Raw genomic sequence first — 57,671 nt, forward strand, 5'->3', positions numbered from 1 at the left:
ACATGGACATGCCATACGAAGTGGATCCAAAAGAGCGAGGCTACTACTGGGCAACACGTGCAACTGATACGCGTAAGATGTTCGGCTTTGCACCTGAGAACTTGCCTCAAAATGCTGAGACCTCTGTCGACCGTGACGGTAATGGCTTTAATGGTAAAGGTACCGTTGAATCAAAAGGTTTCCATGGTCTGTCTGCACAGCTTTGGAGTGAAACTGTTCGTACCGATGAGCAATACGAATTCATGGTATTCCCTCGTGTGATTGCAGCAGCAGAACGCGCGTGGCACAAAGCGGATTGGGAACTGGATTACCAAGCAGGTAAAGCTTTCAACCTTGAAACCAGCTACGTGAACAAGGACGCTCAGCTTCAAGACTGGACGCGCTTTGCCAACGTAATGGGCCAACGTGAAATGGCGAAACTGGATGCTGCGGGTATTCAATACCGCATCCCGGTTCCTGGTGCGGTGATTGAAGCGGGCAAACTGCACATGAACATCAGCATGCCAGGTCTACCACTTCAGTACTCTGTTGATGGCGGTCAATCATGGGCTGACTACGCTTCGCCGGTAGAACTGTCTGACTCGAACAATGTGAAAGTACGTGCATTGAGCGCTGACAAGCAACGTGAAGGTCGTTCAGTGTCTCTATAACGACACTCAAAGACTCAGAAGCCCGCTCTATGCGGGCTTTTTTTTCGTCTCGACGTTCTGTTGTGGTTGAGTAAATAGCCGTGATCGTGGATCATTGGCGTAATTTCAGGTAGTTCTTCCTACGAGGTATTTTTTGATGAGTGAGTCTGAGGCTCGTCCAACCAACTTTATCCGTCAAATCATTGATAAAGATTTGGCTGGTGGTGTTCACACAACAGTTCATACGCGTTTCCCACCGGAGCCGAATGGTTACCTTCACATTGGTCACGCAAAGTCGATCTGTTTGAATTTTGGTATTGCTAAAGACTACCAGGGTCAATGTAACCTGCGTTTCGACGATACTAACCCAGAGAAAGAAGACATCGAATTTGTTGAATCTATCAAAAGCGATGTGAACTGGCTGGGCTTTGATTGGAGCGGCGAAGTTTGTTATTCGTCTGGTTACTTCGATCGTCTGCACAGTTATGCGGTTGAATTGATTGAGAAAGGTTTGGCTTATGTTGAAGAGCTAAGCCCAGATGAGATCCGTGAATACCGCGGTACGCTAACAGCGCCGGGTAAGCATAGCCCTTATCGTGACCGCACTGTGGAAGAGAACTTGGCACTGTTCGACAAGATGAAGAACGGTGAGTTCGCAGAAGGTAAAGCGTGTCTGCGTGCGAAAATTGATATGGCTTCGCCATTCATGGTTATGCGTGATCCGGTATTGTACCGTGTTCGCTTCGCACACCATCACCAAACAGGTGATAAATGGTGTATTTACCCAATGTATGACTTCACACACTGTATCTCTGATGCGATTGAAGGCATTACACATAGCCTGTGTACGTTGGAGTTCCAAGATAACCGTCGTCTTTACGATTGGGTGTTGGATAACATCACCATTGAGTGTCAGCCACGTCAGTATGAGTTCAGTCGTCTGAATCTTGAATACACAGTGATGTCTAAGCGTAAGCTGAGTCAGCTTGTAAGCGAGAACTTGGTAAACGGTTGGGATGACCCACGTATGCCAACGATTTCTGGTTTGCGTCGCCGCGGCTACACGCCTGCAGCGATTCGTGAATTCTGTAAGCGCATTGGTGTGACTAAGCAAGAAAACACGATTGAAATGAGCTCACTAGAGTCATGTATTCGTGATGACTTGAATGAAAATGCTCCGCGCGCGATGGCCGTTCTTGATCCTATCAAATTGGTGATTGAAAACTTTGACGGTGATATTGAGCACTTGTCTGCACCAAATCATCCAAACAAACCAGAGATGGGCGAGCGTAGTATTCCGTTTAGCCGTGAGATCTGGATTGAAGCGGAAGATTTCCGTGAAGAAGCGAACAAGAAGTACAAGCGTCTAGTGCTTGGTAAAGAAGTTCGCTTGCGTAACGCTTACTTTGTGAAAGCTGAGCGTTGTGACAAAGATGCTGATGGCAAGGTAACAACGGTTTACTGTACTTACGATCCTGAAACCTTGGGTAAAGACCCAGCAGACGGCCGTAAAGCAAAAGGCGTTATTCACTGGGTATCTGCGGATGCGGGTGTGCCAGCTGAGATTCGTTTGTACGATCGTTTGTTCACATTGCCGAACCCTGGTGCTGCGGATGATTTTGCTGCAACCATTAACCCTGAATCACTGACTGTGGTTCAAGGCTATGTTGAGCCGAGCCTAAAAGCGGCAGTTGCCGAGCAAGGTTACCAGTTTGAGCGTATGGGTTACTTCTGTGTTGATCGTAAAGACAGCACGGATGATGCGCTGGTCTTTAACCGTACCGTAGGTCTTCGTGACACTTGGGCGAAAATTGACGCGTAGTTAAACCCCATAAACAAAAAACCGGAGCCAATGCTCCGGTTTTTTTATGTCTATCGTTCAGTGACAAACGACTGAAACGGTTTTATTGAGACTATTTTGCGTCGTGAAGACTCTCGTCTGTCTTACAATCACCTTCGATACAGTGACCATAGAGGTACAAACTGTGGTTGGTGAGGCGAACATTATATCGAGTCGCGATTTCTTTTTGACGAGTTTCAATTACATCATCAGTAAATTCGATTACCTTACCGCAATCTAAACAGACTAAATGGTCGTGGTGATGCTGTGTAGCAAGCTCAAAGACTGACTTGCCGCCCTCAAAATGGTGGCGTGTAACAATGCCCGCATCATCGAATTGGTTTAAGACACGATAAACGGTAGCAAGGCCAATTTCCTCACCAATATCGATGAGCTTCTTGTACAAGTCTTCGGCGCTGATGTGCTGACAGTCCGGTTGTTGCAGGACTTCTAGGATTTTTAGTCGAGGCAACGTGACTTTCAGTCCTGCGTCTTTCAGTGCCTTGTTATTATCTGACATCCGGTTCTTCCTACGTAATTGCTTTTCCCTGTGTATTTATGAGAACGGGAAAAATTGTTTGTTAGCGTAACAAATGTGGTACGGCCTCGCTAGTGCATGTCGATAAATAACTGACCTAATTGGTTGGTTTTGCGGCTTGTTGTTCGGAAACAAAAATGGCACGATAAACTGGTTAGACCAGAAAGGGAATTACTGTGTACAAATACTATAAACCAGGGATCGTTAAATTTGCACTCAACTGCTGGCCTCCGTTCTGGGGATCAGGGATTAAAATTATGGAAATCAGTGATGATTTCCGTTTTGTTCGCATTCGATTGAAACTACGCTGGTGGAACAAAAACGCAAACCGTACGCAGTATGGCGGTAGCATTTTTTCTATGACAGATCCCACCTACGCGTTGATGTTGATGGGGATACTTGGTGAGAAGTACTTTGTGTGGGACAAAGAAGCGGACATCAACTTCATCAAGCCCGGATCTTCTGATCTGTTTGCTGAATTTGTTATTCCTGAGGAAACGATCACGTCGATCCAGCGAGCGACGGCTACTGGCGACAAAGTGTTTCCCGAGTTTGTCGTCAATGTGTTAGATGATAGTGGGGAAGTGGTGAGCCGAGTGAGGCGAGTTTTGTATGTTCGCAAAAAGCCAAAATTTCGTGATGAGCCCAAAGTATAGCGATAAAAAAACGCGCCTTGATGGCGCGTTTTTTTGCAGCAAGAAAAGGATTAACCTTCTAATTCTGCCAAGCACATTTCTTCATGGATTTGTTTAACCCATGTTTCAACACGTTGTGCAGTTAGCTCCGGCTGACGGTCTTCATCAACACACAAGCCCACAAAGTGGTTGTCATCAACCAAGGCTTTCGAAGCTTCGAACTCATAGCCTTCAGTTGGCCAATGACCAATGATAGTGCCACCCTTCGTTTCAACGATATCGCGAATGGTGCCCATCGCATCACAGAAATACTCTGCGTAGTCTTCTTGATCACCACAACCAAAGACTGCAACGAGTTTGGTCGAGAAATCAACTTGCTCAAGCTCTGGGAAGAAATCATCCCAGTCACACTGTGCTTCACCGTAGTACCAAGTTGGGATACCCAGCAGTAGCAGATCGAAGTTATTGATATCTTCTTTGCTACTTTTTGCAATATCCTGAACGTGGACCAATTGTTTGCCCAGTTGTTTTTGAATCATCTTGGCGATAGCTTCAGTGTTACCTGTATCGCTGCCAAAGAAGAGACCTACGCTCGCCATAATAGAGAATACCTGTTTTCTGTTAGTCGAGATGCAATATACACATCCCACATTCTAAAGTGTAGAAGAAGGTCAAACCTTCTTGCTGCTAACGGTTAAGCGCAAGCAATCAGCCTATGCCTGCACCTTCCCAGAATAACTGGATCGCGCCTTTGGTAATGAAACCTGCGCATCCTAAGAAAAGTACCAGCCAAACTATACGTCGGCCAAATGGAGGTACTTCCCCTTCTTTTAATACGTCCTTGATTGCCATGCCGATGAAAAAGAAGATAGCTGCAAAAAGCAGATCAAGCCCTATCTTTTCGAGCAATTCAAAGTGCTCGTACAGCATTTCCCTCTCCTTTCGGAAACTATTTCGAGGCGCACTATATCACAACTCAGTTGCGTCTGTTAACGCTCTGACTTTGTTAAAAAGCGAGTGATCACACGCGAAACGGTGTCAGGTTTTTCTGCATGTAACCAGTGACCTGTATTGGCGATAACGTGCGCTTTTGCCTGCGGAAATTGGCGTTCAATTTCCTCGCGATGCGCTGCTGAAATATAGTCAGAGTCAGCACCTTTCAAAAACAATGTGTCGCCGTCATAGTGACCATTGGCAGGCCAGCCAGTGATATCGTCATAGTTTCTTTCTAAAACATCGACATTAAAGCGCCATGCAAATTCACCATTTTCTTGCTTAGCTAACGATTTCAGCAAGAACTGTCTAACGCCTGGTTCTTGAATATGCTCAGCAAGGATCGCTTCAGCGATTTTCCTGTTGGTGATTGGCGATTTCATGGACGCGTTCAAACCTTCGAGTACGGCATCATGTCGACGTTCTTGATAGGCCACTGGTGCGATATCCATGACGACCAATTGATCAATCATCTTGGGATGTGAAATTGCCAGCATCATGGCGACTTTTCCTCCCATAGAGTGTCCGACAACGGAAGTGCTCTCAAGACCTTGTTGTGTCATGAAGTCTTTGACTGCATTGGCTTGCGAAATATAGTCGACATTTTGCGACCGTGGTGATTGACCATGGTTAGGCAGGTCTATTTGATAGACTTTGTAATGCTCGGACAAAACGCGAGCAAGACCACCGAGATTGTCCAAGCTACCAAAAAGTCCATGGATCAAGAGCAAAGGTCGTCCTTCCCCTTGGATCTTGTAGTTCAAAAACACTGTTGTTTTCTCTCAATATGAATCGTTTGCCGTAGAGTATACCTTTCTAACTCTGTATAATCGCCCTGTTGAATTGTAATTAGGACACGATGATCAAACGATGAAGACAATTGAGGTTGATGAAGAGCTATACCGGTACATTGCCAGCCAAACACATCACATTGGTGAAAGTGCATCGGATATCCTGCGCCGCTTATTGATGGCACCGCAGATGGATCAACAACCCGTTGCGACTTTGACTCCCGCGAATAAGCCAAAGGGAATTGTTGTCAGCAAAGATGCGGGAAAACAAGACTCTGTAGATCGCGTGAAAGAAATGCGTTCATTGTTGATCTCTGATGAGTTTGCTGCGCAAGAAAGAGCGATTGGCCGCTTTATGCTCGTCCTATCAGCACTTTATCGTATTGACGGACAAAGCTTTGCAGAGGCTACTGCATTGAAAGGTCGCACGCGAGTTTACTTTGCCGATAATGAGCAAACGCTGCTTGAGAGTGGCAAAACCACCAAGCCTAAGCACATTCCGACCACGCCTTTTTGGGTGATCACCAATACGAATACCGGTCGTAAGCGCCAGATGGTTGAGCAGCTGATGATCAAGATGGGTTTTGCGAGCGACATTACAGAAAAAGTCGTTGGCGAAATCTAAATTTCGCATTTAGTACCAGTAACATGCTGATTGTGAATAGTTAAGATAAAATAGAGGCTCTGTCATTGACGAGCCTTTTTGTATTTTTAGAATTTAGATTTCCGGAAAGGATGCGAACGCATGGCTAGTTTCGAACGTGCGGGGCAACGCGCCCAGCAACAAGATCTGCATAATATTCCTCTATTGGTGTCGAACTATTTCCAGTTGACGCCAGATCCAACCAACTCATCGCACAAGGTTGAGTTTGGCACCTCTGGTCACCGCGGAAGCGCCGACAAGTCTACGTTTAACCAGCATCATATTCTTGCCATCGCTCAAGCGATTGCAGATGTGCGTGCCGAGAAAGGTTTCACCGGCCCATTATTTGTTGGTAAAGACACGCACGCTCTGTCAGAGCCAGCGTTTTGCTCTGTGGTTGAAGTGCTCGTTGCAAATGGTGTGAACGTTGTTGCCCAAGAGCAAGGCGGCTATACACCGACGCCAGGTATTTCTTACGCCATTTTGGAGCATAACAAAGCCAATGCGAACCAAGCAGACGGAATTGTGATCACACCGTCTCACAACCCTCCTCAAGACGGTGGTATCAAATACAATCCTCCGCACGGTGGTCCTGCAGAAGGCGAACTGACGAAGGCAATCGAGCAGCGGGCAAATGCTTACATTGCTGCAGGCCTTGAGGGTGTTCGTCGAATTGGCTATGACGAAGCAACTTCAAACACTTTGTTTGTTGAAGCCGATCTTGTGATGCCATATGTGCGCGAACTGGGTCAGGTTGTTGATATTGAAGCGATCAAAAAAGCGAACCTTCATATTGGTGTGGATCCGTTGGGCGGCTCAGGCATCGATTATTGGAAAGCGATTGCCGCTTACTATGATCTAGATATCACACTGGTTAACGACGACATTGATCCTTCATTTCGTTTTATGTCACTAGATAAAGACGGTGTGATCCGCATGGATTGTTCATCGCCTTCTGCGATGGCGGGTCTATTGGCATACAAAGATCAATACGACTTGGCATTTGGCAATGATCCTGACTTCGATCGCCACGGTATTGTGACTCCTGCAGGTCTAATGAACCCTAACCATTATCTTGCTGTTTGCATCGACTATCTCTATCAGCATCGTCCTCAGTGGGGCGAGGAAGTCGGTGTGGGCAAAACACTGGTATCAAGTGCCATCATCGACAAAGTGGTTGAGCGCTTAGGTCGCAAGTTGTGTGAAGTGCCAGTGGGCTTCAAATGGTTTGTTGATGGCTTATACAGTGGTGAATTGGGCTTTGGCGGCGAAGAAAGCGCTGGTGCGTCTTTCCTTCGTATGGATGGGACGCCATGGTCAACTGACAAAGATGGCATTCTTCTTTGTTTGCTTGCTGCAGAAATCACAGCAGTAACGGGTAAAAACCCTCAGCAATACTACGAAGAGCTGGCGGCAAAGTTTGGTGCATCTAGTTATGCCCGTATTCAAGCACCGGCAAACACCGAGCAAAAAGCGGTATTGAGCAAACTGTCTTCTGAGATGGTAACGGCAGAAACGCTAGCAGGCGACGCGATCACAGCGAAACTTACCCATGCCTCAGGCAATGGTCAGGCGATTGGCGGGTTGAAAGTGGTCACTGAGTTTGGTTGGTTTGCAGCGCGCCCTTCCGGTACTGAAGACATCTACAAAATTTATTGCGAGAGCTTCAAAGGTGAAGAGCATCTTTGCCAGATCCAAGATGAAGCGCAGAAAATCGTGAGTGATGTGTTTATAGCGGCAGGTCTATAAGTTTAAGTGATTAAACCGCTAGAACTTGTTCATAAGAGCCACCGTTGTCGGTGGCTTTTTTAATGGCAGTTCGGCCAAGATTCGGGTACCACAAACCAACGTACGCCATCTTCGTCAATAATGTGCTGCGCGCGAGTGAGCGGAAGTTCGAGTGAAAACGGTTCTAACTCTTCCAATCTGGGAGCCTCTAACCATTGATGTCGTTTCAAGTGGTAAAATTGCTGGGTCAAAGGAAGTTGGCTAGGCCAGCACCAGTTTCCAGAAACGGATTCCGGGGTGACAGAAGGAAATTGGATTTTAGGTTCAGGAATAAACGGATTGGTGTACAGACGGCCTTGCATTAATAGTTTGCGATGCTTAATTGGAAACTCGGGGTACTGGGTTTGATACGCTTCAGATTCAGAAAGGAGTAATTGCTGGTGGACCATTTTTTCATATTTCTTTGCTAACGTGTCTTTTGCGTTGGGCCCGTGCCAATCAGTATCGAATGCCAAATAGAACTTGATAGCGACTTCCCAATGTTCCAATTCACCCGCAGGATTTTTCACTACAAAATCAACGGCTCCAAGGGTTCGTCCATCTTTGGCCACTTGGATTTCTTCAGTGACGAGCTGGTACTTGGGGTGTGATTCAATACACTGCCTCACCAGCCATTGATAGTAAAAGCCGATGCGATGCCCACCGGTATAGCCTGGCGAGATTGTGGGTGCAACACAAGACCAAAAGCCTTCATCAAACACGTGAGAGGGCGGCTGCACAATCGTCGGTGCACGGGATATCCATTCTATGTCTCGGGCGACTTGTGCTTCATCGGCAAACATCAAGGGGTTCCATAAGGTATTGACTGTGTGTGAATAAACAGCTTATCGGAATGTCGGTTCACCTGCACGTCAATGCTAGGTAGAATGACTAAAAGTTATCGCTCGATTAAGGATTAGACATGAACAACCTCGCACTTGAAGCCATTCTTAATGAGTTTTTAAAACCCAATTTGATTAAAGACTACTGCCCAAACGGGTTACAAGTAGAAGGGAAATCTGACATCAAAAAAGTCGTTACCGGCGTGACGGCTTCGCAAGCATTGGTTGATGCAGCGATTGAACAAGGTGCTGATGCGGTGTTGGTTCACCATGGCTACTTTTGGCGAGGGGAACCAGAGCCTATTCGAGGTATGAAATACCGTCGTATCAAGGCGTTGATTGAAAACGGTATTAACCTCTACGCTTACCACCTTCCTTTGGATGTTCATCCTGACGTTGGAAACAATGCCCAATTAGCAAAGCTATTAGGCATTAACGAATGTGGTGGCTTGGAAGATGGCAATCCGCGCTCAGTGGCTGTATGGGGAGAATTGCCTGATGCGATTTCTGCGAGTGATTTTGAATCTCTGCTTGAGAGCAAATTAGGTAGAAAGCCTTTGTTTATTGATGGTGGGCAGGAGCGCCAAATTAAACGCGTGGGTTGGTGCACGGGTGGTGGCCAAGACTACATTGATTTAGCGGCGAGCAAAGGCATGGATGCGTTTGTGTCAGGTGAAGTATCAGAAAGAACAACGTTTTCTGCAAGAGAGCAGGGCTTACATTATTTTGGTGCGGGTCATCACGCTACTGAGCGTTATGGTATCAAAGCGCTGGGAGAGTGGCTGGCGGAACGTCACGAGTTAGATGTGATCTTTATTGATATCGATAACCCCGTTTAGATCTCAATGAAGCGGGCGGTGTTACTGCCCTAATTAACCATACAAAAAAAAACGCCGCATTTAGCGGCGTTTTTGTTAGAGATGACGATGATTAGTCACGGTCTTTCAATGGCTGAAAGTCGCGTTGGTCATAGCCTGTGTACAACTGGCGAGGACGACCGATGCGGTTTTGTGGATCGCTGTGCATTTCATTCCAATGCGCAATCCAACCGATGGTGCGAGACATCGCAAAAATCACAGTGAACATCGAAACTGGAATACCGATAGCCTTCAGGATAATGCCTGAGTAGAAATCGACATTCGGGTACAGTTTTCTTTCGATAAAGTATGGGTCAGAAAGCGCAATGCGTTCCAGTTCCATAGCAACGTCCAACAATGGATCGTTGATGTTTAACTCATCAAGAACGTCATGACATGCTTGGTTCATTACCGTTGCACGTGGGTCATGGTTTTTGTAAACGCGGTGACCGAAGCCCATCAAACGGAACGGGTCTTCTTTGTCTTTCGCGCGCTCAATGAACTCAGGAATATTCTCGACCGTGCCGATTTCTTCCAGCATCTTCAAACATGCTTCGTTTGCGCCGCCATGAGCAGGCCCCCAAAGTGATGCAATACCTGCCGCGATACACGCAAACGGGTTGGCACCTGAAGAACCAGCCAAACGAACCGTAGAGGTTGAGGCGTTTTGTTCATGGTCAGCATGCAGGGTGAAGATTTTGTCCATTGCACGAGCAACAACCGGATTCACTTCATACTCTTCGCAAGGCGTTGCAAACATCATGTGTAGGAAGTTCTCGGCGTAATCCAAATCATTTCTTGGGTAAATGAAAGGTTGGCCTAAAGAGTACTTGTAACACATGGCTGCAAGCGTCGGCATTTTTGACAGCAGACGATATGCAGTGATTTCACGGTGCTCATCGTTGTTAATGTCGAGTGAGTCGTGATAGAACGCAGCGAGAGCACCAACCACACCAACCATAACCGCCATTGGGTGTGCATCGCGACGGAAGCCGTGGAAGAAGCTCGCAATTTGCTCGTGCACCATAGTGTGACGAGTCACAATTTTACGAAATTCTTCGTATTGCTTGCGGGTTGGGACTTCCCCATACAGAAGGATATAACAGACTTCTAAATAATCAGCGTTATTGGCTAGTTGATCAATCGGGAAGCCTCTGTGCAATAAAACGCCAGCGTCACCATCAATATACGTAATTTGTGACTCACACGACGCTGTTGCAACAAAACCTGGGTCAAAGGTGAAATAACCATTCGCACCCAATGCACGTACGTCGACAACCTCAGGGCCGACTGTGCCCCCTTTGATCGGCAGTTCGATAGGCGCTTTCCCTTCAATATTTAGGATAGCTTTCTTATCTGCCATAACATTCTCCTTTGTTATTATATAATCCTATCCCGGATACGGACCCCGTTGTTGTACCGATCGCTGCATTAGATGTCAATTTACAGAAGTGATCTTTGTCGGGTGTGCGGAAGTATCAAAAATATGTGCGTATTAAGTTAATGCTCTGTTTCGGGATTTCCGTCAATTTTATTGGTTTGTGTTTAAATGTTACGGGGCATATACTCTGCGACAGGTCTCTGGATATTACATAATGCCGGGGCGTTTCGGGGCTCAAATCGATATTTTCTCTGCGTAAAACGGAGCTTGATCTGCAGTTAATAGCAGAAGCCTTCGTAAAACGTAATTAAAGATGTTGCAGGTCTGGCGCGATCGCGAAATGTAAATTCAGGGAGTGTTATAACAATAATTGCTCAATGGAGCTGAGTGGGCCATATCGTGAAAGTAACAAAGCCAAGACCGGTAAACCTCGACCTTCAGACCATACGCTTCCCCATCACAGCGATAGCGTCTATCGTGCACCGTGTATCAGGTGTTATCACCTTTGTCTCGGTTGCCATCCTTCTTTGGTTATTAAGCCTGTCATTATCTTCTCCTAGCGGCTTCGATGCTGCTGCGAACATTGTCGATAGCTTTTTCGCCAAGTTCATCCTTTGGGGCATCTTAACTGCACTTGCCTATCACATTGTCGGTGGCATTCGTCACTTACTTATGGATATGAAGTACTTTGAAGAGCTCGAATCAGGAAACATGAGCGCGAAAGTCGCATTCGGCATTACTGCAGCGCTGTCTGTTTTAGCGTGGGGGTTAGTATGGTAGGACATGTATCTTCTTTCGGCAAAAACGGTGTTCACGATTTTATTCTGATCCGTGCTACTGCCATTATCATGACACTTTACACCTTTTACATGGTGGGATTCTTTGCGTTTGGCCCTGACCTGACTTATTTAAGTTGGGTAGAGTTCTGGGGTCAAACGAGCAATAAAGTCTTTACCATGCTAGCGCTGGTTTGCGTGCTTATCCATGCTTGGATTGGCATGTGGCAAGTGTTGACAGATTACATTAAGCCGACACTGCTTCGTGCATTGATGCAGTTTGGCATCGTCGCCTTGCTTTTTGTCTACCTGTTGACTGGCTTTTTCGTTTTGTGGGGTGTGTAAGTGAGTATTCCAGTAAGAGAATTTGACGCAATCGTCATCGGTGCGGGTGGTGCAGGTATGCGCGCTGCACTTCAAATTTCTGAGCAAGGCCTTTCCTGTGCTTTGCTTTCAAAAGTTTTTCCAACACGTTCGCACACAGTATCTGCGCAAGGTGGTATCACCGTTGCTTTGGGTAACTCCCATGAAGATAACTGGGAATGGCACATGTATGACACCGTTAAGGGGTCTGATTACATTGGTGACCAGAATGCGATCGAGTACATGTGTAAAACCGGTCCTCAATCCGTCATCGAGCTAGAGAAAATGGGTCTGCCATTTTCGCGCTTCGAAGATGGCAGCATTTACCAGCGCCCATTCGGTGGTCAGTCAAAAGCGTTCGGTGGTGAACAAGCCGCTCGTACTGCTGCTGCTGCAGACCGCACGGGTCACGCATTACTTCACACCCTGTACCAACAGAACATCAAAAACAAAACAACGATTTTTTCTGAGTGGTATGCGTTGGATTTGGTTAAAAACCAAGATGGCGCCGTAGTTGGTGCGACTGCGATGGACATGGAAAGCGGTGAGATTTGCTACTTCAAAGCCAAAGCAACCGTTCTAGCGACGGGTGGTGCTGGTCGAATCTATCAATCGACGACTAACGCTCACATCAATACGGGTGATGGCGTAGGCATGGCATTGCGCGCAGGCGTTCCTATGCAAGACATGGAAATGTGGCAATTCCACCCAACGGGTATTGCTGGCGCAGGTGTTCTTGTTACTGAAGGTTGTCGTGGTGAAGGTGGTTACCTTCTAAACAAAGACGGCGAGCGCTTCATGGAACGCTACGCCCCTAACGCGAAAGACCTTGCTGGTCGCGACGTTGTTGCGCGTTCAATGATGGTAGAGATTCGTGAAGGCCGTGGCTGTGACGGCCCTTGGGGTCCACACCTCAAATTGAAGCTGGACCATTTGGGTAAAGACGTACTTGAAGCTCGCCTGCCGGGTATTCTTGAATTGTCTCGTACCTTTGCTCACGTTGACCCGATCAAAGAACCTATCCCTGTTATCCCAACGTGTCACTACATGATGGGTGGTATTCCTACTCAGATTTCAGGTCAAGCTATTAAGCAAGACCCGAATGGCAACGACGTTGAGATTCAAGGTCTGTTTGCATGTGGTGAGATTGCGAGTGTTTCTGTTCACGGTGCAAACCGCTTGGGTGGTAACTCACTGCTTGATTTGGTGGTATTTGGTCGTGCAACAGGCCTACACCTTGGCGAAACCTTGGCTGCGCAATCTGAAGCACGTGATGCGTCTGAATCTGACATCGAAGCGTCGCTGGCTCGCGTAAACCGTTGGAACTCAACGCAGAAAGGCGAAGATCCGGTTCAAATTCGTAAAGATCTTCAATCTTGCATGCAGAATAACTTCTCGGTATTCCGTGAAGGTGATGCGATGGCGAAAGGTTTGGAAGAGCTTAAAGTGATTCGTGAGCGTCTAAAAGAAGCGCGCTTGGACGACACATCAAGTGAATTCAATACTCAGCGTGTTGAGTGTTTAGAACTAGATAACTTGATGGAAACGGCGTTCTCAACCGCTGTGGCGGCAAACTACCGTACTGAGAGTCGCGGCGCTCATGCTCGCTTTGATTATCAAGAACGTGATGATGATAACTGGTTGTGCCACACCATCTACAACCCAGAAACCGAAGCGATGACTAAGCGTGATGTAAACATGGAACCAATCCATCGTGATACATTCCCGCCTAAAGCGCGTACATACTAAGGGAGGTAGATAATCATGAAACTGAATTTTTCTGTATACCGTTATAACCCAGACGTAGACGACGCGCCGCACATGAAGGGGTACACCCTCGAAGTGCCTGAAGGATCGGATATGATGGTGCTTGATGCGTTGATTTTGTTGAAAGAACAAGATCCGTCGCTCTCATTCCGCCGCTCATGCCGTGAAGGTGTTTGTGGTTCGGATGGAATCAACATGAACGGCAAAAATGGTCTAGCGTGTATCACACCGCTGTCAGCGTTAACGGATAAATCAAGCATTGTGATCCGTCCTTTGCCAGGTTTGCCTGTTGTGCGTGATTTGGTGGTTGATATGGCTCAGTTCTATCAAAACTATGAGCGAGTTAAGCCGTATTTGATTAACGACAGTGTTCCTCCTGCTCGCGAGAATTTGCAATCGCCTGAAGATCGCGCCCATCTTGATGGACTCTACGAATGTATCATGTGTGCATGTTGTAGTACGTCATGTCCGTCATTTTGGTGGAACCCAGACAAATTTGTTGGTCCTGCCGGTTTGCTTGCTGCGTATCGCTGGCTGATTGATAGCCGTGATACGGCGACTGATGATCGTTTATCCGATCTGGACGACGCTTTTAGCGTTTTCCGTTGCCATAGCATAATGAACTGTGTAAATGTTTGTCCTAAAGGGCTAAACCCAACAAAAGCAATAGGCCATATTCGTTCAATGCTGCTTAAACGCGCAGTGTGATAAAGGCCTCTGTACCTACATAAATCAAAAATTTAGGCTCCTCGAAAGGGGAGCTTAAAAGGAACGCCGGCTAACCCCCGGTCGTAGCAATAGATAACTAAGTGGTTAAGGGATAACAATGCAAAATGGCGTGATGAAGGCTTGGTTAGAGTCTTCTCATTTGGCTGGCGCCAATGCAACTTACGTAGAAGACCTCTACGAACTGTACCTCAGTGACCCCGAGTCTGTAGATAGCGAATGGCGCGCAGTGTTCCAACAACTGCCTGCTGTGAATGGCAACGCACCTGAGCAACCCCACTCACGAGTTCGTGAATACTTCCGAAGGCTAGCAACCGAGACAGCGCATTTTAGTGCCTCAGTCAGTGATCCGGATGTCGACGCAAAACAAGTTAAAGTATTGCAGTTAATCAATGCTTATCGTTTCCGTGGACACCAACAAGCAACATTGGACCCATTAGGTATTTGGCAGCGCGAACGCGTTCCAGACCTGGATCCTTCCTTTCACTCTCTCACTCAAGAAGATTTCGAAGAGACTTTCAATGTAGGTTCTTTTGCTATTGGGCAAGAGAGCATGAAACTCGCCGATCTTTATGACGCGTTGAACAAGACCTATTGTGGGTCGATTGGCGCAGAATACATGCACATTACTGACACCGATGAAAAACGTTGGCTTCAACAGCGTTTGGAATCCGTCGTCGGTCAGCCTGAGTTTTCAGACGACGAGAAAATGACGTTGCTTGAAGAGTTGACGGCTGCGGAAGGTTTAGAGCGCTATTTAGGCGCCAAATTCCCAGGTGCTAAACGCTTCTCTCTAGAAGGCGGTGATGCGCTTATCCCAATGGTGAAAGAGATTATTCGCCAAGCGGGAGCGAACGGCGCACGTGAAGTGGTCGTCGGTATGGCTCACCGTGGTCGTCTGAATATGCTGGTCAACGTTCTCGGCAAAAAGCCGTCAGAACTATTTGATGAGTTTGCAGGCAAGCACGGCGAATCATGGGGTACGGGTGATGTTAAGTATCACCAAGGTTTCTCTTGTGACTTTGCAACCCCTGGTGGTGATGTTCACTTGGTGATGGCATTTAACCCGTCACACCTTGAAATCGTCAACCCAGTTGTTATTGGCTCTGTTCGTGCGCGTCAAGATCGCTTAGGCGATAAAGACGGTTCGACGGTGTTGCCAATTACCATCCACGGTGATTCAGCAATAGCCGGTCAGGGCGTAGTTCAAGAGACGTTCAATATGTCACAAGCCCGCGGTTTCCGCGTGGGTGGCACGATTCGTATCGTCGTCAACAACCAGATTGGTTTCACTACATCGAACCCGCATGATACGCGCTCTACGCAGTATTGTACTGACATCGCGAAAATGGTTCAGGCGCCTATCCTGCACGTTAATGCAGATGACCCAGAAGCTGTCGCGTTTGTTTCTCGCCTAGCGTTAGATTACCGCAATACATTTAAACGTGATGTTGTGATTGATTTGGTGTGTTATCGCCGCCATGGTCACAATGAAGCTGATGAGCCAAATGCGACTCAGCCTCTGATGTACCAAAAAATCAAGAAGCACCCAACACCACGCAAGATTTATGCTGATGTGTTGGTTGACGAGAAGGTGGCCGATCTAGAAAAAGCAACCTACCTCATCAATGAATATCGTGATGCACTTGATCGCGGTGAACACGTCACAAAAGAGTATCGCCCAATGGCGCTGCATTCTGTGGATTGGTCTCCGTACCTTGGGCATGACTGGACAGTGGAATGGCCGAATACGTTCGACATGAAACGTCTTGTTGAGCTTGGTCACCGTGTTACGCAATACCCAGAAAGTCATAAGCTTCATAGCCGAGTTAACAAACTCAACAACGATCGCGTCGCGATGGTTAATGGCGAAAAAGCGCTGGATTGGGGCATGGCAGAAACACTTGCTTATGCGACGATTGTTGACGAAGGCAAGCGCATTCGTATCAGTGGGCAAGACGCAGGCCGTGGCACTTTCTTCCACCGACACGCTGTATTGCACAACCAAACTGACGCAAGCACTTACATTCCGCTTTCCAACGTTCATGACAAACAAGGTCCATTCCAAGTGTTTGACTCTGTCTTGTCTGAAGAAGCGGTATTGGCGTTTGAGTATGGCTATACCACAGCGGAACCAGGTGGCTTGACCATTTGGGAAGCACAGTTTGGTGACTTCGCAAACGGCGCTCAAGTGGTTATCGATCAGTTCATCAGTTCTGGTGAGCAGAAGTGGGGTCGTATGTGTGGCCTGACCATGCTGCTTCCACATGGTTATGAAGGTCAAGGTCCGGAGCACTCATCTGCACGTCTTGAGCGTTATTTGCAGCTTTGCGCAGAGCAAAATATGCAAGTATGTGTGCCATCTACACCTGCACAGATTTATCACATGATCCGTCGCCAAGTTCTTCGACCTATGCGTCGTCCGCTTGTTGTGATGTCTCCTAAATCTTTGTTGCGCCATCCACTATGTACTTCTTCGCTAGAAGATCTCGCTGAAGGTAATTTCCAAAGCGCGATTGGTGAAGTAGATGATTTGGATCCAGCCGCAGTGAAACGCGTGGTTCTGTGTTCCGGCAAGGTTTACTACGACCTGCTAGAGACCAGACGCAAAGAAGAAATTAAAGACGTCGCTATTGTGCGTATTGAGCAGCTATACCCGTTCCCGAAAGAGGACCTACAAGCTGTGATTAGCCAATTTGTGAATGCGAAAGATTTTGTATGGTGCCAAGAAGAGCCTCAAAACCAAGGCGCTTGGTATAGTAGCCAGCACAATTTCCGACTCGCTATTCCAGCGGATGCCACCTTGAGTTATGCAGGACGCGCTGCGTCTGCATCACCCGCTGTTGGTTACATGTCTGTGCATTTAAAACAACAAAAAGCGTTGATTGAAGACGCGCTTACCTTGAATTAAGAACTAGAAAATTAAGGAAAAAAACGATATGACAATCGAAATTCTGGTTCCCGACCTACCTGAATCTGTTGCAGATGCGACAGTTGCAACATGGCACAAGAAACCAGGCGACGCCGTTTCACGCGACGAAGTTTTGGTCGACATCGAGACCGATAAAGTGGTTCTTGAAGTGCCTGCACCTGAAGATGGCGTGTTGGAAGCTATTATTGAAGAAGAAGGCGCGACAGTGCTTTCAAAACAGCTTATCGCCAAAATTAAGGCGGGTGCTGTAGCGGGTGAGCCTACCCAAGATGTTCCTGCGTCTTCTGAATCATCGCCAGACAAACGTCACACGGCGGCGCTCACTGACGAGCAAAATGACGCACTCAGCCCTGCTGTACGTCGTTTGCTTGCAGAGAACAATGTTAACCCTGACCAAATTAAAGGCACAGGTGTCGGCGGTCGTATTACCCGTGAAGACATTGATGCGTTCTTGAAAAATGGCGCGTCTGCACCTGCTGCAGCGCCAGTTCAGGCGAAAGAAGAAACGCCGTCATTGGGTCATCGCAGCGAGAAGCGTGTTCCTATGACGCGTCTTCGTAAGCGTGTTGCAGAGCGTTTGCTTGAAGCGAAGAACAGTACAGCAATGCTGACGACCTTCAACGAAGTGAACATGAAGCCAATCATGGACATTCGTAAGCAATACAAAGACGTATTTGAAGAGCGCCACGGTATTCGTCTTGGCTTTATGTCTTTCTATGTGAAAGCAGTGGTTGAAGCGCTAAAACGCTACCCTGAAGTCAACGCATCTATCGACGGTGAAGAAATCGTTTACCATAACTTCTTTGATGTAAGCATGGCTGTTTCAACGCCACGTGGTCTGGTAACGCCAGTTCTTCGTGACTGTGATCGTCTTGGCTTGGCTGACATCGAAAAGGGCATCAAAGAGTTGGCTATTAAAGGTCGCGACGGAAAACTCACTGTCGACGATCTGACTGGCGGTAATTTCACGATTACTAACGGTGGCGTATTTGGTTCGCTGATGTCTACCCCGATCATCAACCCACCACAAGCTGCTATTCTTGGTATGCACAAGATCCAAGACCGCCCTATGGCGGTTGATGGTAAGGTTGAAATCCTTCCTATGATGTACCTTGCTCTTTCTTATGATCACCGTTTGATCGACGGACGCGAGTCTGTGGGTTTCTTGGTTACCATTAAAGAGCTTTTAGAAGACCCAACGCGTTTGCTGCTTGACGTATAAGTAGTCCGGCTTTTGTCGGTAACAGGGGACATGACGTCCCCTGTGTGGAAAGCAAATTAGACCTATAAAATGGAAAACAGACACGGATAGAACATCATGAATCTGCACGAATATCAGTCAAAACAGCTGTTTGCTGAATACGGGCTGCCTGTATCAGAAGGGTATGCTTGTGACACTCCTCAAGAAGCAGCTGAAGCTGCTGACAAGATTGGCGGCGACAAGTGGGTCGTTAAATGCCAAGTACATGCTGGTGGCCGCGGTAAAGCGGGCGGCGTAAAGCTTGTTAGCGACAAAGAAGAAATCAAAGCGTTTGCACATAACTGGCTGGGTAAAAACCTAGTCACTTATCAAACAGATGCAAACGGCCAACCTGTAAGCAAGATTTTGGTTGAAGAGTGCACCGATATTGCAAAAGAGCTTTATCTGGGCGCAGTTGTAGACCGTGGCACACGTCGCGTTGTTTTCATGGCATCGACTGAAGGTGGTGTGGAAATCGAGAAAGTTGCGGAAGAAACGCCGGAGCTTATCCACAAAGCTGCTATCGATCCATTGGTTGGCCCTCAGCCATACCAAGGCCGTCAACTTGCATTCAAATTAGGTTTGCAAGGCGATCAGATCAAGCAGTTCACTAAAATCTTCATGGGCATCGCTCAATTGTTCATTGAACGTGACGTTGCGCTTGTTGAAGTTAACCCATTGGTTATCACTGACCAAGGTAACTTGCACTGCCTAGACGCAAAACTGACTATCGACAGCAATGCTGTATACCGTCAGCCGAAAGTACGCGAAATGCACGATCCTAGCCAAGATGACGCGCGTGAAGCGCACGCAGCTCAGTGGGAACTGAACTACGTTGCTCTAGACGGCAGCATTGGTTGTATGGTTAACGGTGCTGGCCTTGCAATGGGTACGATGGATATCGTAAACCTGCATGGCGGTAGCCCAGCAAACTTCTTGGATGTTGGTGGCGGCGCGACGAAAGAGCGTGTGACGGAAGCATTCAAAATCATCCTATCTGACGATAATGTGAAAGCCGTATTGGTGAACATCTTCGGCGGTATTGTACGTTGTGACCTGATTGCAGACGGCATCATTGGTGCTGTTGAAGAGGTAGGCGTTAAGGTGCCTGTTGTTGTTCGTCTAGAAGGTAACAACGCAGAACTTGGAACACAAAAATTGGCCGATAGCGGCCTGAACATTATTGCTGCGACCTCACTGACTGAAGCAGCTGATAAAGTTGTTGCTGCAGCGGAGGGCAAATAATGTCTGTTTTGATCAATAAAGATACCAAAGTTATTTGCCAAGGTTTTACCGGTGGCCAAGGTACGTTCCACTCTGAGCAAGCGCTCGAGTACGGTACGCAAATGGTAGGTGGTGTTTCTCCCGGTAAAGGCGGCACAACACACCTAGGTCTTCCTGTGTTCAACACAGTGGCTGAAGCAGTAGAAGCAACGGGCGCAACGGCATCTGTTATCTACGTACCAGCACCATTCTGTAAAGATGCAATCCTAGAAGCTATCGATGCTGGCGTTGAGTTGATCGTAACGATCACTGAAGGTATTCCTACGCTGGACATGCTTGAAGTGAAAGTGAAGCTTGATCAAGCTGGCGTTCGCATGATTGGCCCTAACTGCCCAGGCGTTATCACGCCAGGCGAATGTAAGATCGGTATTATGCCTGGTCACATTCACAAGCCAGGTAAAGTGGGTATCGTATCGCGTTCAGGTACTCTGACTTATGAAGCAGTTAAGCAAACGACTGATGAAGGTTTCGGCCAATCTACGTGTGTAGGTATTGGTGGTGACCCAATTCCAGGTTCAAACTTTATCGACATCCTAGAGTTGTTCGAGAAAGATCCTGCGACTGAAGCGATTGTTATGATCGGTGAAATCGGTGGTACAGCTGAAGAAGAAGCTGCTGCTTACATCAAAGAGAACGTCACTAAGCCTGTCGTTTCTTACATTGCAGGTGTTACAGCGCCTCCAGGTAAGCGTATGGGTCACGCTGGTGCGATCATCTCTGGTGGTAAAGGTACGGCGGAAGACAAATTCGCGGCACTAGAAGCTGCTGGCGTGAAAACCGTTAAGAGCCTTGCTGACATCGGCAAAGCACTGCGTGAAAGCACTGGCTGGTAATACAGCTGATGCATTGTCTTCGGACACGCTGAAAAATAAAAACCGCTCATATGAGCGGTTTTTTTGTGTGTTTTATAAGGTAAAGCAGAGACTACTCAGCTTGCTTACGAAACTGACTGAGGAAGAACAGAAGACCCGCGACAACCACGACAGATGGCCCAGCTGGCGTATCCTTAAACCACGAAAGGGCTATGCCTCCGACCACCGACACCATACCGATGCCACTGGCAAGCATGGCCATTTGCTCTGGGCTGACAGCGAAGCGTCTAGCCGTTGCGGCAGGAATGATCATGAGTGAAGTAATAATCAGTGCGCCAACGAACTTCATGGCAATCGCGATGACGAGCCCAACCATTAGCATCAACACGAGTTTCAAACGATCCACATTGTAGCCGTCGACGCGAGCCATATCTTCGCTCACCGTGATGGCGAGCAATGGGCGCCAAAGAAGGTAGAGCGCGATGGACACAAAAGCGCACCCGCTGGCGATAAGTCCAAGGTCAGCAAAGGTCACAGAGAGCAAGTCACCGAAAAGGTATGACATGAGGTCGACACGTAAATCATCAACAAAACTGATAGAGACCAAACCGAGAGACAAGGATGTGTGTGCAATGATCCCAAGTAACGTATCAGTCGAAACACTACTTTTACGCTGAAGGGCTACCAGTAAAATTGCGATGGTCAAACAACTTGCGATCAACGCGAGATTAAGGCTGATCTGCAACATGAATCCCAAAGCGAGTCCAAACAAAGAAGCATGCGCGAGGGTGTCACCAAAATACGCCATTTTCCGCCAAACAACGAAAGAGCCCAGAGGGCCAACGGCGGCGGCTATCAAAATACCGGCAATTAAAGGCACGGCGAGAAACTCAAACACCTTAATGATCTCCGTGCTGACAAGGTCCAACAGGGTTACCCGATAAATCGTGGTCATGATTGTGATGATGATGGTAAAGGGCTAATTGCTCGCTCTCTTTCCTGCCAAACAGTGCCACATACTCAGGGTGTGATGAAATGGCGTCTGGCGCACCAGAGCAGCAAATATGGTGTTGAAGACAAATCACTTCATCTGTTTTTGCCATCACCAAATGTAGGTCATGCGAGACCATCAATATTCCACAGTGGAGCGTTTCTTTGAGCTTCGCAATCAGGCTGTATAGCTCTAGCTGTCCAGCAACGTCAACGCCTTGAACTGGCTCATCAAGTACCAACAAGTCCGGCTTTTTCAACACGGCACTGGCGAGCAAAACGCGCTGTGTTTCACCACCAGAAAGGGTATGCATGTTGGCGTGAAGCAATTTGGTTGCCCCCACCAAGCTCAGTGCGGCTTGAATGCTTGAAGCCGTCGCGTTGGGGCTTAACTTAAGAAAACGATCAACACGCAATGGCAGGCTTTCGTTAAGTTGCAGCTTTTGGGGGACGTAGCCGATAGTGAGATTCGCTTGCCTAACTAGCGTGCCTTCTGTTGGCGAATTTAGGCCGATGACAGTTTTCACCAGCGTAGATTTACCTGCACCATTAGGGCCAATCAAAGTGGTGATTTTATCCCTCTGGAGTGAAAAAGAGATGCGGTCGAGTACGCTTCTGCCATCAAAGATGACCGAGACGTTATTTAGCGTTACCAAGGATGCGGGCATAAATTGAGCATGATGTTTAAATTGAAATGTTATAATATAACACTTTGTTCTGTTTTTAAATGTTGGCTCAGAAACCATGACTGCTGTACGTTATATCCAATTCTTAACGATAACCATGCTTCTTTTTTCGGTGGGAGTTAAAGCCTCCTCTTTCAACATTGTCACAACCATAAAACCGATTGGATTGATTGCTCATGATATCGCGGGTGAGCATGCTAACGTCGATGTTCTGTTGCCTGATAATGCATCGCCTCATGACTATGCACTTAAACCTTCAGATGTGAAGAAATTACATCAAGCTGAACTTATCGTTTGGGTTGGGCCAGAGCTAGAGCTTTTCCTGGAAAAAATACTGAATGGTCATGCTAATGCGCTTCGACTCACGACTGTTGACGGAATGCCAGTCCGTTATTTTGATGAGGAAGGTCATGATCAACATGATGGGCACGACCACAGTCACGATGGTATTGATGGTCATCTTTGGCTTGGTCCAGAGCAAAGTAAAGTGATAGGCAAAGCCATTAAAACTGTTCTTTCTAACAAAGATCCTGAGAACGCCGCTGAGTACCAACAGAATTACGAAAAATTCATCGCCGAGATAGAAGCCGTTCAGCTAAATATCGCCGAAAGGCTGACAAGCAATACTTCTAAAGGTTATTACTTGTTTCATGATGGATATGGTTATTTTGAAACGGCCTTTGGACTGAAGCCAACGGGACACTTGACCATTAACCCTGATAGAAAGCCGGGTGCAAGAACGTTAGTTTCTATTAGAAGTGCCTTAATGGAGAATCAAGCCCAATGTGTATTCACTGAGCCTCAGTTCAATCCGGGTCTGGTCGAGAGCGTAACCAAAGGGACAAGTGCAAAAATTGCTGTTCTCGATCCCATGGCGCAAGATTTATCATTGAAAGACAACCGCTACGTGGATTTTCTTACTGCACTAGGGAATAGCTACATCGATTGTTTTGCTCGTTAAGCGTAAAGAGTTAGAACAGTCCCTGTGACTGTGCCTATATGTAATAACTCTTGAGGGGACTTGGATCGTATGCGGTCTCAAGTCCCCTTGTGATTTGCATCGCATACGTGTTTTTGATCAACTAACCTGTCATGGAAAACTGCGAAGATATTGAAACATCAAAATAATACTTAGTTAAAGATGTCTTCTCGAATTATCTATCGCATTGCTTCTACATTATTGATGTTTGCCATCTTGTTGGTGTTTATCGCGCCAATTCAGGTCACTGCGTCTCCCATCTTTTACGCTTTTCCTTTTACTAGCCATGACGATATCAATGATGTTGTTGATATTGAATATGTGCCTAATCACGGTGTTTGGCTGCTTGATGGTGAGGGTACAGTAAACTTCTATGATGGGGTTCATTACCATCCTCTTTCAGATTTCATCTCTCCCCCCGAAGGCCGTATTTCTCGCTTCGCAATGTTTGATAATTCACTGTGGTTTATTGTTAATCGAAAGCTCTTTCGTTTTGACGTTGCTGCCAACGAATTTGAAGAAATACCACTCGGCGAAGGCGAGTCAGCCACTGATGTTAACGTATTCCAGCGAACGCTATGGGTATCGACCTCTTCGTATTTGTACCAATTTATTGAAGGAACGAAAGCACCAACCAACCTTACGCGTTTGCCGCTGAAACGGCTATTTACAAGTGAGGAGAACTTGATAGGGCTGGGCGCTTCAGCACTGATCAACATTGCCACAGAGCAACATCTGTATGCGGTAGAACAAAAGTTGGTTGCGGCGGTTCACTATGGTGATCGTGAATTATGGGTGGGATTTGATTCGGGTTTAATCCGCGTTGTAGACGGCAATGAAGTCTCTCGCCATCTTGATGGAATGACGATATCTGCAATTACTCAAAATAATGAAGGCATATGGGTTGGTACTGACCAAGGGCTTTATCACGGTAATGTTCGTGAAAGAGGTGAGCCTAGCTTCTCTTTGGTTGAAAGCAATACGGATGATCAATTTAGCCTGTTGGGGCAAAAGATCTCAGATATTGATATGGGCAGAGTAGGGGAGATGTGGGTTTCGACAGACACTGGGCTGAATTACCATCCCCCAAGTTCGAAAGATGTTCGTCGATTTGCGTTGCCCCAGCATTTCCCCGATTGGGGTGACACTGAACTTTCTTCTATGGTGAGTCTGCACGATAAGCACTACGTAAGCTCTAAAAATAAGGTCATTGTGCTTGATGACAATCTTAGCCCTCTTGATTCAACCAAGCTTGGCTTTGCGATTGAAGGGATGGTCACTTTGTCAGATACCCTCTGGGTTGCTTCTGCGTCTGGATTGGTTGTTTTAGAACCGCATACATTGCAAGTCAGTATGGATAACGTGCCTGAACGCCTAAAGGGGGTTGCCTTTGACAATATTGTGGCAGACAGCCACTCACTTTGGTTAGTGGAAGAACAGCAAGTCTTCCGTTTTTGGCCGGATAGCCAAACGGTTATCAATTTTGGTGCTGATTGGTCCGCACAAAAAAATGCGCAATTAAATGCTGTTCTGGATCTTGACGAAAAAGGGTCGTGGCTGGGTGCGAGTGACGGGCTTCATTTCTATTTTGATGGCCGATTTCAGCACAAGTTGTCTCGAGAGAGCGTAGGAAGTGTGCTTTCTGTTAGCTTGGGCAAGAACGATGAACTTTGGTTACTTACGACCAAAGGGGTCTATCAATACCCGATTGACGGAGCCAGCGAAGCGAAAAAAGTGTTTGGTAGTGAGCTTGGCGTGGACGAAGCGTGTTTGGCCCTGTCCAAAGATTTTGCATTCGCCATCACGACCAAAGGTATAGAGCGTTTCAATTTGATATCAGGCCAACGCCATCATGTTGAAGCCGGACAACGGTCGTCATTAACTACCCATAACCGCGAGTTATGCGCTGTGGTTAACGAGTCTTTGTTGGTTGCAGGCGATTATGGTGTGTTCTTATTAACAAGCGACAAATTAAAAGCGCTGTTTGACGCCCCCTTGCGAACTTCAGTTGTCGGCTCGGTTTCTGTTAATGGGAAGCCATGGCGATTAGGCGCAATCACGTTGGATCAGGTATCTATCCCGAGTAAGTCATCGGTGATGATCGATATTGGGAAGATGCCTTTCCGTCAAGATGAGGGTGTGATTTATCGCTTAGAGGGCGGCAATGCAGAGAACTGGCACGAGACTAAAGATCAGCATTTGCAATTCAGCGCCTTAGAGTCAGGCGCATATACACTGATGATTAGAGAGCGCTCGCAGGGTGGAGAAAAGATTGAACGGCCATTGATTACCTTGGATGTCGCTTCACCTTGGTATCAGCGTTTAGGCGCAGTGTTGCTTGCCATTATAACGTTGGCGTTGTTTGTCATTTGGTATTACCGACGTAAAACCGCCTTGGTGAAATCACACAACTTACAACTTCGTCATACGGTGCATCAAAAAGTCATTGAGATAGACAGGCGTGAATCATTGATTATCAATGCGAACAGCGATGGCGCGGATAAGACAACAACAAGCAGTGTGTTTTATTTTCACGTGTTACATGATGGACACTTTGCACAATATTCACAGCAAGTCGGCGCTAAAGAGCAAGCAGGCATTGAGTTCGTAGAAAATAAAGGGCCGCAATACTTAGAGCAGACGCAATGGCAAAAGGATGTTCTCGATGCGATTTCCACGCATTTTCATGATCCTGACTTTTCACTCGCAGTCTTAGCAAAAGCGTTTTTTACGTCTGAGAGAAGCCTGCAAAGGCGTTTTAAAGCAGAATTTGGCTACACGTTTAAAGAAGCACTTATTTCTACGCGGTTAGCGAACGCACAGCGCATGCTGTATCAAGGCGATAAAATTGCCAATGTTGCAATAGCTTGCGGTTTTAATGAACCGTCGTACTTTACGAAGTCATTTAAAGCAAAGTATGGATACACGCCATCGCAGTTTCGAGAGAGATATGAGCGTCGAGAAATATGAGAATTGGAACGTATAACAACAAGAGGGGGAGATGAAAAAAAAGAGCGTGGCATAGCCGACTGACTATACCACGGGCGTCAAAGACACCTTCGCTTGCTGCCGGAGGTGTGTGGGAGTCGAGTCCCTCACACCGTCTGGAATTAACTTGAGTTCATTAAAACGGTTCTTCCCTTTCTGGGCATAGTAATTTCCCGCCATTATTTCAATCCCATTAAAAACCGCGATATTTTTTGGACTCAGTCCAATGTTTATCGTCAAGAAAAATGCACTAATGCCAAATAATTGACGAAATTAACGACATTTGGACGAGAAAGTATTTTGAGTTTATCGAGAGCGAAGCGGTTAAATTGGATGAAATCTCCGAATTTTTTACGATATTGACGAGATATTTGACGATTTTGACGAGCGGCAATTTCTTCATTATGAAACAGCCAAGGTTTTATTGATCGAAAACAACTTTCCTATTGCAACATTTTGCAATACTTTGCTCGTAAATGTTTATGATTCTCATTTGGGTTGTGATTATGAAGCTTTCGGAGCTAAAACCGGGTTTGAACGGGCAGGTGGTATCACTGTCGAGTGTGCCTTCCATACCACGAAAGAAGTTAATGGCGATGGGTTTGTTGCCAGATACAGATGTTCAGGTCATTCGCCTTGCCCCGATGGGTGATCCTATACAAATTCGTGTCCGCGGTTGTGACATCGCACTTCGAAAGAGTCTCGCAAATCAAATAGAGGTGACAGCGAATGCAAAGTAAGCAGTTACTAACAGTTGGTAACCCCAACTCAGGTAAAACCACGCTGTTTAACCGTTTGACGGGTGGCCGTCAAGAAATCGGCAACTGGGCCGGTGTGACTGTTGATAAAAAAACAGGCATTGCACAGCTTGGTGAAGACGCATGTGAACTCACCGACTTACCGGGAATTTACACATTGGATAACGCCGATGGAGAGAACAGTCTCGATGAGTCGATTGCAATCTCAGCGTTATTTTCACTACCGAGTGATTTGATTGTTAATGTGCTGGATGCCAGTTGTCTTGAAAGAAGCTTGTATCTAACACTGCAGTTGCGTGAGCTAGGGCGACCAATGGTTGTCGTGCTGAATAAGATGGACATCGTTATCCAGCAAGGCTTCGATCTTGACACAGAGAAGCTGTCCCAAGCATTGGGCTGTCCTGTGGTGAGTGTCACTGCAACAGACCCTCTGTCTGTGAGTGCGCTTAAAGTCGCGCTGTCTGATAAAATTAATAGCAATGCCCCTCACTTTGCGATCGCGCTGGATTACGGTATTGAAGTGGAATCTGCCATCTCAACACTGTCTGTTGGTTTGCAGCAGCAGGGCGCAACGTATGAAAGGGCTAAATCGATTCGCCTTTTGACCGGCGATCGTGCGTTACTCAATCAAATGGCAGCTGAAACGCACACCTTGCTCGATGATGTGCGTGAGCAACAGCTTGAGAAGGTAGACGTCGACCTTGTTATCGCGAATGTGCGCTATTCGAAAGTTGCTGAAATCTGTCATCTGTGTAAAACGCAGATCATCCCGCTTAAAGCGCGTATTACCGATGCGATCGACAATGTCATTTTGAGCCGCTACTTTGGTTTACCCATCTTTTTCCTCATTATGTATTTGATGTTTATGTTTTCGATAAACATCGGTAGCGCGTTTATCGACTTCTTTGATATCAGCACTGGCGCATTGTTGGTTGATGGCGCGCATTTCTTGTTTGATAGCCACTTACCGGTTTGGCTCGTCACTTTACTGGCCGATGGTGTCGGCGGCGGTATTCAAACGGTTGCCACTTTTATTCCTGTTATTGCCTGCCTCTATTTGTTTATGTCATTGCTCGAAAGCTCGGGCTATATGGCTCGAGCAGCCTTTGTGTTGGACAAAGCGATGCAAAAAATTGGCTTACCAGGCAAAGCCTTCGTTCCATTGGTTTTAGGTTTTGGCTGTAACGTACCGGCGATTATGGCAACCCGAACACTCGACCAAGAACGAGAACGCCGATTGGCGGCAGCGATGGCGCCGTTCATGTCATGTGGCGCTCGTTTGCCTGTTTATGCGCTGTTTGCAGCGGCATTCTTCCCAGAAAATGGGCAGAATATTGTGTTCTTACTATACCTATTGGGTATCGCGGTCGCGGTATTTACCGGCGTGGTGCTGAGACGCACAATTTATCCAGGTGATAGTGACGCGTTTATGATGGAAATGCCTCGCTACGAATGGCCTCGTTTTAAAGATGTTGGACTTAAAACTTGGCACAAGCTTAAACGTTTCGTGCTGGGGGCGGGGAAGACGATCGTAGTGGTGGTAACAGTACTAAGCTTCATGAACTCACTGGGTACCGATGGTTCTTTTGGAAACCAAGATTCAGAAAGTTCTGTGCTATCTAAAGTTGCTCAGACTGTCACACCAATATTTGCGCCAATCGGTATTCAAGAAGACAACTGGCCTGCAACCGTGGGTATTATTACGGGTATCTTTGCAAAAGAAGCCGTGGTGGGGACGTTGAATAACCTTTATGCAACACCCAATGAAGCAGAGGCGTCCGATTATGATCTGATGGCTAGCCTGCAAGAAGCCGTGCAAACCATTCCTGAAAACTTGTTGGGACTTAACTTTTCTGATCCTTTGGGGCTTGATGTGGGTGACTTACCTGACCAACAAGCTGTTGCCGAGGACCAAGACGTAGATTTGAGTATCTTTGCAAATCTGAGTGTTAACTTTACGGCGGCGAGTGCGTTTGCTTATTTGGTGTTTATTTTGCTTTATACACCTTGTGTGGCAGCAATGGGTGCATACGTGCGTGAATTTGGTCGTCCATTCGCTGTGTTTATTGGCAGTTGGACCATGTTGCTCGCAATTGTTTGTGCAACCATGGTTTATCAAATGGCGATGATTTTTGAAACGCCACTAAACAGCGGAGTTTCTATATTTGGCTGCTTGATGGTCATGTGGGCAGCGATACACATGCTGAAGCGACAGGCTAAACGAGAATTACCTGTCAATGCAGTCGCACTATGATTCTTGATGATCTTCGTGACTACATCGTTGCTAACCCAAATTGTACGTTAACAACGTTAGCGACCCATTTTTCGTTATCGGCAGATGGGATTGATGCAATGCTGGCGGTTTGGGTTAAGAAAGGTCAGCTAAAAACGACAATATCCCAGTCGCACAATGGCGTCGAGAGGCGCTACCTGTGGGTGCAGGACCAAGAACTCGGTATCACTGTGATTCAGTGATACATGATTGTCACGACGGCTAAATGACTGGCTATGTGGCAGTGAGACGTTGACCAATAGCAAAAGCGCAGTGAGGTTATCACTGCGCTTTTTGTTTTTCTGATTGTCGACAAATGGTTTAGCAACATGTTTTCATGCCAGATTGTCTTAAGAAACAGTCTTATGACGTCGCCGCTGAAAACCCATCAATGTCGCTAAGGTGTGCTTTCCACATTTCAACAACCGCGGCTTGGCTTTCATCGTTTCGGGTGATTCCTTGGGTGTTACCCCAAATGGGAGCAGGCCATGCAGCATCATCCTGAAAACGAGCAATATGGTGTATATGGAGTTGAGGCACCATATTTCCTAATGCACCCATGTTTAGCTTATCAGCGTTGGTGTGGAATTCGAGTTTCGCAGCCAATTGCGATGATTCACGCATGAACTGCTGCTGATCATTATCACTAAGATGGTGTAGTTCGGTGACGCCATCAACCTTGGGAACTAAAATTATCCAAGGACCTATGTTTTCTTTGCTTATCAAAATACGGCATAGCGGGAAATCACCCAGCCAAGTTGTATCTGCCTCTAAACGGGGATGAAGCTCAAACGCCATTATATTTTCTCTTCTTTTTCAAACTCACTCAAAATTACTGTCAATTCTGATAAATGTAAACCAATGACAGAGATAAAACTCTGTGATGATGGCGTGGAAAGAAATTGCGCAATTGTCATAGAAAAATCACAAAACCTAAGTATTAACTGTGAATAAGACACTCTTTTTTCTAATTCGCATTAGGCTAAAAGGAGAGGATGTATACCCAAATAACCTGAAGATGCAGGATTCAGCGAGCTTGACTGACGTTATGATCAAGGCGTCCCTTTGTCGATGTAGTGAGCGCCATCAAAAAGGGGCAACACCGAGCATCGCCTCTGAAATCGAGCATCTTCAGGTTGCTTGGGTATATTGGGCAAAAGGGCGTAAAGCTAACATCGCAGGAGCAAGCATGGATTACATAGAAGTGCTGGATTTTTGGTTTGATGACGCAGAGGCGCCACAAACCAATGACACTATCAAGGCGATGTGGCTACATGGGGACGAGGCGTCAGATAACCTTATTCGTGAACGTTTTTTACCGTACGTGAGCATGGCAGGAGAGGGTAAGCTTTCTCAGTGGCTTGATTCACCACTTGGCGCGCTGGCGCATATTATTTTATTGGACCAGTTCAGTCGACGAGTGTACCGAGGACTCAGTGCGGCTTTTCGTTATGATGAATTCGCCCTTGCGCTGTGTAAGCGCGGGTTAGCGATGGGACAGGATCAGAATTTATTGCCCATTCAAAGGGTGTTTTTTTACACCCCGTTACAGCATTCCGAACACGCGGAAGATCAAGAAGAAGCGCTGTTTAGGTTTAGCCAGTTGTGTCAGTCAGCGGCGTCGTTTGAAGCAGGTTTGTTTGAGAATTTTTATCGGCAGGCACGAAACCACTACGAAATCATTCAGCGGTTTGGACGCTTTCCCCAGCGAAATGCGTCGTTAGGTCGCTTATCGACTGAGAAAGAAATGCAGTGGCTTGCTAACGGGGGGGCAAAATTGGGGCCTTAAAGTCATATAGCACAATGGCAGATGCGTCTATATTAGATAAGGCTACAGTCATCTCTGATCAATAAGGGGGTATATCAAACAACCTCAACGAACAGAAAGATCTGACATCAGGTAAAGGTTGTTTGTTTCAGGCTTGTTTATCGAACCATCGGCATTACTCGGTTTCGGCCACGATGTTTTGCGTCATACAACGCTTCGTCGGCCCTGGCGATGAATTGAGAACCTTCCTCCCCAATTGAACGTTCAGCAATACCAAAAGAGGCAGTAATTGAGTTGATTTTTTGCCCTGAGCGTTTGTCGGTGACAGAGAGGCGCTCTAGCGACTTTCTGACTTTTTCTGCAATTTGAAATGCGCCTCTCAGAGACATCTTTGGCAGCAGTACCGAAAACTCTTCGCCGCCGTATCGATATAGCATTCCGTTATCTTCAACGCTTTTTTCAATTCTCTGTGCGACGATCTTCAGGACTTGGTCACCCATTTGATGGCCAAATTCATCGTTAAAGGCTTTAAAGTGGTCAATGTCGACCATCACTAAACACAGTTCGCTTTTCTCTAGCAAAAAAACATTGAGTTGTTTATCAAATGCTCGGCGGTTTAGTGTGCCAGTCAGCGCATCGTGTGTGGCTTGTTTTTCATATTCCTGCAACTGGGATTTTAGGGAATCGATTTCTGTTTTTTGTGTCGTCACCTGCAGTTGGTATTGCGTTGTTGCTTCCAGTAAGTGGCGTGACCCTTTAAGCAGATCTTGCAACACGACTTGGCCTTCGCCACTAATGTCAGCGTGGCTTTCGACATCTTCCAATCGGTTGACCGATGAATTAAGGATGGTTTGAAATGCCTGTGTATCTGACACTGTGGTATCGATCGATTGACCCATGTCGGCCACTAAACTTTCCAGTTTTTTACGGAAATTATCGACTTCTCGTTTGGCGTCATCGAGCAGGTAAGACTCAATCAATGAGTCGCACTGTGCAGGTGAACAGCTGCCAAATCGCTTAACCGTGTCATCAACGGCGTCGTTAAGTTGTTGGTGGGTACCGGCGCAGTAGGTATACCACAAAGAAAAGTAGTGTGGTGTGGTAGGAACTTTGTACTTCACCATTAAAGGCACGGCACGCTTGAATATTTTAGTCGCTTGAAAAAAAGCGTAATCGCTCATACACCATTCCTTAGTGCTACATGTGTCAACAATGATACAAGAAACAGATGTCGATTGTTGTTAAGAGCAAAAAAAACCCCATTCAAAAATGAATGAGGTTCAGATTTTTTAATGCAAACTCAGTGCGTATTGATTACATACGTTCCAGCGTGTTGATACCTAGAAGGCTGAGTCCTTGCTTGATGGTTTTGGCTGTCAGCGCAGCAAGTTTCAAGCGGCTTTGTTTTGTTTCACCTTCGGCATTAAGCACTGGGCAAGCTTCATAGAAGCTAGAGAAAGTACCAGCAAGTTCAAAGAGGTAGCTACACATGATGTGCGGCTGACCTTCGCGTGCAACGGATTGAACGGCTTCTTCAAATTGCAGCAGTTTAGACACCAATGCTTTTTCTTTTTCATCAGCGATAATGATGTTGCCTTCAACAGCGTTTGCGTCAATACCCGCTTTAGCGAAGATAGAAGCCACACGTGTGTAAGCATATTGCATGTAAGGCGCAGTGTTACCTTCAAACGCCAGCATGTTATCCCAATCAAAGATGTAATCTGTGGTGCGGTGCTTAGAAAGATCAGAGTACTTAACGGCTGCCATGGCAACGGTTTCAGCGATGTTTGCTTTTTCTTCAGCAGACATGTCTGGATTTTTCTCTTCAATCAGTTTCTTCGCACGCACTTCAGCTTCGTCTAACAGATCGGCCAGACGTACGGTACCGCCCGCACGGGTCTTAAATGGACGGCCATCTTTACCCAACATCATGCCAAATGCATGGTGCTCTAGGCTCATTGATTCTGGGATGTAACCTGCTTTACGAACGATAGTCCATGCTTGCATCAGGTGCTGATGCTGGCGGGAGTCAATGAAGTACAGCACACGGTCGGCATTGAAGGTTTCGTGACGGTATTTGGCACACGCGATATCGGTGGTGGTGTACAAGAAACCACCATCACGTTTTTGGATGATTACACCCATAGGCTCACCGTCTTTATTCTTGTATTCATTAAGGAATACAACGGTTGCACCATCGCTTTCTTCAGCCAAGCCTTTTTCTTTTAGGTCAGCCACAATACCTGCAAGCATGCTGTTGTACATGCTTTCACCCATCACGTCTTTGTTCGTCAAAGATACGTTTAGGCGGTCGTAATTGCGTTGGTTTTGCTCAAGGGTGATTTTAACCAGTGTCTGCCATTTCGCTTTGCAGTACTCATCACCACTTTGAAGGCGAACCACATAGTTACGTGCCGTTTTGGCAAACTCTTCATCTTCGTCGTACAGTTTCTTCGACTCACGGTAGAAGCCTTCGATGTCGCTAAGATCCATCGAAATATTGCCACCTGCTGCTTCATGACGCTCAAGGTTGGCAATCAACATACCAAACTGTGTGCCCCAATCACCAAGGTGGTTTGCGCGAATAACGTTATGACCCAAGAACTCAAGGGTGCGAACGACAGCATCACCGATAATGGTTGAACGAAGGTGACCAACGTGCATCTCTTTCGCTACGTTAGGCGCAGAGTAATCAACAACGATATTTTGTTTCTGATCTTCAGCAACGCCCAAACGGCTGTCAGCCAGTGCAAGGTCAGCTTGCTGGCCTAACCACTCAGGGCTAAGGAAAATATTGATAAAGCCAGGGCCAGCAATCTCGGTTTTCGATGCAATGCCTTCAAGGTCTAATACATCCAATACTTTTTGCGCGAAGTCACGAGGGTTACCACCGAGTTTCTTTGCTACGCCCATGATGCCATTGGCTTGGTAGTCACCAAATTGTGCTTTTGCCGATTGACGTACTGCAGCTGGGCTGCCTTCTGGTGCACCGGCTGCGACCATAGCTGCCGATACTTTTTCATTAAGAAGGGCTTGAATATTCACGTGTTTACCTTAATTTTGATACCCGATTGACTCTGCATGACCCTAAGTCACGACGCGGGGCTTACTGGCGATGGTACTAAAGCAAAAATCCGTCAACGATACCCAATGAAAAAGGCTCATTGCAGGGCATGGTTGACGGCTTTAATACCGCGCGTTCAGCACCAAAAACGGGTGCAGATTGATAGGCGTAATAATACCCACAAATAGATGTAGTTTGAAACCCATATCCGGTGAAATACCGTGATTTCATTGTCGCTGAGTCGTGTTCATTTTCTTGCAGTGTATTTCTGGAGAAATTTCACTCATTCGATACGCGATGGTAATCCCTAACCGTGAGTGGGATACTTGGCGCGATTTTTTGACTAACAAAGAGATTTCCATGTCAGCATTAACCGTTGATCACCTCCTATCGTCACTTGACCCTTTTAGCCATCGTATTCAGGCGTTGCTGGAGACACTGAGCATTGACCTAACGCCTTATCAAGCTGACCATATCGCGCTTCGCGTTAACGATCTCAATCTGGCTAAGCAGTTGCATGAGGCATGGTTGAACCATGGGGATGAGATTTCAGTGAACACGATCAATGGTCGCCCGATTGTGGTGATTAAAACGCGCGATGCGTTGTCATTTGGAGCGTGGAGTACGCACTGTGTTGAGCTGCCGTATCCCAGTGAGAAAACGTATCCTGAACAAGGATGGGAGCATGCGGAGTGGGTGATTCCGTCCAGCGCGACTACGCCAGAAGCATTGCTAGAGGATGTGTTCTCTTTGTTTCCTAACCTGCAAGCTAATTGGAATGAATTGGAAGAGAAAGGCGTTAAGGTGAAACTGAGTTCGCCTTCTGGGGAAGGGGAGCGCTTAGCGAATCCTACGGTGGCATTTAAGGCAAACGGGGTTTGTGTGAAACTACACCCAGTTTCGTTAGAGCAAGTTATCGAAAGCGAAAACTCCCCGTCATAACGCGGTTATGTCCGTTTCTTTTGGAGCTAATTTCGCCTGCTTATAGTGCCAAATTAGCTCTGCTTATCATCCTAATAAGCACTGGCAATTAGAGCATATTCATCGAGTTCGTTACCTTAGTCCTGTACTCAATTTACAGGTGATGATTATGAAGAAAACGCTATTGGCCCTCATTCTTGGATCAACTTTTGTCGTAGCAGGATGCTCTTCATCAAACCATGGTAGCAACGATCATGTTGTTGACCGCCCCGAACCGACAGACCCAAGTTTTGGAATTGATCCACCCACAGTCGATCGCCCTGAGCCTACTGATCCCAATTTTGGTATTCCCGCTAGCCCGACGATTCCCGATATCGATGATTCTGAAAAGCAAAGACCTGACCTTGATACGTCTCCTGAGTGGGGATTAGATATTGGAGACACCCCTGACTGGGGCGGTGTGATTGGCGATATTCATGTCGACAATGATGGACTTGTTCGCTTCGAAGGCAATGAGTATCAAGTAGTTGGTTACGATGATATGACCAAAGAATTTGCTCTCGTCGATAAAGATGGAGAAGCGGTCGCAGCGAGAATCATGGGCGATGGCACCATCGGTGTGATTTATAAGCAGCAGGCGTATTCATTCAACATTACCCGTTTTGCTTTCACGCCAGACTATGACTTTGGCGTTGATACCAACCTCGACTATGTCGCCAAAGACGATATTACCGCGGTGCTTAACCTGCAAAAAGAAATCATCAAAGCGTACAACCAAGATGACCTGATTGGTCAGTATCTTAAATACGGCTCCGGTGTTCATTACGACCAAGATAAGATGGAGCAGGCCGCGTTTACCGTGGTGGCTTTCTACTTAACGACAGATAGCGACCTTGATCTTCAGCACAAGCTTGGTGCGTTGGCATTTTCTTTCAATGGTAACGTCTCAATCGCCCATTCCCTTGTGGTTGATGCGCTAAAGCACATTGATAAAAACGTGGCTGATTCAGACAAACAGACCGTGCTTCGCAGTATCAATGATTACCTAGGCACAGAACATGACAGCATTGAGAGTGTTTACGAGGGTGTTTATCGTCACGGGCAAGATATGCTTTCTGGCCTTGGAGTGTCAGGGAACGAAGGTAACCGCTACACCATCGCATTGATCCGCAATATACAGCGCCATGGCTGGGACAATGTGAAGGGTAAGATTGAAGACCACATTAAAAACAACCCGCAACCGATGCAAATCAATGCGCCTGCTCGAAACATCGACCGCGACAGAGTGCGCAGCGAAATTCGCAACCGTATTAGCCAGTAAGGCCCTTTAGGCTCCGTTTGCGCGGAGCCATTTTTTCTTTCTTCAAACCTGCCACGAGACGAATTCACAACACTATGATAAAAAAAATTCTACTTTCGATCTTGATGCTTTCACCTGCGTTGGCCTCGGCCAATATGAATGTGAGCTATTCAGACAAGATTCTAGAGTTAGGATACTCGGTGGATATCAAGGATGATTCGTATCTGTATTTAGGCGCTGACTCAACCAATTGGTTTGCCGTTGGTTATGGTCAATCCCACATGTTTGATAACTATGTTCGACTGTCGGGTTACTACGAGTACTCCCAATGGGATAACGTGTTACTGGGTGAATTTGGTGTGCGAACAAACAGCCATCTTATTGATCTTTCTTTGACTAAGTTTTTCCCAAAATCGTCGATCAAATTTGGTGGAAAGTATGAACTCATTGATGACAGTGGTTGGGAGTTTGAAGCAGGAGATAAACAAGCGCTTTACACAGGCTACAGTCGATACTTTGAAAATTGGTATGCCTCAGCAACCTATACGCATTCATTGAGACAATACGAAGATGAATTGTGGGGCGACAGTGACAGTGACTATAGAAGTAATGAGCTGGAGTTTACCCTTGGGTGGAACAAGGTATGGAAAATCTCGCCTTATATCAAAGGAACTGCTTTTCGAATGTATGGCGACAATACCGGCTACAGTTGGTCGGTGGGTGGCAGTATGTCCTTCTAGCAGTATTTCCTTCTAAGGGACGCGACCTGCAACGCATAAAAAAATAGGCCGATACAATCGGCCTATTTTCGTTTATATCGAGGTGATAATTACAAAATTACAGTCTTGTTGCCGTATACGAAGACTTTGTCTTCAAGCACTAAACTGAGTGCGTTGCTCAATACTGTCTTCTCGACATCACGCCCAGCTTTCACCATGTCTTCAGCGCTAAACGTATGGTCAACATGCTTGATGTTTTGGTCGATGATTGGACCTTCATCAAGGTCGTTCGTCACGAAGTGCGCCGTTGCACCAGTAATTTTCACACCGCGTTGGTATGCCTGATGGTAAGGGCGAGCACCAATGAACGCAGGCAAGAAGCTGTGGTGAATGTTGATGATTTGACGCGGGAAGCGTGCAACAAAGTTTGGCGTTAACACGCGCATAAACTTGGCCAGCACAATGTAATCTGGCGAATAGGAATCGATAATCTCGACGACCTGATTTTCGTGCGCTTCGCGTTCGACGTTTTCGTGGCTGACAAAGTGGAACGGAATATCAAATTTCTCCGTCAATGCCCCAAGCGTATTGTGGTTACCAATGACAGCAGCAATATCGACATCCAAAGAGCCATCATAGGCTTTCATCAAAATGTCGCCCAAGCAGTGAGATTCTTTGGTGACCAGAATCACCACGCGCTTACGGCGTTTTGCGTCAACAAGGCTTCGATGACTGCCTGGTGGCAGAGCCTGATCGATATCCATCAAGAAGGTTTCATCATTAAAGATGCCTTCAAGCTCTGTGCGCATGAAAAACTGCCCAGTGCTGTGATCAACGTATTCGTTGTTATGGATAATGTTGAGTTGATGCTTGTAACAAATGTTGGTGATTTTGGCGATAAGGCCTTGCGCGTCAGGACAATCCGTCAGCAGAGTCTTTCTTTCCATAGAAGCATGAATCTCGCGAAGTCAAAAGGGGTGCTGTGAAGCAATTACGTATTCCATTTGTTTTACTCTGAATTTTCCAATAGGTCAAAAATTCAGAGCGGATGGAGAGATTCCCCTCGTTTTTCCAACTTTATACTCTCACTCCTGCACCTTTCCCATGAGATGCATGGCAGGTCGATGGGTTTGTTGGCATAATGCAGATCTTTATAACACTGTATATATGACCAATGATTTCGAAGGTTTTCTCCACAACAGGTGCGCTCGCTAAAGCCATTAAAGGCTTTCAACCACGTCAACCGCAAACGGACATGGCGATGGCTGTCGAGCGTGCGATCAAAGACAGCTCCCAGCTGGTGGTAGAAGCAGGAACGGGAACGGGTAAAACCTATGCCTATCTTGCGCCTGCGCTGCTGAGTGGCAAGAAAACCATTGTCAGTACAGGGTCGAAAAACCTTCAAGAACAGCTCTTTCATCGCGATCTCCCATTGATGATGAACACCTTGGGATTTACGGGGCGTGTGGCGCTGCTTAAAGGGCGCTCCAACTATTTGTGCCCTGAGCGATTGGGGCATCAAGTGGTTGAAAGTCATGACGGACAGGCCGATCCCACGTTACTCACCCAGCTGATTAAAGTTCGAAGTTGGTCGTCTGAGACTAAAACGGGGGATTTAGGTGAATGTGATGACTTGGCGGAAGATAGCCCAATCATTCCTACCATTACGTCAACAAACGACAATTGCCTCGGCAAAGAGTGCCCAAGCTACAAAGAGTGTTTTGTCGTAAAAGCCCGTAAAAAGGCGATGGATGCTGACCTTGTCGTGGTGAACCATCATCTTTTCTTGGCGGATTTAGCGATTAAAGAAACCGGATTCGGTGAGCTAATTCCCGAAGCAGAAGTCTTCATTTTTGATGAAGCCCACCAAATCCCTGATATTGCAAGCCAATACTTTGGTCAAAGCTTGTCTAGCCGCCAAATCCAAGAACTTGCCAAAGACATCCATATTGCGTATCGCACAGAATTACGCGATACCAAACAGCTCGATAAAGTCGCTGATCGTCTGTCCCATTCCGCATCGGATTTGCGCATTGTGCTGGGAGAACCGGGCTTTCGTGGCAATTGGCGAGAAATTAGTTCATCGCCAGCGGTCGCACGTGAATTGCTGAGATTGTCAGATGCACTCACTCTTGCGTATGACGTGATCAAATTATCGCTTGGGCGAAGCCAATTGCTGGATGCAGCGTTTGAGCGAACTACGTTATTAAAATCACGGTTGGAGCGACTCAGTGATACCTCAATTCCAGGATACTCTTATTGGTACGAGTGCAGCCGTCACCACTTTAGTTTGAATATCACGCCGCTTTCCGTGGCGGAAAAATTCCGTGAACAAATTCAGATGCAACAGGGGGCGTGGATCTTCACGTCAGCAACGTTGGCGGTCAACGACGATTTTAGCCATTTCAGCAACCGTCTAGGTTTAGAGCCGGCAGAGCAATTTACCTTGCCCAGCCCGTTTGATTATGAAACCCAAGCAATTTTGTGTGTGCCTCGGTTCTTACCCGAGCCTAACAGTTATGGCTTGGCCGATAAGCTGGTGGACATGCTTGCGCCCGTGATAGAGCAAAATAACGGCCGCTGTTTCTTCCTTTGCACGTCTCACCAAATGGTGCGTGATTTGTCGGAAGGGTTTCGCGAGCGTTTTGATTTGCCCGTGCTCGTGCAGGGGGAAATGTCTAAGCAAAAACTACTGGCCGAGTTTATCGAACTTGGAAATGCATTGTTGGTGGCAACTGGCGCTTTCTGGGAAGGGATTGACGTTAGAGGCCAAGCCCTGAGCTGTGTTATTATTGACAAATTACCTTTTACATCGCCCGATGACCCTTTGCTGAAAGCGCGAATTGAAGATTGTCGCTTGCAAGGCGGAGACCCGTTTTCTCAGGTGCAAATCCCTGATGCGGTGATCACCTTGAAGCAGGGAGTAGGCCGACTCATTCGAGATGGCAGCGATCATGGTGCGCTGATTATCTGTGACAACCGTTTGGTGAGCAGACAATACGGTGAGACATTTTTGCGTAGCCTACCGCCTATCCCAAGAACGCGGGATTTGGCGAAGGTGAGCGAGTTTCTCTTGGCTATTGATGCTAGCGAGACTGACTCTGGCGACGAATGACATTAGCAAGTATCTGTAGCAAGCTTCTTTCGCACGTGGCTTTAGCTAGTATCTTTAACTAGTAACTTTGACTAGTGATTTTAGCTAGCGTCATCGTCCCCGTGCGGGGTATAGATGATAGAAAAATTAATAAATAACTACGATGTTGCTGATATTGCAGCGACACCCGAGGCGTAAATGACTTCTAAAATTCTTGCCGTCGATACGGCAACCGAAAACTGCTCTGTGGCACTGAAAATAGGTGATGAAACTATCGCTCGCTGCGAAATCGCGCCGCGTGAACATACCACCAAAATTTTGCCTATGGTCGATAGTGTGCTGGCAGAAGCAGGCATAACGCTGAGCCAGTTAGATGCGTTAGCGTTTGGTCGTGGACCAGGAAGCTTTACTGGTGTGCGCATTGGTATTGGTATTGCGCAAGGTCTAGCGTTTGGCGCAAACCTTCCTATGGTCGGTGTTTCAACACTTGCTGCGATGGCACAGCAGGCGTACCGCCGTCACCAAGCTGACCATGTGCTCGCTACCATTGATGCGCGCATGAATGAAATTTATGCGGGCGGTTATCAACGTTTGGATAACGGTGATTGGGCAACCGTTGTTGAAGAAGCGGTGCTACCACCGACACTGTTCAATCCGCAACTTGTAGAAACATCTTGGTTTACCGCAGGAACGGGTTGGCAGGCCTACCCAGATTTGACAAGCCAGCTACACTTAGAAACAACAGATAGCGGTGTTATGTATCCTGAAGCTGAAGACATGCTTATTCTTGCGTATCATGCGCTTGCACGTGGTGAGGCAGTGGATGCAGAACATGCAAGCCCTGTTTATCTGCGTGACACCGTAGCGTGGAAAAAGCTACCAGGTCGCGAATAGTTCCTGCATTTCGTTTGCAGCTAGGATAAAACGAGCCGAGAAGAGCAGCCATGGTTTCAATTCAAGGACTACCGCAACCGATTCAGCGCCCAGCTAATGCGGGGCGAAAAAAATCACAGAAGGCGCAAGCGGGTGCTGAGGTTACTCAGCCAACGGTTGTTGCCAAAGCGGTCAGTCAAGGCATTCGAAATCCAGAGCTCGCGCAAGACGCCCACCAACAGATCCACTATGATTTGCCCGACGGTCGCAGCCGACATGCGCTTCTCTCCTACATGGAGGTGAAGAATCAGGCTAGGCGTGAAGAAATCATGGCAATGTTTGGTGTGGACGTATTTGTATGAATACGGAACAGATTCAACTCCTCGTACCACTTAATTAACCTCGTCTGTGATAGGCTTCGCGCCCTCTGAAAGCAGAGCGAAGCCCATACAGCATTCAGCAGTGCATCATGGTATTAGAACAAAAACAATTTGCAGTGAGATTTGGTAATCTCGCCGCGCAGGTTTCTCTGTCTGAGAGTCAAAAGCCTATTTTGCTGATGCTTCATGGTTGGCAAGACAATAGCGGAAGTTTCGAACCTCTCGTGCCCCTGCTAACTGAACATGCTGACCTCGTGATGCCAGACTGGCCTGGACACGGTTTGTCTGACCATAAAGGTGCCGACAGTTTTTACCCTTTCTTCGATTACGTGGATGATTTGCACCAACTGATCTTACAGTTGGGTGATAGAGAGATCGTGCTCGTTGGTCATTCATTGGGTGGCTTGGTTGCGTCATGTTGGACTGCCGCGTTTCCTGAGCGAGCAAAGGGACTGGTGATGATAGAGGCGCTTGGCCCCATGTCCGAACGCGACGATAAGGTGGTTGATCGTCTTCGAAGTGGCGTTGAAAGTCGTCAAAAGATCAAAGCACCAAGAAGTTTGCCGTCATTGGATGCGGCGCTAAAGTTACGTCGTGGCATCAACAAAGTATCCATTGAAGATTTAACCCCTTTGGTGACTCGTGGATTACAGCAAGTGGGCGAAGAATGGCGTTGGAGACACGATGCCAAACTAAAGACGGAGTCGATATACCGTATGTCGACACACCACGCTGAACACCTCATCAAAGGCATACAATGTCCGGTTCTCGCGATTATTGGCGACGACGGATATCCAGAATTACGCAGCCCACTCGCGCAACAGCGTAAAGGGTGGTTCAGGGATTTGACCGTGGAAATGGTAAAAGGTACACACCACTGCCATCTTCAGAGTCAGGAGGAAACCGCTGCATTGATCATTGATTTTGTGACCAAGCTACATCTCACAATGCGTGATGATGTTAATTGATTGTTACTCGTGGTCTAATTGGGTGTTAAAACACTCGTTTGAATTTTTGCTTCTGACGTGGGCCAAGACCTGCGATATTAAATAGGAGAGATCAAGTGGATAAGGTTTGGCATACCCGCTACCCATCAGATGTACCAGCGGAAATCGCACCGAACATGTACCCATCACTGGTAGAAATGTTTGAAAAATCGGTTCAAAAATATGCCGATCAAACTGCCTTCATCAACATGGGTCAGGTGATGACGTTCCGTAAGTTGGAAGAGCGCAGTCGCGCATTTGCTGCTTACCTGCAAAACGATCTTGGTCTGAAAAAAGGCGACCGTGTCGCCGTGATGATGCCTAACTTGCTGCAGTACCCGATTGCGTTGTTTGGTATTTTGCGCGCCGGCTGTGTGGTGGTGAACGTGAATCCGCTATACACCCCACGCGAACTAGAACACCAATTGAATGATTCCGGCGCTGCCGCGATTGTTATCGTGTCGAATTTTGCTCATACGCTAGAAAAAGTGGTTGATAACACCAGCGTTCGTCACGTCATCCTCACTAGCTTGGGTGATCAGCTTCCTCGTGCGAAAGGTACAATCGTCAACTTCGTGGTGAAGTACATCAAGAAGATGGTACCGAAATACAGCCTGCCTCATGCAACTTCAATGCGCGTTGCTCTCAAGAAAGGGCGTCGCATGCAGTATGTGAAACCGTTCATGACGGGCGATGATGTCGCATTCCTGCAGTACACCGGCGGCACGACAGGTGTGGCAAAAGGCGCTGTACTGACCCACAAAAACATGCTGGCTAACGTTGACCAAGCCAAAGCCATGTATGCGCCAGTGCTTCAAGAAGGGCGTGAACTGGTTGTGACGGCACTGCCGCTTTACCACGTGTTTGCTTTGACGGTGAATGGCTTGCTGTTCATTGAAATGGGTGGTCAAAACCTGTTGATCACTAATCCACGTGATATTCCAGCGTTCATTAAAGAGCTTAAACAGCATCCGTTTACTGCTATTACCGGTGTGAACACCTTGTTCAATGCCTTGCTGAATAACGAAGATTTCCATGAGTTGGATTTCTCTAAACTCAGCCTCACCGTGGGCGGTGGTATGGCGGTTCAACGTGCCGTTGCTGAACAGTGGAAGAAACTGACAGGTAAGCATTTGTTGGAAGGCTATGGCCTCACCGAGTGCTCTCCACTGGTTGCCGCTTATCCGTATGATTTGAAAGACTACAATGGCTCAATTGGCTTGCCTGTGCCATCAACCGATGTTCGCATTGTTGATGATGAAGGTAACGTTGTTGCTAACGACCAAATCGGCGAGCTTCAAGTTAAAGGCCCTCAGGTGATGCAAGGTTACTGGCAGCGTCCTGAAGCGACTAAAGAAGTGTTGACTGATGATGGTTGGCTATCAACAGGTGACGTGGTGAAGTTTGACGAAGACGGCTTCTTGCATATCGTTGACCGTAAGAAAGACATGATTCTGGTGTCAGGCTTCAACGTATACCCGAACGAAATCGAAGACGTTGTCGCGCTGCATGGCAAAGTGCTGGAAGTGGCCGCGATTGGCCAGCCACATGAGACCTCAGGCGAAATCGTTAAGATTTGCGTGGTTAAGCGTGACCCAAGCCTTACCAAAGAAGAGTTGTTGGCGCATTGTCGTGAACATCTTACAGGCTACAAAGTCCCTAAGATTGTCGAATTCCGTGAAGAATTGCCGAAAACTAATGTTGGCAAAATCTTGCGTCGAGCCTTGCGTGAAGAGCAAGAGGCGAAACAAGCGGAAGCATAAACCCCTCGTGCGCTTTGGTGTTGAAGGGCGTACAATAAAGGGCATATGCCTTTGAAAACATGCTGGCTTATGCCAGCATGTTTGTTTCTGGCCTCATACCCACTCAAGCAGTATCTACTGGCTTGTGTATCGCCACGAATCGGTCAGGCTCTCGGGCGTCAAATTAAATACGGATGACAGTGTGAACTTTGAAATTGTAACTGAAGTATCTCAACTCGAACGAGTTTGTGAACAAGCTAGAAAGGTTCCAGCAGTAATGTTGGACACGGAGTTTGTTCGCACTCGAACCCTTTATCCAAGATTGGGGCTTATCCAACTTTATGATGGCGAAACCCTATCTCTGATCGACCCGATTGAACTTGATGACATGTCACCGCTGTGGGCGCTGCTTACGGATGAATCTGTCATCAAAGTGCTGCATGCATGCAGCGAAGATTTAGAAGTGTTCCACCACTATTCAGGTGTGATGCCAACGCCAATGGTCGACACGCAGATCATGGCGGCATTCTTAGGACATGGTCTGTCGACTGGCTTTGCTGCCTTGGTCGAAGAATACTTGGTGGTGACGCTAGATAAAGGTGAAGCGCGAACCGATTGGTGCGCCCGTCCATTGTCAGACAAGCAACTCGAGTATGCCGCGGCGGATGTGTTTTATCTTTGGCCTTTGTATCACCTACTTGCTGAACGTATTGAAGCGGAAGGTTGGCAAGACGCAGTCATCCAAGAGTGCGATTTGATGGTGAGTAAGCGTGGGAAAACGGTAGACGCCGAAAAAGCGTATCTGGATATCAAGAATGCATGGCAGCTTCGCCCTAAACAGCTCGCCGTGTTGAAAAAGCTCGCAAGCTGGCGTTTACAAGAAGCCCGTCGCCGTGACTTGGCGTTGAACTTTGTGGTGAAGGAGCTTCATCTTTGGAAGATGGCGCGCTTTGATATTCGCTCATTAGACAAAATGGCTGATGAGGGCTTTGATCGCTTTGAAATTGAGCGTCATGGTAGCCGAATGCTTCGCATGGTTTCAGATTTGGCGTCAATGCCAGAATCTGAATACCCAGAGCCTATCGTGCGTCTCGTCGATATGCCGGGCTATAAGCAGATAGTAAAAGACATCAAAGATCAAACTAACGCAGTTGCGGAAACGCTCGGTGTAGTACCTGAGTTTATTGGTTCGAAAAAGCAAATTCACCAAGTGCTAAAGTGGGCTTGGATCAATGAGAAAAATCCAGAGAAAATGCCTGATTTACTGTCAGGATGGCGTAAAGCCTATTTGGAAGAACGCGTGATGCCTTTGCTAAACAAAGCATAGTCGATTCACCAAAGCGTTAAAAAACCGGCGAAAGCCGGTTTTTTATTGGTGCTTATTTGTCTTCGTCAGGCAAAGTGACGTTGAGCTCTAGAACAGACAAATCGTCATCACGCTGCTCAAGAGCAACAGAGACTTGCTCCGGGGAGATATCAACGTACTTGCGGATAACATCAAGGATATCCTGCTTAAGCTGAGGCAAGTAAGTCGGTTCTGAACATCCGGCGTTGCGACGCTCGGCAACAATGATTTGCAAGCGTTCCTTCGCAACTGATGCAGATGCTTTCTTTTTCGGACGGAAAAATTCCAGCAGTGCCATGTTCTATCCTCCAAATAGTCGTTTTAGAAATCCTTTCTTCTCTTCTTCCAAGAAGCGGAATGGGCACTCGTTGCCGAGAAGGCGACTGATAGCGTCGGTATAAGCTTGTCCGGCATCGGATTCTTCGTCCAAAATGACAGGCTCGCCTTTGTTTGACGCATGCAAAACAGATTGGCTTTCTGGGATAACACTCAATAGAGGTATACGCAGGATCTCTTCCACGTCAGAGACACTCAACATCTCACCGCGGTTTACACGCATTGGGTTATAACGCGTCAGAAGGAGGTGAGTCTTAACAGGCTCTTCGCCATTTTCCGCTCGACGAGACTTAGAATCCAAAATGCCAAGAATACGGTCTGAATCGCGTACTGAAGAGACTTCTGGGTTCGTGGTGACGATGGCTTCATCTGCAAAGTATAACGCCATCAGTGCGCCTGCTTCGATGCCTGCTGGTGAGTCACAGATAATGAAATCGAAGTCCATGGCTTTCAGGTCGTCAAGAACACGGCCCACACCTTCTTTCGTCAAAGCATCTTTATCGCGCGTTTGAGAAGCGGGAAGAACGTAAAGGTTTTCCATGCGCTTATCTTTGATCATGGCTTGGTGAAGGTTTGCTTCGCCATTGATGACGTTGACAAAGTCATACACAACGCGGCGCTCGCAGCCCATGATAAGGTCAAGGTTACGCAGACCAATATCAAAGTCGATAACAGCTGTTTTCTTCCCAGCTTGAGCAAGGCCAGTTGCAATAGCAGCACTAGATGTGGTTTTGCCCACGCCGCCTTTGCCTGAAGTGATTACGATAATTCGAGTCATTCCTCAATCCTTTGGATAATTACAGTGTGAGGGGTTCAATATTTAATGAGTCTTCTTTGAGTGAGACTTTCACCGGTTGAGCGGAGTATTGCTCTGGGATGGATTCACTCAGCCAGTATGTTCCTGCAATAGACAACAATTCCGATTGCAAGTTCTGGCAGAAAATGTGGGCTTCTTTTTGACCGCTAGCGCCCGCTATTGCGCGTCCACGAAGTACGCCATAGATATGAATACTGCCATCTGCGATGATCTCTGCGCCAGCACTCACGTGGTTTAGCACGACTAAGTCCGCGTTTTTCGCATAAACCTGTTGGCCTGAGCGAATCGGCGTTGTGACGACTTTTGTTGGCGTTTGAATGGGATCATTAACGCGAGTCTGATTTGCAGGGTTCATTACCGCCAGTCCTGCGAGTTTTGCCGCTTCACGGTAGGTATTTTGTTTGCACCCTGTGACACCAACAACCAACATGCCAGTCTGTTCTATCGTGGCCTTTAGTACAGAGAAATCGGGCTGTCGATGTAGCCTTGAAATATCGACCACAACCGGTGCGCCGTCGAAGAATGCAGGTGCTTGATTCACCTTATCGGAAAGAACCTGCATTGCGCTATCTAAGTCGTCATCTAACAAATGAAGGACAGAAAGCGTAAATGAACTGCCTTTGAGCTCAGCGTTTTTGGGCATTAGATGTTGTCCTGATGGCAGTGATGTGCGCTGATTTTACGCGTATTAATGTGTCTCGCAACGGGAATGATGCCTCCAGCAATGTCATGATCGGGGAGAAATATCTCTGCAAAGAACAGATGGATACACTTTTCGGCTTCATCCCCAGAAATATGAGGGACACACGCATTATCAGACCGTGCCCAGCATGGTATATTCATGGATACTTTGCGGCAAGTGTGAACGCCGATTGTGGTGTTTTAATCGCCGAATTTATAACAAATTTCTAAGCGATTTCTCTTTATTGCGAAATCGCAACACTGTGAGGTGCAAGGTGTATTGCGCAATCTATAAAAGCAGCAAAAAAGAATCGACCTATCTTTATGTAAATCGTAAAGATGATTTAGGGGACGTACCTCAACAATTGTTACAAACTTTTGGGAACCCTCAGTTCGTTATGATGGTCAATTTAGACAAACGAGAGAAGCTTGCGATTGCTGATCTGTCTAAAGTGAAAGAGAGTTTGAAAAACGAAGGCTTCTACTTGCAGCTGCCACCGCCACCGGATGGGGCGCTGCGACATATTCAAACGAAAAATACCAAGCTATAACCAAGCTATAAAGGAGCGCTATGCGTAAAGGACTGATAGGGATCCTCATTGGGGCTGCGTTGTCTTTGTCAGCGCCAGTGATGGCAGAAAAACCCAGCTTTGATCATTATGTGGCGGGTCTAAAAGAAGAAGGCGCTGCGAAAGGAATAGATGCTCAGCTACTTGAGCAGGCTTTCGACGGTATTCGTTATCGAGAAAGGGCGGTGAAAGCCGACCGGAATCAGCCTGAGAAGCGACTCACGTTAGACGAATATATTCCACGCGCTGTGCCTGATTGGAAAGTAAAAAAAGCCCGTCGTTTATATGACGAGCATTATGATGATCTAAAACGCATTGGTGAAGAATATGGCGTACAGCCTCGTTTCCTTGTGGCGCTTTGGGGTGTTGAAAGTAATTTCGGAGCGTTAACCGGAAATTATAATGTCGTAGAAGCCTTGTCGACGTTAGCGTATGACGGACGACGTGAAGCTTTTTTCCGTAAAGAGGTTTTTGAAGCGCTGACTATTTTGCAAGAAGGGCATATTGCGCCCAATGACATGAAAGGGTCATGGGCGGGCGCAATGGGTCAATGTCAGTTTATGCCAAGTTCTTTCAATGCATTTGCCGCCGATGGCAACAATGACGGTAAAAAAGATATTTGGACTTCAAAACCTGATGTATTTGCGTCATCTGCTAATTATTTAAAAAACGCAGGTTGGGATGATGAATACACGTGGGGGCGTCAAGTAAAAGCCCCTGAAGGAATTGGCAAAGAAATGTCAGGTTTAGGTCAAGATAAAGCCAAAACTTTGGCAGAATGGCAAGCGATTGGCGTTCGCCGTATGAATAATGCAGCATTGCCTGATGTGGATATTAAAGCTTGGCTTATCCAGCCTGATGATGAATATGGACGCACTTACTTGGTCTATGGGAATTATCAAAGCTTGATGAAGTGGAACCGTTCACACTATTTCGCAATTGCGGTGAGTCATTTGGCTGACAGAATTAAGCTTGGCTAGGCTTTCTGGTTTACGAAGACTGGTACGAAACCCTGTATAAATTCAGGGTCTTTTTATTGGGAATCGAACAATAAAAATACTGATAGATACAAGGTGGTTACACTTTAACGGTTAAGTTGCATATTAACACTGCATGAAGCGATAAAGCGTAATGTGTTATCAAGAAAAAAGGGGCGTTAGCCCCTTTTTTCTTTCCTTCCGCGAAACCAGTTGGTTTCGTTGAGGGCAATAACGCTAGATTACAGCAGGAAATCTTCGATTTTCTTGCCGCTTTCCAGTGCTTCTTTAATTGTTTTTGGCGTACGACCTTGGCCAGTCCACGTTTTCTCTGAACCGTCTACATCGATGTACTTATATTTAGCTGGGCGAGCTGCACGCTTTGATTTTGGTTTAGCACCACCCAGTGTTGCTAGTAGCTCTTCAGGATCAATACCATCTTTGATCAGCATTTCACGGTATTTCTCAAGCTTCTCTAGACGCTCTTTTTCAGCTTCATGAGCTTCTGCTTCAGTTTCTTCGCGTTCAGCAACGACAGTTTGAAGTTTCTCAAGAGCTTCTTGCAATTGTTCTAGGGAAAGTTCACGTGCAACGGCACGAAGGCTACGTAGATTCAATAATACTTTCAGTGCGTCAGACATTATGCCTATCCTATTCTCTGTTTATAATAATTAGCTTCGAAGCTAAGAGTAGCAAGAATTATTAATTCTATGCAATATTTGTTTAATTAAAGACTGAATTATTAGATATCGAAATTTAAAAAAGTGCAAATTTAATTAAATTCCATCCCTCATTTGGTTCTAAAATCGTTTCACTGTCACTATATGTACAATAAACCTGTCATACGTGTTTGGGTTTGTGTGCGATCAGAGAGAAGAAAAGAAAAATTGTTTGTGAGTTGTAAATGCATTGGTGTTGATGTGTAAAATCATTGAGATGGATATTGCAATGTCTCTCATGTCACCTACAATACGCTGGCATTATGCACGTAGAGGTGCGTGATTTATCAGTAACACGTTTTAGGGTGATGCCTTTGAGAATGTGTGAAAGGAAATGACGCCGAAGTAAGGTTTGCTCATCAAGCTGCCTTGCTGGGGTTGTAATCGAAAGATACAACACTGCCATAGTATTGGGATTTAACTATGGAGCGCTACTGTAGGGTTTAAGAATGCGTATAACCATCATTCAATTTCAGTGGTTTCCGTTTCTGCAGTAGATCTCCAACCTCATAGGTTGATATAGAGATCATGAATTTAGTCGATTTTTCCGCGTCATCATTATCGGTATTGCCCGCGATTTTCGCATTGGGCCTCGCCATTGTTACTCGCCGTGTTTTGCTTTCATTGGGTTTAGGTATTGTGTCCGGCGCGTTGTTGCTGAACGATTTCTCACTGTCTGCATCCACTTCTTATCTTTCTTCATTGGCATTGAGCTTATTTGTTGATGATGGTGCCATTAACTTTGGCAAGATGAGTATCGTCGCGTTCCTTATTCTTGTCGGCATGATCACCGCACTGATTACTTTATCTGGCGGTACTCGCGCATTTGCTGAATGGGCACAGTCACGTGTTAAAAGTAAACGCGGTGCCAAGCTACTGGCTGCCTTTTTGGGTGTGTTTATCTTTATTGATGACTACTTCAACAGTTTGGCTGTTGGTGCAATCAGCCGTCCCGTGACCGATCGTTTCCACGTATCTCGCGCAAAACTCGCCTACATACTTGATTCAACGGCGGCACCAATGTGTGTGATCATGCCGGCTTCAAGCTGGGGCGCTTACATCATTACCGTAATTGGCGGCATTTTGGTCAGCCACGGCGTAACGGAATATAGCCCGCTGAGTGCGTTCGCACACATGATCCCAATGAACTTCTACGCAATCTTTGCATTGCTGATGGTCTTTGCTGTTGCTTGGTTCCAAATGGATGTTGGCCCAATGCGTCGCTTCGAATACCAAGCATCAACGGGCAGCCGTTTGGGTGATGAAGAATGTGGTGGCCCATCACTAGATGATGAGCTGGGCATTGAAGAAAGCAGCAAAGGCAGTGTGTCTGACCTTGTTGTTCCAATCGTTGTGCTGATCTTCGCGACGATTTCATTGATGATTTTCACCGGAGCACAAACACTGGAAGAAAGCGGCAAAGCCTTCTCTGTGCTGGGTGCATTTGAAAACACCGATGTAGGTGCATCACTGCTTTATGGTAGTGCTATGGGCTTGATCTCGGCGTTATTTACCGTGTTCAAACAACGCATGCCAATGCCTGAGATTGGTCGCACCATGTGGGTTGGTGCTAAGTCGATGTTTGGTGCAATCCTGATTCTTTTCTTTGCATGGACCATCGGTAGCGTTATTGGTGACATGGAAACAGGTAAATTCTTGTCCACCTTGATTCAAGGTAATTTGCCGCCTGAATTGCTACCTTTAATTCTGTTTGTGTTGTCAGCAGCAATGGCATTCTCAACCGGAACATCGTGGGGCACGTTTGGCATCATGCTGCCAATAGCGGGCGACTTGTCAGCAGCGACTGAAATTGCACTGATGCTACCTATGCTTTCAGCTGTGCTAGCAGGGGCGGTATTTGGTGACCACTGTTCACCTATTTCAGATACCACAATCTTGTCTGCAACGGGTGCGCGCTGTGGCCACATTGACCACGTATCAAGCCAGTTGCCTTATGCGTTAGCGGGCGCTGTGGTTGCGGCATTCTCTTACCTTGTATTGGGTTTCACAGATTCACTTACGTTATCTCTGGTAACGGGTTTCTTTGTGTTTACCGTGGTTTGTATGTTCCTCATGTGGTTGTCGCGACGTCCAGGTAAATTGGCTTAATGGAAGAAGCCTCCCTCGCGGGAGGTTTTTTTATTTCGCTAATACATTGTTCAGCCATCTTATTTTTATTTTCGCGGCCAGCACCGCTTTTACAAAATCTTGTTTTTCGGTAGCATGCCACCGTATTTTTTCCTCGGGAGAGCTTAATGGCCCAGCTGTACTTCTATTACTCTGCAATGAATGCGGGTAAGTCGACGACACTTCTGCAATCGTCATTCAATTACCAAGAGCGCGGCATGAATCCGCTTATCTTCACCGCTGCCATTGATGATCGTTATGGGTTGGGTAAAGTCAGTTCACGTATTGGCCTTCAAGCCGACGCGCAGTTATTCTCGCCTGAAGATGATATTTTTGCCGCGGTGAGCGACATCAACAGCAATCAAAAAGTCGATTGTTTGTTGGTGGACGAGTGCCAGTTCTTGACGAAAGAGCAGGTTCATCAAATTACCGAAGTGGTCGATAAGTTGCGTATTCCCGCGCTGTGTTATGGCCTTCGCACTGACTTCCTAGGCGAATTGTTTGAAGGGTCGAAATACCTGTTGGCGTGGGCAGACAAATTGGTTGAGCTAAAAACCATTTGTCACTGCGGACGTAAAGCAAACATGGTTATTCGTACCGATGCTGACGGCAATGCCATTGCTGATGGTGATCAGGTTGTGATTGGCGGCAATGACAGATATGAATCCGTTTGCCGTGTGCATTACAAAGAAGCTCTCGGTAAATAAGCACAGCTGAAACGACTGCGGCCGAAACCAATAGCAATAGACCCTGTCTAGTTTCAAGATAAATAGAAAAGCGGCGATTATCGCCGCTTTTTTTGTGCCTGAATACGCATGGGCTTTGTGCGAAACGTTACCGACGAAACGCTACAGTCGAGATGCCAATGGAATGATGGTAACGCGATCGCCCACTTCCGCATTATCCACATCCGGCGCAACTTCAATTAAGCAATTGGCTTCACTCATAGAACGCAAAATACCTGAACCTTGTGAGCCCGTTGATCTGACTTCAAGCTGACCATTGGCGCTGATGCTGTATATACCGCGGGTATATTCAGTGCGTCCGCGGCGCGAGCGGATTCGCTCTTGTGTAATGGCGGAGAAAATTTCAGGTTGCCAGTAGGTATCGCCCTGCATTTTACGAAGGGCAGGCTCAACGAACTGCAAGAACGTCACCATCACGGCGACAGGGTTGCCAGGCAGTCCAAAGAACGGCACGTCACCCAACTTGCCAAAGGCGAGGGGTCTGCCGGGGCGCATGTTGACGCGCCAGAAGTTAATGTTACCCAGTTGGCTTAATACGGTTTTGATGTAGTCAGCATCGCCGACGGAGACGCCACCGGACGAAATCACCATGTCGGCTTGCTCTGTGGCAGCGATGAGCGTGTCGTGTAATGCCGCTTTTGTATCTTCAATAATGCCGAAATCGAGGATGTCGCAACCTAGCTTAGTGAGCATGGCGCGCAGCGTGTATCGGTTCGCGTCGTAAATACAGTGAGATTTAGCGGATGTTCCTGGCGCTTGCACTTCATCGCCCGTTGAAAACAAGGCAACCTTGATGGGTCTGAACACTTCAGCACGGTCAAAACCAAGAGATGCCATCATCCCCAGTTCTGCGGCACCAATGCGTTTTCCGGTATGAAATACTGTCGCGCCTTTTCGAAGATCTTCACCCGCTTGACGGACATTTTGCCCTGCTCGAACAACCCCTTTGGACGTGTCGAAAGACACAGTGCCGTTATCGTCGTTTGCTTGTTCACGCATGATCACCGTATCTGCGCCTTCTGGAACGGGCGCGCCAGTCATAATGCGCACGCATTCCCCCGCAGTGAGTTTTACCGCGTAGTGGTGACCCGCAAACACCTCACCAACGAGACGATAGCTTTCGCGCTCGATGTCGTCACTGCGAATGGCATAACCATCCATTGCTGAGTTGGTCGAAGATGGCACATTGACGGGGGCGACTATATCTGCCGATAACACGCGATTAGGCAGTTCGTTCAGGCCACATGTTTCGTTGTGTTCAGATGTCGAAATCGCTGCAAGGATTTTGCTTTTTCCATCTTCCATAGACAACATGGTTGGCGACAAGGAATCGCACGTGGCGGTTTGTGCGTAATGGCTTTCCATCCAACGTTGAATAAACCCCACCAAATTCTCAATGTCATTGATGTCTAAACGAGGCAGAGACGATGATGAAAGCTCGGAAGAGGATGCAGGAGATGGCGAGTTATCGCACGCGACCGCCACAATGTTTGGATCATCTGGGTGGAGCCAAGGCTTGTCGAGTGCTGCGCGGTGAAGTTCTATCTTGGGGAAAGCTTGATGTTTAAAGCCTTCCACTAACACCAAATCCGCGTTGTTTTGGTCGAGTTGTCCCAGCAATTGATTGAGCGTGCATTCGTCATCGGGCGTTTCTGTCATCAATGCGTGACGATAGCGAGAGCTGATCAACATTTGTGTCGCCCCGGCTTTGCGAAGGCGATAACTGTCTTTACCCGGCTTATCGACATCAAAATCATGATGCGCATGTTTAACCATAGCAATGCGAATGCCTTTTTCGACCAAGGCTGGAATGAGCTTTTCCAGCAGAGTCGTTTTACCTGTTCCGCTGAATGCTGCAAACCCTAAAATGGGTAATGAGCAATTCGACAAACTCATGAAATGGCTCCGTACTTCTCCAATTCATCGGGCGTGTTTAGGTTGATGAAAGCGTCATGTTCATCACTAAAATCAACAAAGTGAGTGGTACAAAGATCGTAAAGCATCACGATTTTTCGGTCACCATTAGCAAGAAAGCTATCGAGGCGTTCAAAAACATCACGCTTCATCATGGTGACCACAGGCTGAACCGACTCACCATCGTGAGCAACCACGATCTCGGTGTCTGTGTTGATTGCGCCAACCATCTTTTCAATTAAATTGTGTGGCAAGTTTGGGCAGTCGCAAGGCACAAAACCCAACCACTCGCTGTTGATGTTCGACATCGCAGCATGAATGCCGCCTAGCGGGCCGGGAAATCCTTCTAATACGTCGCCGAAAACAGGACCGTATTGTTCGTACCTTTCTTGGTTTCGGTTGGCATTGATCGCAATGGTGGCGCCTTGTTCTGTCAGGCGCTCATGGACGAATTCAATAAACGGTTTACCGTTGAGGGTCACAAGCCCTTTGTCTTGGCCGCCCATGCGACGCGCTTGGCCGCCAGCGAGAATGACCCAAGTAGTGTCAGGATGCGAAGGCATGATTGTCCTTGTCGATAATATTGAGTTTGGGTTTATGGAGCAGGCGTTGGTTTTCAATCAGCCATTGTTGATTGCAGCATTCCGTCAGTTTGTTGGGATGATGGCTGGTGATCACCAAGCTGGCACCACGTTCAAGTAAGTCATCAATCATCTTTTTTTGAGCATCAATGGCGTCAGCATCAAGGTTAGCGCAAGATTCGTCCATCAGAAGGATGGATGGGCTGAGTGCCCAAGCACGCGCCATCGCGACTTTTTGCTTCTCACCGCCAGAGAGCACCGAAATATGTTCGAGGCTTAATGTCTCTAACCCGATTTTTCGTAAGGCTTGCATTGTAAGCTGACGTCGTCTTCTTTGACAGAGATGCTTACCCATCAGGCCATAAGCGACGTTTTCAGCAACAGTTCCATCAAAAAGATAGGGGGTTTGATGCATGTAGATCACGCCACTTTGCCCAGAAAACCCCGCGAGACGCTGTAACCATGAAGGGCGCTTGAGGTTCAACGTACCGTTGGTCGGTTTTTGGATGCCTGCCATGACTTTCAACAAGCTGGTTTTGCCAATGCCGTTTTGCCCAGAAAGATAAATTGCATCGCCGGGGCAGACTTTCAGTGAGGGGATATGAAACAACAAACGGTGTTTGTATTTCACAGAAAGGTCAATTGCTTCCAATGTAATTTGACTCATCATTGCCCCTAACTATGTGCGTAAATAGCCGTTGCCACGTGCAAAGCTGATGAAGAAGTTCATCGTCAAAGCCAGCAACAACAAAACCATGCCCAGTGCCACGCCCTCAGCAAAAGCACCTTTGGATGTTTCTAGCGCAATGGCAGTGGGAATGTTTCGCGTGTAATTGAGAATATTGCCGCCAACCATCATTGAGCACCCGACTTCTGTGATGATGCGGCTAAAAGCGGTGATAACGGCGGCAAGCAGGGGAAATCGTATTTCCCACATTAAGGTCGCCATGGCGCGGGGTATGGAGGCGCCCAAGGTGTAAGCGGTTTCCCATGCGCGTCTGTCGCTATTTTGAAAGGCGGCATGCATCATTGACACCAAAATCGGCAGGCTGATCAGAACCTGTCCCAATATCATGGCTCTTTGCGTGAATAGCATTTTCCAGTCACCCATTGGCCCTGCGCGTGACAAAAGCATATAAAGCAACAGTCCAATCACCACAGTAGGAACCGATTGAAGGGTATTGACGATGGACAAGACAATCCACTTCCCCGGGATTTCCCAGTAAGCGAGTGCAAAGCTAAGCAAAAGGGCGGGCACGATGACCAGCCCAATTGCGACCAGAGAGACGGAAAACGAGACCCCAACAATACCCCATAGTGTGGTATCACCACTAAACAGCAGCGCGGCGGCTTGTCGGGTTGTTTCCAGCATGTCCATTAACCAGCGTCCGCCACGAACAGTTGCTGACCATTGACCTTAAAATCATTAATCATGGCTTGTGCTTTTGGGTTAACCAGCCAATCACTAAGTTCTTTCGCGCCTTGGTAATTTAAGTCTGGGTAACGGCTAGGGTTAATCAAAATAACTTGGTACGGGTTGAATAGGCGCTTGTCACCTTCAACCAGAACACCGAGTTCAAGTTTGCTCTGATAGGCCAACCAAGTGCCGCGATCGGTGAGGGTGTAACCTTGAATTTCGTTGGCCATGGTGAGGGTAGGGCCCATGCCTTGCCCAACGGCTTTGTAAGCTGAGAATTCAGGCTTAACAGAAGCAGCCTGCCAAAGAAGCAGTTCTTTTTTGTGTGTGCCTGAGTCATCACCACGAGAAACGAAATGGCCGTCGGTTTCTGCCACTTTTGCTAATGCGGCAGTGACGTCATTGATGCCTTTAACTTTTGCCGGATCGCTGATTGGGCCAACCAACACGAAGTCGTTATACATCAGGCCACGAGGCAGCACACCGTAACCCTTATCCACGAAGTTGGCTTCTGCGTTTGGCGCATGGGTCATCACCAAATCTACATCGCCATTTTCTCCCATTTTTAGTGCTTTACCTGTCCCTGCAGCGAGCACTTGGACGTCGTAACCTGTGTCTTTTTTAAATTCAGGGAGAAGGAAATCCAGCAAGCCTGAGTGGTAGGTGCTGGTGGTTGTAGCCAGCCGAACGAGTTCCGCGGCGCTAATCGATGCGGACACGGAAAGAAGTATTGAAACCAGTGCGAACGCTTTTGTTATTTTCATTGAGCTCATTAGTCTTCCTGACGATGGTTATTTTGATTTTGTGGCCTCATCAATAAATGAGGTCAAATAAGGACTTAGCAACAAAAATGCCAAATTTATTCCTATCGCGTCAATAGATTTAATTGCTTGAAAATAAAGCGTATTTTTCATTCCTCTATGAGTTACTGAGCAGAGTGCAATACGGTGAACTGTGGCGAGTCTCATAGACTGAGTCAAAATGTCGCATGTATGATGGCAGGCAAGAAACGAATAGGGATGTTCATAAAATGAAGGATGCGTTGCAGCAATTTGGTTTCTCTGCCTTGGTGGTTGATGATGAACCCGGCATGCGAGCGATCTTGA

General features: G+C 47.0%; 56 protein-coding genes and 1 riboswitch (2 of these 57 cut by a window edge). Of the genes, 34 read left to right on the forward strand and 22 right to left on the reverse strand.

Annotated elements, in window-relative coordinates:
- Both Q365_RS0119755 and glnS read left to right on the forward strand, forming a co-directional pair.
- A protein-coding gene (locus Q365_RS0119755; RefSeq protein WP_028024968.1) for a beta-N-acetylhexosaminidase crosses the window boundary here: on the forward strand, nt 1-650 show its final stretch. The gene continues 2,026 nt to the left of window position 1, outside the view; only the last 650 of its 2,676 coding nucleotides appear in the window; its start codon lies off the left edge, out of view; it ends in the stop codon at nt 648-650.
- Between the two features lie 136 nt (nt 651-786).
- Entirely contained in the window at nt 787-2,451 is a 1,665-nt protein-coding gene (glnS, locus tag Q365_RS0119760) for a glutamine--tRNA ligase (RefSeq protein WP_028024969.1), read from the forward strand.
- Nucleotides 2,452-2,542: 91 nt separating this feature from the next.
- On the opposite strand, the gene fur is transcribed toward glnS, so the two are convergent.
- The gene (gene fur / locus Q365_RS0119765) at nt 2,543-2,989 is read right to left on the reverse strand and encodes a ferric iron uptake transcriptional regulator (RefSeq protein ID WP_028024970.1); all 447 of its coding nucleotides are present in this window, start codon (nt 2,987-2,989) and stop codon (nt 2,543-2,545) included.
- Between the two features lie 194 nt (nt 2,990-3,183).
- Between fur and Q365_RS0119770 the strand changes: the two genes are divergently transcribed.
- Entirely contained in the window at nt 3,184-3,663 is a 480-nt protein-coding gene (locus tag Q365_RS0119770) for a DUF4442 domain-containing protein (protein WP_028024971.1), read from the forward strand.
- Nucleotides 3,664-3,713: 50 nt separating this feature from the next.
- Here the strand turns inward: Q365_RS0119770 and fldA are convergent, their stop codons facing one another.
- From fldA to Q365_RS0119785, 3 genes are all read right to left on the reverse strand, one after another.
- Nucleotides 3,714-4,241: a flavodoxin FldA gene (gene fldA / locus Q365_RS0119775; protein ID WP_028024972.1), complete on the reverse strand. Its 528-nt coding sequence runs from the start codon at nt 4,239-4,241 to the stop codon at nt 3,714-3,716.
- Nucleotides 4,242-4,350: 109 nt separating this feature from the next.
- The gene (locus Q365_RS0119780; protein ID WP_028024973.1) at nt 4,351-4,572 is read right to left on the reverse strand and encodes a DUF2788 domain-containing protein; all 222 of its coding nucleotides are present in this window, start codon (nt 4,570-4,572) and stop codon (nt 4,351-4,353) included.
- 59 nt (nt 4,573-4,631) lie between these two features.
- Nucleotides 4,632-5,405 (reverse strand): alpha/beta fold hydrolase, encoded by a 774-nt coding sequence (locus tag Q365_RS0119785; protein ID WP_028024974.1) that lies wholly within the window; start codon nt 5,403-5,405, stop codon nt 4,632-4,634.
- A 100-nt stretch (nt 5,406-5,505) separates the two neighbouring features.
- Between Q365_RS0119785 and seqA the strand changes: the two genes are divergently transcribed.
- A complete protein-coding gene (gene seqA, locus Q365_RS0119790) occupies nt 5,506-6,051 on the forward strand; it encodes a replication initiation negative regulator SeqA (protein ID WP_028024975.1) in 546 nt (181 codons plus the stop codon).
- 120 nt (nt 6,052-6,171) lie between these two features.
- The gene (gene pgm, locus Q365_RS0119795; protein ID WP_028024976.1) at nt 6,172-7,818 is read left to right on the forward strand and encodes a phosphoglucomutase (alpha-D-glucose-1,6-bisphosphate-dependent); all 1,647 of its coding nucleotides are present in this window, start codon (nt 6,172-6,174) and stop codon (nt 7,816-7,818) included.
- 59 nt (nt 7,819-7,877) lie between these two features.
- Here the strand turns inward: pgm and Q365_RS0119800 are convergent, their stop codons facing one another.
- On the reverse strand, nt 7,878-8,639 hold the full coding sequence (locus Q365_RS0119800) for a DUF1853 family protein (protein WP_028024977.1): 762 nt from the start codon (nt 8,637-8,639) through the stop codon (nt 7,878-7,880).
- 119 nt (nt 8,640-8,758) lie between these two features.
- Between Q365_RS0119800 and Q365_RS0119805 the strand changes: the two genes are divergently transcribed.
- Entirely contained in the window at nt 8,759-9,517 is a 759-nt protein-coding gene (locus Q365_RS0119805; RefSeq protein ID WP_028024978.1) for a Nif3-like dinuclear metal center hexameric protein, read from the forward strand.
- A gap of 91 nt (nt 9,518-9,608) precedes the next feature.
- On the opposite strand, the gene Q365_RS0119810 is transcribed toward Q365_RS0119805, so the two are convergent.
- Nucleotides 9,609-10,898 (reverse strand): citrate synthase, encoded by a 1,290-nt coding sequence (locus tag Q365_RS0119810; RefSeq protein WP_028024979.1) that lies wholly within the window; start codon nt 10,896-10,898, stop codon nt 9,609-9,611.
- A gap of 405 nt (nt 10,899-11,303) precedes the next feature.
- On the opposite strand from Q365_RS0119810, the gene sdhC reads away from it, so the two are divergent.
- The 8 genes from sdhC (at nt 11,304) to sucD (ending at nt 20,837) form a co-directional block, all read left to right on the forward strand.
- Nucleotides 11,304-11,696 (forward strand): succinate dehydrogenase cytochrome b556 subunit, encoded by a 393-nt coding sequence (gene sdhC / locus Q365_RS0119815; protein ID WP_028024980.1) that lies wholly within the window; start codon nt 11,304-11,306, stop codon nt 11,694-11,696.
- Nucleotides 11,690-12,037 carry a succinate dehydrogenase, hydrophobic membrane anchor protein gene (gene sdhD, locus Q365_RS0119820; protein ID WP_028024981.1) on the forward strand — a complete coding sequence of 116 codons (348 nt, stop codon included), beginning with the start codon at nt 11,690-11,692 and terminating at the stop codon, nt 12,035-12,037. The genes sdhC and sdhD overlap by 7 nt, the downstream gene beginning before the upstream one ends.
- Nucleotides 12,038-13,804: a succinate dehydrogenase flavoprotein subunit gene (gene sdhA, locus Q365_RS0119825; protein WP_028024982.1), complete on the forward strand. Its 1,767-nt coding sequence runs from the start codon at nt 12,038-12,040 to the stop codon at nt 13,802-13,804.
- Nucleotides 13,805-13,819: 15 nt separating this feature from the next.
- The gene (locus Q365_RS0119830) at nt 13,820-14,530 is read left to right on the forward strand and encodes a succinate dehydrogenase iron-sulfur subunit (RefSeq protein ID WP_028024983.1); all 711 of its coding nucleotides are present in this window, start codon (nt 13,820-13,822) and stop codon (nt 14,528-14,530) included.
- 118 nt (nt 14,531-14,648) lie between these two features.
- Entirely contained in the window at nt 14,649-17,459 is a 2,811-nt protein-coding gene (gene sucA, locus Q365_RS0119835) for a 2-oxoglutarate dehydrogenase E1 component (RefSeq protein ID WP_028024984.1), read from the forward strand.
- 28 nt (nt 17,460-17,487) lie between these two features.
- Nucleotides 17,488-18,702, forward strand: a complete 1,215-nt coding sequence (gene odhB, locus Q365_RS0119840; protein ID WP_028024985.1) for a 2-oxoglutarate dehydrogenase complex dihydrolipoyllysine-residue succinyltransferase — start codon at nt 17,488-17,490, stop codon at nt 18,700-18,702.
- A gap of 96 nt (nt 18,703-18,798) precedes the next feature.
- Entirely contained in the window at nt 18,799-19,965 is a 1,167-nt protein-coding gene (sucC, locus tag Q365_RS0119845) for an ADP-forming succinate--CoA ligase subunit beta (RefSeq protein WP_028024986.1), read from the forward strand.
- Nucleotides 19,965-20,837 carry a succinate--CoA ligase subunit alpha gene (gene sucD / locus Q365_RS0119850; RefSeq protein ID WP_028024987.1) on the forward strand — a complete coding sequence of 291 codons (873 nt, stop codon included), beginning with the start codon at nt 19,965-19,967 and terminating at the stop codon, nt 20,835-20,837. Before sucC ends, sucD begins: the two co-directional genes overlap by 1 nt.
- A 91-nt stretch (nt 20,838-20,928) precedes the next feature.
- Here the strand turns inward: sucD and znuB are convergent, their stop codons facing one another.
- Nucleotides 20,929-21,714, reverse strand: coding sequence for a zinc ABC transporter permease subunit ZnuB (znuB, locus tag Q365_RS0119855; protein ID WP_028024988.1), 786 nt, complete (start codon nt 21,712-21,714; stop codon nt 20,929-20,931).
- A 1-nt stretch (nt 21,715) separates the two neighbouring features.
- Nucleotides 21,716-22,474: a zinc ABC transporter ATP-binding protein ZnuC gene (znuC, locus tag Q365_RS0119860; RefSeq protein WP_028024989.1), complete on the reverse strand. Its 759-nt coding sequence runs from the start codon at nt 22,472-22,474 to the stop codon at nt 21,716-21,718.
- Nucleotides 22,475-22,550: 76 nt separating this feature from the next.
- Between znuC and znuA the strand changes: the two genes are divergently transcribed.
- The 5 genes from znuA (at nt 22,551) to Q365_RS0119885 (ending at nt 29,692) form a co-directional block, all read left to right on the forward strand.
- The gene (gene znuA, locus Q365_RS0119865; RefSeq protein ID WP_028024990.1) at nt 22,551-23,453 is read left to right on the forward strand and encodes a zinc ABC transporter substrate-binding protein ZnuA; all 903 of its coding nucleotides are present in this window, start codon (nt 22,551-22,553) and stop codon (nt 23,451-23,453) included.
- A 180-nt stretch (nt 23,454-23,633) separates the two neighbouring features.
- On the forward strand, nt 23,634-26,441 hold the full coding sequence (locus Q365_RS0119870; protein ID WP_028024991.1) for an AraC family transcriptional regulator: 2,808 nt from the start codon (nt 23,634-23,636) through the stop codon (nt 26,439-26,441).
- A gap of 524 nt (nt 26,442-26,965) precedes the next feature.
- Nucleotides 26,966-27,199, forward strand: coding sequence for a FeoA family protein (locus tag Q365_RS0119875; RefSeq protein WP_028024992.1), 234 nt, complete (start codon nt 26,966-26,968; stop codon nt 27,197-27,199).
- Nucleotides 27,189-29,471 (forward strand): Fe(2+) transporter permease subunit FeoB, encoded by a 2,283-nt coding sequence (gene feoB, locus Q365_RS0119880; RefSeq protein WP_028024993.1) that lies wholly within the window; start codon nt 27,189-27,191, stop codon nt 29,469-29,471. The genes Q365_RS0119875 and feoB overlap by 11 nt, the downstream gene beginning before the upstream one ends.
- The gene (locus Q365_RS0119885; RefSeq protein WP_028024994.1) at nt 29,468-29,692 is read left to right on the forward strand and encodes a FeoC-like transcriptional regulator; all 225 of its coding nucleotides are present in this window, start codon (nt 29,468-29,470) and stop codon (nt 29,690-29,692) included. Before feoB ends, Q365_RS0119885 begins: the two co-directional genes overlap by 4 nt.
- 160 nt (nt 29,693-29,852) lie before the next feature.
- On the opposite strand, the gene Q365_RS0119890 is transcribed toward Q365_RS0119885, so the two are convergent.
- On the reverse strand, nt 29,853-30,287 hold the full coding sequence (locus Q365_RS0119890; RefSeq protein ID WP_028024995.1) for an HIT domain-containing protein: 435 nt from the start codon (nt 30,285-30,287) through the stop codon (nt 29,853-29,855).
- Nucleotides 30,288-30,678: 391 nt separating this feature from the next.
- Here Q365_RS0119890 and Q365_RS0119895 point away from each other — a divergent pair, with 391 nt between their 5' ends.
- The gene (locus Q365_RS0119895; protein WP_028024996.1) at nt 30,679-31,278 is read left to right on the forward strand and encodes a DUF924 family protein; all 600 of its coding nucleotides are present in this window, start codon (nt 30,679-30,681) and stop codon (nt 31,276-31,278) included.
- 137 nt (nt 31,279-31,415) lie between these two features.
- Here Q365_RS0119895 and Q365_RS0119900 read toward each other — a convergent pair whose 3' ends face one another.
- Nucleotides 31,416-32,438: a GGDEF domain-containing protein gene (locus Q365_RS0119900; RefSeq protein ID WP_028024997.1), complete on the reverse strand. Its 1,023-nt coding sequence runs from the start codon at nt 32,436-32,438 to the stop codon at nt 31,416-31,418.
- Between the two features lie 133 nt (nt 32,439-32,571).
- On the reverse strand, nt 32,572-34,302 hold the full coding sequence (gene argS, locus Q365_RS0119905; protein ID WP_028024998.1) for an arginine--tRNA ligase: 1,731 nt from the start codon (nt 34,300-34,302) through the stop codon (nt 32,572-32,574).
- Between the two features lie 379 nt (nt 34,303-34,681).
- On the opposite strand from argS, the gene Q365_RS0119910 reads away from it, so the two are divergent.
- From Q365_RS0119910 to Q365_RS0119920, 3 genes are all read left to right on the forward strand, one after another.
- Nucleotides 34,682-35,263, forward strand: a complete 582-nt coding sequence (locus Q365_RS0119910; RefSeq protein ID WP_028024999.1) for a VOC family protein — start codon at nt 34,682-34,684, stop codon at nt 35,261-35,263.
- A gap of 148 nt (nt 35,264-35,411) precedes the next feature.
- Nucleotides 35,412-36,563 carry a hypothetical protein gene (locus Q365_RS0119915; protein ID WP_028025000.1) on the forward strand — a complete coding sequence of 384 codons (1,152 nt, stop codon included), beginning with the start codon at nt 35,412-35,414 and terminating at the stop codon, nt 36,561-36,563.
- Nucleotides 36,564-36,742: 179 nt separating this feature from the next.
- Nucleotides 36,743-37,282 (forward strand): hypothetical protein, encoded by a 540-nt coding sequence (locus Q365_RS0119920; RefSeq protein ID WP_245621581.1) that lies wholly within the window; start codon nt 36,743-36,745, stop codon nt 37,280-37,282.
- A gap of 89 nt (nt 37,283-37,371) precedes the next feature.
- Here Q365_RS0119920 and purU read toward each other — a convergent pair whose 3' ends face one another.
- Nucleotides 37,372-38,208: a formyltetrahydrofolate deformylase gene (purU, locus tag Q365_RS0119925; protein ID WP_028025002.1), complete on the reverse strand. Its 837-nt coding sequence runs from the start codon at nt 38,206-38,208 to the stop codon at nt 37,372-37,374.
- A 227-nt stretch (nt 38,209-38,435) separates the two neighbouring features.
- Between purU and Q365_RS0119930 the strand changes: the two genes are divergently transcribed.
- The 6 genes from Q365_RS0119930 (at nt 38,436) to rnd (ending at nt 45,663) form a co-directional block, all read left to right on the forward strand.
- On the forward strand, nt 38,436-40,376 hold the full coding sequence (locus Q365_RS0119930) for an ATP-dependent DNA helicase (protein WP_028025003.1): 1,941 nt from the start codon (nt 38,436-38,438) through the stop codon (nt 40,374-40,376).
- Between the two features lie 177 nt (nt 40,377-40,553).
- The gene (gene tsaB / locus Q365_RS0119935) at nt 40,554-41,249 is read left to right on the forward strand and encodes a tRNA (adenosine(37)-N6)-threonylcarbamoyltransferase complex dimerization subunit type 1 TsaB (RefSeq protein ID WP_028025004.1); all 696 of its coding nucleotides are present in this window, start codon (nt 40,554-40,556) and stop codon (nt 41,247-41,249) included.
- A gap of 50 nt (nt 41,250-41,299) precedes the next feature.
- A complete protein-coding gene (locus Q365_RS0119940; RefSeq protein WP_028025005.1) occupies nt 41,300-41,590 on the forward strand; it encodes a hypothetical protein in 291 nt (96 codons plus the stop codon).
- A 107-nt stretch (nt 41,591-41,697) separates the two neighbouring features.
- On the forward strand, nt 41,698-42,576 hold the full coding sequence (locus tag Q365_RS0119945; RefSeq protein ID WP_028025006.1) for an alpha/beta fold hydrolase: 879 nt from the start codon (nt 41,698-41,700) through the stop codon (nt 42,574-42,576).
- Between the two features lie 95 nt (nt 42,577-42,671).
- On the forward strand, nt 42,672-44,357 hold the full coding sequence (gene fadD / locus Q365_RS0119950; protein WP_028025007.1) for a long-chain-fatty-acid--CoA ligase FadD: 1,686 nt from the start codon (nt 42,672-42,674) through the stop codon (nt 44,355-44,357).
- 181 nt (nt 44,358-44,538) lie between these two features.
- A complete protein-coding gene (gene rnd / locus Q365_RS0119955) occupies nt 44,539-45,663 on the forward strand; it encodes a ribonuclease D (RefSeq protein ID WP_028025008.1) in 1,125 nt (374 codons plus the stop codon).
- A gap of 52 nt (nt 45,664-45,715) precedes the next feature.
- Here the strand turns inward: rnd and minE are convergent, their stop codons facing one another.
- The 4 genes from minE to Q365_RS26770 are packed head-to-tail and all read right to left on the reverse strand — an operon-like array spanning nt 45,716 to nt 47,677.
- A complete protein-coding gene (minE, locus tag Q365_RS0119960; protein WP_028025009.1) occupies nt 45,716-45,979 on the reverse strand; it encodes a cell division topological specificity factor MinE in 264 nt (87 codons plus the stop codon).
- Nucleotides 45,980-45,982: 3 nt separating this feature from the next.
- Nucleotides 45,983-46,795 carry a septum site-determining protein MinD gene (gene minD, locus Q365_RS0119965; protein ID WP_028025010.1) on the reverse strand — a complete coding sequence of 271 codons (813 nt, stop codon included), beginning with the start codon at nt 46,793-46,795 and terminating at the stop codon, nt 45,983-45,985.
- Between the two features lie 19 nt (nt 46,796-46,814).
- A complete protein-coding gene (gene minC / locus Q365_RS0119970) occupies nt 46,815-47,477 on the reverse strand; it encodes a septum site-determining protein MinC (RefSeq protein ID WP_028025011.1) in 663 nt (220 codons plus the stop codon).
- A complete protein-coding gene (locus Q365_RS26770) occupies nt 47,477-47,677 on the reverse strand; it encodes a hypothetical protein (protein WP_155859028.1) in 201 nt (66 codons plus the stop codon). The genes minC and Q365_RS26770 overlap by 1 nt, the downstream gene beginning before the upstream one ends.
- A 113-nt stretch (nt 47,678-47,790) precedes the next feature.
- On the opposite strand from Q365_RS26770, the gene Q365_RS0119980 reads away from it, so the two are divergent.
- Both Q365_RS0119980 and Q365_RS0119985 read left to right on the forward strand, forming a co-directional pair.
- Nucleotides 47,791-48,066 (forward strand): YcgL domain-containing protein, encoded by a 276-nt coding sequence (locus Q365_RS0119980; protein WP_028025013.1) that lies wholly within the window; start codon nt 47,791-47,793, stop codon nt 48,064-48,066.
- Between the two features lie 20 nt (nt 48,067-48,086).
- Nucleotides 48,087-49,064 (forward strand): lytic murein transglycosylase, encoded by a 978-nt coding sequence (locus Q365_RS0119985; protein WP_028025014.1) that lies wholly within the window; start codon nt 48,087-48,089, stop codon nt 49,062-49,064.
- 239 nt (nt 49,065-49,303) lie between these two features.
- Here the strand turns inward: Q365_RS0119985 and Q365_RS0119990 are convergent, their stop codons facing one another.
- Nucleotides 49,304-49,702, reverse strand: coding sequence for an H-NS family histone-like protein (locus Q365_RS0119990; protein ID WP_028025015.1), 399 nt, complete (start codon nt 49,700-49,702; stop codon nt 49,304-49,306).
- A gap of 340 nt (nt 49,703-50,042) precedes the next feature.
- Nucleotides 50,043-50,222, forward strand: a riboswitch (Lysine riboswitch).
- 86 nt (nt 50,223-50,308) lie between these two features.
- Here Q365_RS0119990 and Q365_RS0119995 point away from each other — a divergent pair.
- Nucleotides 50,309-51,889 carry a Na+/H+ antiporter NhaC family protein gene (locus Q365_RS0119995; RefSeq protein WP_028025016.1) on the forward strand — a complete coding sequence of 527 codons (1,581 nt, stop codon included), beginning with the start codon at nt 50,309-50,311 and terminating at the stop codon, nt 51,887-51,889.
- Nucleotides 51,890-52,035: 146 nt separating this feature from the next.
- Nucleotides 52,036-52,614: a thymidine kinase gene (locus Q365_RS0120000; RefSeq protein WP_028025017.1), complete on the forward strand. Its 579-nt coding sequence runs from the start codon at nt 52,036-52,038 to the stop codon at nt 52,612-52,614.
- Nucleotides 52,615-52,755: 141 nt separating this feature from the next.
- Here Q365_RS0120000 and Q365_RS0120005 read toward each other — a convergent pair whose 3' ends face one another.
- From Q365_RS0120005 to Q365_RS0120025, 5 genes are read right to left on the reverse strand one after another with little or no spacing between them, the layout of a single operon-like run.
- A complete protein-coding gene (locus Q365_RS0120005) occupies nt 52,756-54,549 on the reverse strand; it encodes a bifunctional molybdopterin-guanine dinucleotide biosynthesis adaptor protein MobB/molybdopterin molybdotransferase MoeA (RefSeq protein WP_028025018.1) in 1,794 nt (597 codons plus the stop codon).
- A complete protein-coding gene (mobA, locus tag Q365_RS0120010) occupies nt 54,546-55,130 on the reverse strand; it encodes a molybdenum cofactor guanylyltransferase MobA (protein WP_028025019.1) in 585 nt (194 codons plus the stop codon). The genes Q365_RS0120005 and mobA overlap by 4 nt, the downstream gene beginning before the upstream one ends.
- Nucleotides 55,114-55,815, reverse strand: a complete 702-nt coding sequence (locus Q365_RS0120015; RefSeq protein ID WP_028025020.1) for an energy-coupling factor ABC transporter ATP-binding protein — start codon at nt 55,813-55,815, stop codon at nt 55,114-55,116. The genes mobA and Q365_RS0120015 overlap by 17 nt, the downstream gene beginning before the upstream one ends.
- Nucleotides 55,816-55,827: 12 nt before the next feature.
- A complete protein-coding gene (locus tag Q365_RS0120020) occupies nt 55,828-56,526 on the reverse strand; it encodes an ABC transporter permease (RefSeq protein ID WP_028025021.1) in 699 nt (232 codons plus the stop codon).
- Nucleotides 56,526-57,338: a substrate-binding domain-containing protein gene (locus Q365_RS0120025; RefSeq protein WP_028025022.1), complete on the reverse strand. Its 813-nt coding sequence runs from the start codon at nt 57,336-57,338 to the stop codon at nt 56,526-56,528. The genes Q365_RS0120020 and Q365_RS0120025 overlap by 1 nt, the downstream gene beginning before the upstream one ends.
- Nucleotides 57,339-57,595: 257 nt before the next feature.
- Here Q365_RS0120025 and Q365_RS0120030 point away from each other — a divergent pair, with 257 nt between their 5' ends.
- A protein-coding gene (locus Q365_RS0120030; RefSeq protein ID WP_028025023.1) for a sigma-54-dependent transcriptional regulator crosses the window boundary here: on the forward strand, nt 57,596-57,671 show its beginning. 1,316 nt of this gene lie beyond the right edge of the window; the window shows 76 of its 1,392 coding nt (coding positions 1-76); its start codon is at nt 57,596-57,598; its stop codon lies off the right edge, out of view.

This window comes from Enterovibrio calviensis DSM 14347 (assembly GCF_000621165.1).
GTDB lineage: Bacteria > Pseudomonadota > Gammaproteobacteria > Enterobacterales > Vibrionaceae > Enterovibrio > Enterovibrio calviensis.

What these genes read in the sequence shown, in the direction of transcription:
- glnS (WP_028024969.1), top strand. Translation starts at nt 787, where the DNA reads ATGAGTGAGTCTGAGGCTCGTCCAACCAACTTTATCCGTCAAATCATT.
- fur (WP_028024970.1), bottom strand. Translation starts at nt 2,989, where the DNA reads ATGTCAGATAATAACAAGGCACTGAAAGACGCAGGACTGAAAGTCACG.
- fldA (WP_028024972.1), bottom strand. Translation starts at nt 4,241, where the DNA reads ATGGCGAGCGTAGGTCTCTTCTTTGGCAGCGATACAGGTAACACTGAA.
- Q365_RS0119780 (WP_028024973.1), bottom strand. Translation starts at nt 4,572, where the DNA reads ATGCTGTACGAGCACTTTGAATTGCTCGAAAAGATAGGGCTTGATCTG.
- seqA (WP_028024975.1), top strand. Translation starts at nt 5,506, where the DNA reads ATGAAGACAATTGAGGTTGATGAAGAGCTATACCGGTACATTGCCAGC.
- pgm (WP_028024976.1), top strand. Translation starts at nt 6,172, where the DNA reads ATGGCTAGTTTCGAACGTGCGGGGCAACGCGCCCAGCAACAAGATCTG.
- Q365_RS0119800 (WP_028024977.1), bottom strand. Translation starts at nt 8,639, where the DNA reads ATGTTTGCCGATGAAGCACAAGTCGCCCGAGACATAGAATGGATATCC.
- Q365_RS0119805 (WP_028024978.1), top strand. Translation starts at nt 8,759, where the DNA reads ATGAACAACCTCGCACTTGAAGCCATTCTTAATGAGTTTTTAAAACCC.
- Q365_RS0119810 (WP_028024979.1), bottom strand. Translation starts at nt 10,898, where the DNA reads ATGGCAGATAAGAAAGCTATCCTAAATATTGAAGGGAAAGCGCCTATC.
- sdhD (WP_028024981.1), top strand. Translation starts at nt 11,690, where the DNA reads ATGGTAGGACATGTATCTTCTTTCGGCAAAAACGGTGTTCACGATTTT.
- Q365_RS0119830 (WP_028024983.1), top strand. Translation starts at nt 13,820, where the DNA reads ATGAAACTGAATTTTTCTGTATACCGTTATAACCCAGACGTAGACGAC.
- sucA (WP_028024984.1), top strand. Translation starts at nt 14,649, where the DNA reads ATGCAAAATGGCGTGATGAAGGCTTGGTTAGAGTCTTCTCATTTGGCT.
- odhB (WP_028024985.1), top strand. Translation starts at nt 17,488, where the DNA reads ATGACAATCGAAATTCTGGTTCCCGACCTACCTGAATCTGTTGCAGAT.
- sucC (WP_028024986.1), top strand. Translation starts at nt 18,799, where the DNA reads ATGAATCTGCACGAATATCAGTCAAAACAGCTGTTTGCTGAATACGGG.
- sucD (WP_028024987.1), top strand. Translation starts at nt 19,965, where the DNA reads ATGTCTGTTTTGATCAATAAAGATACCAAAGTTATTTGCCAAGGTTTT.
- znuC (WP_028024989.1), bottom strand. Translation starts at nt 22,474, where the DNA reads ATGCCCGCATCCTTGGTAACGCTAAATAACGTCTCGGTCATCTTTGAT.
- znuA (WP_028024990.1), top strand. Translation starts at nt 22,551, where the DNA reads ATGACTGCTGTACGTTATATCCAATTCTTAACGATAACCATGCTTCTT.
- Q365_RS0119870 (WP_028024991.1), top strand. Translation starts at nt 23,634, where the DNA reads ATGTCTTCTCGAATTATCTATCGCATTGCTTCTACATTATTGATGTTT.
- Q365_RS0119875 (WP_028024992.1), top strand. Translation starts at nt 26,966, where the DNA reads ATGAAGCTTTCGGAGCTAAAACCGGGTTTGAACGGGCAGGTGGTATCA.
- feoB (WP_028024993.1), top strand. Translation starts at nt 27,189, where the DNA reads ATGCAAAGTAAGCAGTTACTAACAGTTGGTAACCCCAACTCAGGTAAA.
- Q365_RS0119885 (WP_028024994.1), top strand. Translation starts at nt 29,468, where the DNA reads ATGATTCTTGATGATCTTCGTGACTACATCGTTGCTAACCCAAATTGT.
- Q365_RS0119890 (WP_028024995.1), bottom strand. Translation starts at nt 30,287, where the DNA reads ATGGCGTTTGAGCTTCATCCCCGTTTAGAGGCAGATACAACTTGGCTG.
- Q365_RS0119895 (WP_028024996.1), top strand. Translation starts at nt 30,679, where the DNA reads ATGGATTACATAGAAGTGCTGGATTTTTGGTTTGATGACGCAGAGGCG.
- Q365_RS0119900 (WP_028024997.1), bottom strand. Translation starts at nt 32,438, where the DNA reads ATGAGCGATTACGCTTTTTTTCAAGCGACTAAAATATTCAAGCGTGCC.
- Q365_RS0119910 (WP_028024999.1), top strand. Translation starts at nt 34,682, where the DNA reads ATGTCAGCATTAACCGTTGATCACCTCCTATCGTCACTTGACCCTTTT.
- Q365_RS0119915 (WP_028025000.1), top strand. Translation starts at nt 35,412, where the DNA reads ATGAAGAAAACGCTATTGGCCCTCATTCTTGGATCAACTTTTGTCGTA.
- purU (WP_028025002.1), bottom strand. Translation starts at nt 38,208, where the DNA reads ATGGAAAGAAAGACTCTGCTGACGGATTGTCCTGACGCGCAAGGCCTT.
- Q365_RS0119930 (WP_028025003.1), top strand. Translation starts at nt 38,436, where the DNA reads ATGATTTCGAAGGTTTTCTCCACAACAGGTGCGCTCGCTAAAGCCATT.
- tsaB (WP_028025004.1), top strand. Translation starts at nt 40,554, where the DNA reads ATGACTTCTAAAATTCTTGCCGTCGATACGGCAACCGAAAACTGCTCT.
- Q365_RS0119940 (WP_028025005.1), top strand. Translation starts at nt 41,300, where the DNA reads ATGGTTTCAATTCAAGGACTACCGCAACCGATTCAGCGCCCAGCTAAT.
- Q365_RS0119945 (WP_028025006.1), top strand. Translation starts at nt 41,698, where the DNA reads ATGGTATTAGAACAAAAACAATTTGCAGTGAGATTTGGTAATCTCGCC.
- minE (WP_028025009.1), bottom strand. Translation starts at nt 45,979, where the DNA reads ATGGCACTGCTGGAATTTTTCCGTCCGAAAAAGAAAGCATCTGCATCA.
- minD (WP_028025010.1), bottom strand. Translation starts at nt 46,795, where the DNA reads ATGACTCGAATTATCGTAATCACTTCAGGCAAAGGCGGCGTGGGCAAA.
- minC (WP_028025011.1), bottom strand. Translation starts at nt 47,477, where the DNA reads ATGCCCAAAAACGCTGAGCTCAAAGGCAGTTCATTTACGCTTTCTGTC.
- Q365_RS26770 (WP_155859028.1), bottom strand. Translation starts at nt 47,677, where the DNA reads ATGAATATACCATGCTGGGCACGGTCTGATAATGCGTGTGTCCCTCAT.
- Q365_RS0119985 (WP_028025014.1), top strand. Translation starts at nt 48,087, where the DNA reads ATGCGTAAAGGACTGATAGGGATCCTCATTGGGGCTGCGTTGTCTTTG.
- Q365_RS0119990 (WP_028025015.1), bottom strand. Translation starts at nt 49,702, where the DNA reads ATGTCTGACGCACTGAAAGTATTATTGAATCTACGTAGCCTTCGTGCC.
- Q365_RS0119995 (WP_028025016.1), top strand. Translation starts at nt 50,309, where the DNA reads ATGAATTTAGTCGATTTTTCCGCGTCATCATTATCGGTATTGCCCGCG.
- Q365_RS0120000 (WP_028025017.1), top strand. Translation starts at nt 52,036, where the DNA reads ATGGCCCAGCTGTACTTCTATTACTCTGCAATGAATGCGGGTAAGTCG.
- Q365_RS0120005 (WP_028025018.1), bottom strand. Translation starts at nt 54,549, where the DNA reads ATGAGTTTGTCGAATTGCTCATTACCCATTTTAGGGTTTGCAGCATTC.
- mobA (WP_028025019.1), bottom strand. Translation starts at nt 55,130, where the DNA reads ATGCCTTCGCATCCTGACACTACTTGGGTCATTCTCGCTGGCGGCCAA.
- Q365_RS0120015 (WP_028025020.1), bottom strand. Translation starts at nt 55,815, where the DNA reads ATGAGTCAAATTACATTGGAAGCAATTGACCTTTCTGTGAAATACAAA.
- Q365_RS0120020 (WP_028025021.1), bottom strand. Translation starts at nt 56,526, where the DNA reads ATGGACATGCTGGAAACAACCCGACAAGCCGCCGCGCTGCTGTTTAGT.
- Q365_RS0120025 (WP_028025022.1), bottom strand. Translation starts at nt 57,338, where the DNA reads ATGAGCTCAATGAAAATAACAAAAGCGTTCGCACTGGTTTCAATACTT.